This window comes from Streptomyces sp. NPDC002577 (assembly GCF_053594815.1).
This window is the reverse complement of record NZ_JBSFWK010000005.1, coordinates 284,544-331,859: the sequence shown is the minus strand read 5'-3', so window position 1 is coordinate 331,859 and position 47,316 is coordinate 284,544. Positions and strand designations below refer to the sequence as shown.

The following is a 47,316-nucleotide window of genomic DNA, read 5'->3' as shown; positions in this document are numbered from 1 at the left end:
AGCTATCTCGCCGGACTCCACCTGCGCGCCTCGATGATCTGGCTCAAAGACCTCACCCGGACCACCCATTGATCACGACTCGATACGCGCCCTAGGGCAGCTGCCTTTGTGGCTGTAGTTGGTCAGCGGTGCCGCGGACCCGCGGTCGTGGACGTGCACGTTGAACGGCTGGCCGGGCTTGATGCCCTGCTGGCAGCGGCAGCAGATCATGCGATCCCCGCTCATCACCGGGCCTCCTTCACCGTAGAGCGCAAGGCCGTGCCTTCCTGGCACTGAGATTGGTCATCGGCGCACTGCTCGCACCTCTGGCTGTGATCCAGCAGGGCTCGATAGGCGTGTGGCTCTGCGCAGGAGCTGCAGCTGCGTGGGAACCACCGCGCCTGGTCGTCGACGACCTTCATTGCTCGCGGCCCGAGGTCGACGGCCGTGCCGTTGTCGAGCGCGACTGCGCACCACACGCAGGCCTTGCCGCGCACCTGCTGTTCGGACAGCGTGCTCACCGGCGGTAGGGGGTAGACCTGCTCGCGTGTTGCGTCCGCTTCCTTGAGTCCGCTGCCTCTCGTCATGGCATCGAGGAAACCGGAAGTGTGCTGTCGGGCATCAGGACAGAACTTGGGGAGTTACCGGCAGCCGACCGGACAGTTTTACTGAACGGCTGATGACAGTAGGGCTACCGTCGAGAGACGCAGGCGCACGATGGGGGCAACCGTGGCCGAGCAGCGGAACATCAAGTTCGAGGCACTGCTGATCGAGTTCGGCTATACCCACGCCGAGTTAGCCGATGAGGTCAACCAGACCGCCGAGGACATGTTCGGCAAGCCCACGCAGTGCACCGACCGGCACGTCCGCCGCTGGATCACAGGCGACGTGCAATGGCCCTGGTCTCGCTACCTCCTGCCGCTACAGGAAATCTTCGGCCGCAGCCCGGAGGCCATGGGGTTCGTCCCGCGCAAGTCGTCACGCGTTCCTGCGCCGCCCCGGCGGCCGACACCCGTGAAGGAGGAGCATCCGGTGCGACGACGGGAGTTCATTGCGGTCGGCCTGGCTGCAGCCCTCGGCCTTGACGCCCTGCCCTCCGCGGGTCGACTCGGTACGGGGGACGTGGAGCGGATCCGTGCCATCGTCCCGGCCCTGTACAACCACGACCACGCTCTGGGCGGCGGAGCCCTGCACGAGGTCGCTGCGCAGGCCCTGCGACAGGTCCATCAGGCGCTGAACCAGTGCACCTACGGAGAACGCGTCGAACGTGACCTGTACGCGGCCGCGGGGGATCTCGCCGCGTCGGCGGGCTGGTTCGCATACGACGCTGGACGGCAGGCGGAGGCGACCAGCCTCTACAACGAAGCGCTGCAGGCCGGGATGCTAGCTGGGGACGGCATGTTGCAGGCGCGCGTCTGGTCGAACCTTGCGATGCAGGCCCGGCTGCTGAACCGCGACCAAGTGGCTCTACGGATCGGTCGCGCCGCCGTCGAGACGCGGCAGGCCAAGGGTGATCCGTGGTTGATGGCGCTGCTCCACTGCCGCCAAGCGGTCGGCCACGCCCACACCGGCGACCGCACACGTGCGGAGCGGTCCCTTTCCCGAGCTGAGACGGCCTACGGCCGCGCCCAGGGCAAGCCCGCTGCGTGGCTGTCGTTCCTTACCCCGGCGGAGCTCACGGGCCTCGCAGGGGCAGCGCACCAGGCGCTCGGGCGGCATGCACGCGCCCAGCAACTCACTGCCGCCGCACTCGGGATGCTTGAGCCGCGCTTCGAGCGGAACCGGGTCTACTACACGGTGCAGCGCGCGCAGGCGCTCCTCGATGGCGGGGACGTTGAGCATGCCGCCGCTGAAGCCGGCAAGGCAGTCGCGATAGCCAGCCGCGTACAGAGTGAACGAATCCGCGGGAAACTCGGCGACCTGCGGCAGCAAATGCGCCAGCACGCACACGTACCCGCGGCGGCGGACTTCCTTGAGCAGACACGACAGACGGGAGCGTGATCGTGGACGGGCTGAGACTGGAACGCAGGGACGCGGCAGGACTCGGTGACATCCGGCCCAAGCTCCTCGACGTATACGCGGAGATCTACGCGGACCGGCTCGGCGAGGAGTTCCACAGCGTTGCCCGGTTCGACGAGCGGCTCGGCTGGAACACCGAAGTGCCTGGCTTCGCCGCTGTCGTCGGCTACCTCGACGATGCCCCGGTCGGCTATGCCTACGGCTGCACCCTGCAGGCGGAGACCCGCTGGTGGAACGGCTTGCGCATGCCCGTTACCGAGGGGGCGACTGTCGAGACGGGGGCCCGCACGTTCGCCCTGTCTGAGCTCATGGTCATCGAGAAGTTCCGCGGCGCCGGGGTGGCGCGGCAGATCCACGACGAGCTGCTGCGCGGTCGGCCGGAGGAACGCGTAACACTCCTGGTCGAGCGAGATCATCCGAAGGTGCGGGCCCTGTACGAGGCGTGGGGCTATGAGTGGTTCGGCGAGCTAGAAGCGTTCCCTGACGCGCCCCTGTACGACGCGATGATGCTGCAGCTGCAGCTGCACCTGCCGCCACCACCCTCTTCTCGATCAGGACATCCGTCGCTTTCGTGAGAGTGGCGTGGGCGATACCGCCGGCGGCACGCGCGATGTTGGTGAATGTCCGCTCCCCGGTGCCGATGACCCGTAGGACTCCCCTGCTCTTCGCCTGCGGAAACTCCGCGGCCAGTCAGCGCTCCGCGGAGACCAGCAGTGTCGAGATCGGGTAGTCCAGCGAGTCACGGAGAAACTCCCAGACATCCGCTACGGCCCGCCACTCCGCGCGGATCAGCGGGAGACCGCCGTTGATCAGGGCGGCGTCGCGACCATTTCCCGGCCCGCTGATGGAACGGGCGGTCGTAGCTGGACTTGGTGACTCCGATGCGAACCCGGACGGCTACCGCGCACGCCATTCCGGTGGACAGGTGGTGTGCGCGGCCTTGCCCATGGCGTCTCGGATCAACTTCTCGAAGTAGTCGGCCCTCTTATCACGGAAGATGCCGGCTGCCCGCGAGGTGAGCTGCGGTGTCATGACGAGCACGTGCTGACCGGCCTTCAATGTGTCCTTGGGGTCCGCGTATGCGGGGTCAATGACCGTGAGGCGGACTGTGTTCTTCCCTGCCGATGGCTTGATCCACTCTTGTACGTCCAAAGTGAAGGTGATCATGTGGTCGGCGGTAGGTTCCGACACTGAAGCGATGTCGCCGCGTGCAATCACCGGGGCGCAGGCGATGGCCTCGGGCAAGGTTTGCCCCTGCCCGTCGGCGGCCCTCTGAGCGCCACCTTCCTTCCGCTCGCCTCCGTCGCCCGGGAACGCGATGCCGATACCCACGCCGACACAGACGACCGCTGCGGCGACGGCTGCCAACAACAGGCGGGGTCGGCGGTGGGGGCTCTGCCCGGTCGGCTGTGTCTGCGGCATGGCGGAGGGTTTCCCGGCCTCCTCTGCAATGAGGGCGAAGGCCCTGCGAATCCGTTCATCCTCGTACGGGCCAGGGCTATCTGTCGTGTTCACAGGTCCTCCTTCTCCCTTTCGTCGAGCCGATCACGCAGGGCGCCGGTGGCGCTGTGCAGCCGGCTCTTTACCGTGCCTTCAGGGACATCGAGCAGGCGAGCAATGTCACGTACCGGGAGGTCTGCGTAGTAGCGCAGGGTCAGCACCTGCCGCTGTACGCCGGTGAGTTCGTCCAGACCGCGGGCAACCGTCAAGGCCAGAACCCGATCGTCCTCGACGTGCGGACTGGAGGAGCGGTCCCACTGCGCGGCCAGGCGTGCGCGCAGCCCATCTGCCCGCACACGCTCGCGATGCCAGTCCACCGCCACCCGCGAGGCGACCACCGCACACCAAGTCGCCGGATCACGAACCAACTCCCGATCCGCCGCCTGCCGTTCCAAAAGTCTGAGCCGGACCTCCTGGACTCCGTCATCGAGGTCGCCCCACGGGACGCCTCCCAGCACGAGGACGGCACGGATCCTGGCGATGTCGGCATCCTGCCGGGCGGCGCGCTTTCTCGTCACTGTGTCCCCCTTCTCACAACCGGACGGAACAACTGCCCGAAACGTTCGGTCGCTCCGGTGATCAACATGGAGAACGGGGCGACCGCGGGCCCTGGAGGAACCGCGACCACCCCGTCTGTCTCTACCTAAGCGACTGCCTCAACTGCAGCTCTCGGCGACAGCGCTGCTCCGAGACACTGCGCTGGACTCCTCAGGCGTAGCTGACTGCAGTGCTGCGACCAGCGCCTGCGCACCCTGTCCTGCCAGCTCGGCCTCCAAGGACCCCGTGGTGTCCGCGGCGGCGGTCCGTGCCACCGACGCACTACGGGTCACGCCTGCCAGTTCGCCCTGCCCGATCACACCGTTATCGAAGGGGACCTCTGACCCCTCGCCGAGCCCTCGCCACTGGGCGGGTGCCGGCTCGTCACCGTCCGAGCACTCGGCCTCCTCCCAGACCATGGCCATGACGTACTGGTGGCCCGACTCGACACGGGGGCGCTCCGCTAACGCCATCTTCGTGCGGTTGCTGGTGTCACCGTCTTTGAACTCATAGCCGACGGCCGAGTAGTTCCATGTGGAGGGAGCCTGCGGGGCTCCGTCTCGGGACCACAAAACCTGCTCGATTTCGAGGGTCAATTCCCTGCCGATGACCCCCTCGCCTCTGGCGACCTCCAGCTCGGTTGGAGGTATCTCCTGCTCGCCCGCGACGGTGACCACGACAACGTGGTCGGCATAGGTGACCCAGTCCGAGGCCGTTTCGCTCGGGAGGTGATCCGAGCCCTGGCCCAGGATGATGTTCTGCCCTGACCTGGGGCCGTCCGGAGCTGCCGCCAGAACTACGGTTGATGCCACCATCGCTGCAGCGGCGCCCGCGAGAGCAAGACGTATCCGGTATCTCACGAAGTCCGCTCCTCAGTAGGTGGCGTTGATGTTCTCGACGTTGTTGGCACCCAGCCCCGTGAAGTAGCCGACGGGACTGGCAAGACAACCCAGCCGCGTGTCGTCCATGAGGAGCTGTGGATCAGAGTAATTGCCGTGCTGGAGTCCGACCGCGTGCCCGGTCTCGTGGCAGGACAGCCCCGGGCTGTAAGTGTCGTTCCCTCGGATGCGGATGTACTGCTGATCGCACTCCTCGTTGTCAGCGGCGGACGCGTCGTTGCACCAGGTGGATCCGTCGGCGCTCGATGGCAGACCGGTGGAGCCCTCCTGGTAGATGATGTCGGTCTCGCCCGCACCGGAGAACACCGGAGTCGAGTCGTAGTGCCGGGCGAGGTCCGTCGGCGCGTACTCGTTCGCGAGCATGTCGACGACGATCGTCCGGTCTCGGGGCTCAAGCTCGTACTCGCCCGCGCTGTCCATGTAGTAGTAGACGTCGGCATCGTCTGTCTGACAGGCCTGGCCGCTACCGCCGACCTCCTGGTTGAAGCAGTAGCTCAGGGTGTAGGCCGTCGGGAACATGTTGTCCGTCGTCGCTGCCCAGGCCACGCCGGACCCGACCATCACCCCTGCGAGGACCGCTGCCGCAATCCCTGCGGCCTTGCGCCTCGATGATCTCGCTGGTTCCTTGCTCACGGGTTCCCCCTCGTGCCGGAACGCGCACCTCTCCCGTTACCCACCGAGTGGGGAAAGAGTGCTGGATGTGAGCAGCATATGAACACTGAGCAGAACTGACACGACACTTACGGAAGTTAGCCCAAGGAAACGCAAAGCAGGGCCACAGAAGGCGTCAAGGATCGGCCCCCACCGTGCCGGAGGGCGCTCCCGTGACGGACCGAGCCAGGGTCCCGGCCAGGGCTGTGGACGCTCACGCAATTCGGCTCTGTCGGATGTCTTGTGACGGAGCCGGTCTGAACTGGGCATCAACTGGGCTTGCGATTCCAGGCATTTGGGGCGGTTGCTGCCGCATTTATTGGGTGTGGTGATGGAGTCGGTGGAGCGGGCCGCCGAGGCGGTCACCGATGACCCCGCTGCGGCAGACCTGAGACCGCAACAGGCGGACCCGAGCCCCGCCGCCATCCGGCAGGGCTCCGGTCCGCCCAGCGGGCGCCCGCTCCGCTCAGCGCAGCGAGAACGTCGACAGCCGCAGGCCGTCGCTGAGCACCAGGTACACGTCCTGGCGGCCCTTGGCGGCGGCCGAGAGGTCGGCGGTCACCGTGTCGTACGTGTACGTCGAGCCGGTGCCCGACGTCTTCGCCGTGCCGACCAGCGTGCCGGTCGGGGAGCCGAGGCGGACCTCGACCGTCCCGGAGCCCGTGCTCGCCACGCGCGCGGTGAACTCACCCGCGCCCGCTCCGAGCTGCGCGTCGGCGAACTTCAGCCACGCTCCGTTCTCCGTGGCGCCCACCGAGGTGCCGCTCGCCTTCGACTCGTCGACGAGACGGATGCCCTCGTAGTCGTCGAAGTTCTCCGCACGCGTCGTCTTCGTCAGGTCCCGGGCCGGGATCGTCTCGCCCTTGACCTTCACCGACGTACGGGTGCGGATGTCGTCGGCCGAGGCGCCGATCAGGACGTCGTACGTGCCGGTCTCAACGACCCACTTGGAGCGCGTCACGTCCCAGTGCGCGAGGTCCTTAGTCGCGAGCTTCAGCTTCACCGTCTTCGTCTCGCCCGGCTTCAGCGAAACCCGCTGATACGCCTTCAGCTGCTTCAGCGGCTGCTTGTCTCGTGAGACGCGCTGGTGGGTGTAGAGCTGCACGACCTCGTCGCCCGCCCGCTTGCCGGTGTTCGTGACGGCCACCTCGTAGCCGCCGTTGACCGGCTTGACCTGGCCGTACTCGAAGGTCGTGTACGACAGGCCGTATCCGAAGGCGTACAGCGGATCGCCCTTGAAGTACTGGTAGGTGCGGTCGTACTTGATGTTGTCGTACTCGAGGATCGACGGGAGGTCCGACTCCGACCTGTACCAGGTCTGTGTGAGGCGGCCGGACGGGTTCACGTCGCCGAAGAGGACGTCGGCGAGGGCGTTGCCCGTCTCCTGGCCCGCGTGCGTGGTCCACAGCAGGGCCGGGATCTCCTTCTGGAGGTCGCCGAGCGTGGTCGGGTAGCTGTTCTCGACGACCACGACCGTGTTCGGGTTGGCCGCCTTCACTGCCTTGACCAGGGTCTCCTGCGAGCCGGCTAGACCCATGTCGGTCCGGTCGTTGGTCTCACGGCCGTTGATCGCGGGCATCGAGCCGACGACCACGACGGCCGTGTCCTTGCCCTTCACCGCCGCCACGGCCTCGTCGACGCCGCTGCGGACCACGTCCTTCGTGTAGTGCGCGGCCTTGTCCTTGGTGACGAAGCCGAGCGTGCCGTCGTCGCCCGTCGGGCCGAGGTAGACCGGGTTCGACCACCAGGACTCCCGGGTCTCGTAGCCCGCGTACCGCAGCAGATACGTGCCGTCGTCCTGCTTCTCCAGCTTGAACTGCTGCTGCACGAACCAGCCGCCCGGCTGCGCCTGGTCGTTGACGAAGTTCGACCAGTTGTAGCCGACGTACTTGCCGTTGGCGGCCGAGCGCAGCGTCAGCACGCCCGCGCCCCAGTCGAACGCGTCGAACTGCGTGTCCGTGCCCGCGCTCGTCGCGCTCTCCTTCAGCGCCGCGCCGCCCTCGTCCGTGCCCGCGGTGATGTACTTGCCGGTCTCCGTGTCCTTCAGCGCGATACGGTCGACGGCCTCGCTGCTCGTGACGTCGCCGGAGGAGCCGAGCTTGTTCGCGATGCCCTCCTTGGGCGTCACGGCGTACGGCAGCGTGCCCGAGTACCAGTCGGTGTAGAGGGTGTCGGCGAGCGGGCCGACGACCGCGACCTTCTTGGTGTCCGCCGCCTTCAGCGGCAGGGCCTTGTCCTGGTTCTTCAGCTTCTGGTTCTTCAGCAGCACCATCGACTCGGCCGCGGCCTCGCGGGCGAGCTTCTGGTGGGCCGGGCTGTTGATCACGGACTTGTCGATCTTGCCGTAGGGGCCGCCGTCCGGGTCGAACTCGCCGAGCCGGACCCGGATGTTCAGGATGTGCCCGGCGGCCTCGTCGATGTCCGATTCCTTGAGCAGTCCGCTCGACAGGGCGTTCTTGACCGCGGTGGTGGTGGGCGCGGAGTTGGTGTCGTCCCCGGTGAAGCTGTCGATGCCCGCCTTCAGCGCGGCTGCGTCGGCCTCGGCCTGCGTGCCGTAGTACTTCTGGCTGCCGACCAGGTTGCCCGGCGCGTAGGCGTCCGTGACGTTCAGCAGCTCCTGGTCCGTCCAGCCGCGCACGTCGTCGTCCAGCATCGGGTTCACCGTCGCCGGGCGGCCGTTGACGAGGTTGTACGAGGACATCACGCCGGTCACCGCGTCGGCCTCGATCGCGGGCTTGAACGCCGCCTCCTCGTACTCCTTGAGGACCCGTGGGCGCAGGTCGGACGAGGTCTGGTCGCGGAGGATCTCGTTGTTGTTGGCGAGGAAGTGCTTGATCGTGGGGGCCGTCTTGAGGTGGTCGGGGTCGCCGCCGGTCAGACCCGTGCCGTAGGCCGTGGCCATCGAGCCGGTCAGATACGGGTCCTCGGAGTAGCCCTCCTCGTTGCGGCCCCAGCGCGGGTCGCGCAGCGGATTCGCGACCGGCGCCCAGACGTTGAGGCCCCAGCCCGCCGGACGCTCCTGCTGGAAGCCGCGGGTCTCGTCGCCGACCGCCGAGCCGATCTTCTTGATCAGTGACGGGTCCCAGGTGGAGGCGAGCCCGACGGCCTGCGGGAAGACGGTCGTCTTGCCGAGCCACGCCACGCCGTGCAGGGCCTCGGTGCCGGTGCGGAACGACTGGATGCCGAGGCGGGGGATGGCGGGCTCGTACTGGTGGAGGAGGGAGATCTTCTCGTCGAGGGTGAGACGGGAGAGCAGGTCGTCGACCCGCTGGTCGACGGAGAGCCGTGGATCGCGGAAGGGGTAGGCCGGGTCGTCGGCCGTCGCGGGGGAGGTGGCGCCGAGTCCGGCCGTCAGCGCCAGGGCCAGGACCGGTATGGCGCCGCGTCTTGCACGTGTTGTCGTTCTGCTTCGTGCTCTGCGTGGGCTCGTGCTTCTCACGTTACGGCTCCTTCGATCTGCGTCGTTGCAGCGGGCGAAGTGATGCGACTACGTGGGGGGAGTACGGCGGCCGTACCGCGATGTGCGACGGCCGCCGCAAGACAACGGGCCCGGTCAGTGGGCGGGCCGCGGCGCCGAGCTCGCCCGTGCCGTCAGCCGCGGCGCGAGCAGCGTGGCCTCCGGGACGGGAGCGCGGTCGAGCTTCTTCATCAGCAGCTCCACGGCCCGCGCACCGATCTCGGTGGACGGAATGGCGATCGAGGTGACGGGGATACGGATCTGCTCGGCGAGCTCGTCGGGGCAGATCGCGGTGACGGACAGATCGCGGGGCACGCGCAGCCCCAGCTGCTCGAACGCCTCGATGAGCGGCTCCACGACGGGCTCGTTGTGCACGACGACCCCGGTGAGCGCCGGCTGTTCGCGCAGTAAACGCTCCGCCACCTGCCGGGCGGCCGCCGGGGTCGCCTCGCACGGCAGGAACGACGACGTCAGACCGTGCCGCTCGGCGGTCGTGGTGAAGCCCTGGACGACGCGCTGGGCGAAGCCCGTCTCCCGTTCGTACACCTCCGGAGGCGACCCCACGAGCCCCACGCAGCGGTGCCCGAGCAGCGCCAGATGCTCCACGCAGGCCCGGCCCGCCGCCTCGAAGTCGAGGTCGATGCAGGTCAGCCCGGCAGGCTCGGCCGGGAAGCCGATGAGCACCGAGGGCCGGTCGAGCGTGCGCAGCAACGGCAGCCGCGGATCGTGCAGTTGGACGTCCATGACGACGAGCGCGTCGACGAGCGCCGAGTCCGCGACCCGGCGCAGCCCGTCCTCGCCCTCCTCCTGCGTGAGCAGCAGTACGTCGTGGTCGTGCTGCCGCGCGCTCGTCACCACCGAGACCGCGAACTGCATGACGACCGGCACATGGATGCCCGTACGCAGCGGCACCACCAGCGCCAGCACGTTGGACCGGCTGCTGGCCAGCGCCCGCGCACCGGCGTGCGGCCGGTAGCCCAGCTCGCGGATGGAGGCCTCGATACGCCGGCGGGTCTCCTCGGATATGGGGCGCTTGCCGCTCAGCGCATAGCTGACCGTGCTGGGGGACACCCCGGCGTGCCGCGCCACATCTGTGATCTTGACCAAGGCTTCTTCCCCTCGGCGGTCGTGAACCTGTCAGCCCTTGCCGGATGTGGCGGAGGAACCCTGGCCCAGCTCCAGCGTGAGGAATCCGGTACCGGCCTCGGCCCGCACCGTCCGCCCCTCGGCCGACAGCTGCCAGGGCGCCACCGGGTCGCTCGCCGAGGCGCGCAGCGTGTTCCCCTCGCGTACGACGGTGAAGGTCACGTCGCCGACGGGCACCGTCACCTGGGCGCCGCGCTCCAGGCCGTACGCCTGCAGCGTCATGCCGTCCGCGTGCGCGTAGTCGGGCCGGTCGTCCACCGCGCCCACCGGGATCACCGAGCCCGGCCGCACCAGCACGGGCGCGCTGAGGAAGCCGTGCCGCTCGCGGATCCAGCGCGGCCCGGTGACCGTCTCGCCGGTGAGGAGGTGCGTCCAGGTGCCCTCGGGCACGTAGTACGACACGTCTCCCTCGTCGGAGAAGACCGGCGCGACCAGGAGGTCCGGGCCGAGCATGTACTGCCGCTCCAGATGCGCGCACCCCGGATCGTCCGGGAACTCCAGCACCATCGCGCGCATCATCGGGATGCCCTCGGCGTGCGCGGTGCGCGCGGCCTCGTACAGATACGGCATGAGGCGCAGCTTGAGCTTGGTGAACAGCCGCAGGACGTCGACGGCCTCCTCGTCGAACAGCCACGGCACGCGGTACGAGGACGATCCGTGCAGCCTGCTGTGCGAGGAGAGCAGGCCGAAGGCGATCCACCGCTTGAACAGCGCAGCGGTCGGAGTTCCCTCGAAGCCGCCGATGTCGTGGCTCCAGTAGCCGAAGCCCGACAGGCCGAGCGAGAGCCCGCCGCGCAGCGACTCGGCCATCGACTCGTACGTCGCCTCGCAGTCGCCGCCCCAGTGCACCGGGAACTGCTGGCTGCCCGCGGTCGCCGAGCGCGCGAAGACGACGGCCTCGCCCTCGCCCTTGTGTTTGCGGAGCACATCGAAGACGGTGCGGTTGTAGAGGTACGTGTAGTAGTTGTGCATTCGCTCGGGGTCCGAGCCGTCCGCGTAGGCGACGTCGAGGGGGATGCGCTCCCCGAAGTCCGTCTTGAAGCAGTCGACACCCTGCGCGAGCAGCGCCTCCAGCTTCGACGCGTACCAGTCGCGGGCGGCGGGGCTCGTGAAGTCGACCAGCGCCATGCCCGGCTGCCACAGGTCCCACTGCCAGACGCTGCCGTCGGGCTTCTTCACCAGATGGCCGAGAGCCTTGCCCTCCGCGAACAGCGGCGACCGCTGCGCGATGTAGGGGTTGATCCAGACGCAGATGTGCAGGCCCCGCTCCTTCAGCCGGGACAGCATGCCCTCCGGGTCGGGGAAGACCCGCGGATCCCACTGGAAGTCGCACCAGTTGAACTCGCGCATCCAGAAGCAGTCGAAGTGGAACACCGACAGCGGCAGGTCGCGCTCGCGCATGCCGTCGATGAACGACGACACCGTCTGCTCGTCGTAGGAGGTGGTGAAGGAGGTGGACAGCCACAGCCCGAACGACCAGGCGGGCGGCAGCGCGGGCCGGCCGGTGAGCGCCGTGTACTTGCGCAGGATCTCCTTGGGCGTCGGCCCGTAGATCACGTAGTACGTCAGCGACTGCGTCTCGGCGCTGAACTGGACGCGTGAGACGACCTCCGAGCCGACCTCGAAGGAGACCTTCCCGGGGTGGTCGACGAAGACGCCGTAGCCCGCGTCCGTGAGGTAGAACGGCACGTTCTTGTACGCCTGTTCGGTGGCGGTGCCGCCGTCCGCGTTCCACATGTCCACGACCTGGCCGTTCTTGACCAGCGGCCCGAAGCGCTCACCGAGCCCGAACACGGAGGTTCCGACGCCGAGGCCCAGCTGCTCGCGCAGGTAGTGCCCGCCCTCGGCGTCCCGCATGATGCCCATGGCCTTGGTGCCGCTGGACGTCAGCGTCCGGCCGCCGGCCAGGAAGTCGACGTGCCAGGGGCCGGTACGGGCCACGCGCACGGACAGCGAGCCCGCCGTCAGCACGGCGTGCTCCTCGTCGTACGAGACCTGCGAGCCGAAATCCTCGGTGCTCACCGAGAAGCGGGGGCCGCGCTCCTCCTCGCCCTCGAAGTGGGTGAGGGTGACACCGATGACGTCGGGCATCGGGGCGTGCGCGCTGATGGTCACGACCGGTCCCTTCAGCAGGTCACCGCGGTGGCGGATGGGCTGGGTGGGGGCGTGGATCTGCAGGGTGCCGGGCTCTTCGGAGGTGACGTCGAGCACCTGGACCGGGTAGGCGGCGGTGATCCCTTCGCGCAGCAGCCAGTAGCCGTCGGTGAACTTCATGCGCTCCGTACACCCCTTACTTGACCGCGCCCACGGCGATGCCGCGGGTGAGGGTCCGCTGGAAGACGAGGAAGAAGACGATGGCGGGCAGCACGCCGAGCAGAGCGGCCGCGTTCGTCATCGTGGCGTCCATCAGGCGCTGGCCCTGGAGGACGCCGAGCGCCACCGACACCGTCTGGTTGTCGTTGGAGATCAGCATGACCAGCGGCAGCAGGAACTCGTTCCACGTCCAGATGAAGAACAGGACCATCAGCACACCCATGGTGGGGCGGCTGACCGGGACGACGATCCGCCACAGGACCTGCCACTTGTTCGCCCCGTCGATCTGCGCCGCCTCGATGATCTCGCGCGGGAACTGGCCGAGGATGGACGACAGCAGATACGTCCCGAACGCGGACTGGATGACGACGAACACGATGATGACGCTGAGCCGGGTGTCGTAGAGGCCGGCTTCCTTGGACAGGTAGTACACCGGGTAGACCAGGGCCTCCTGCGGCAGCATGTTCGCCAGTACGAAGAAGGCGAGTACCCAGGGGCGGCCCTTGATCCGGCCGATGCCGATCGCGTACGCGTTGAGGACCGACAGGACGACCGCGCCGATCGCCACAGAGCCGCTGATCAGTACGGAGTTCAGGAGTTTCTGGCCGAAGTCGACCCGCTCCCAGAAGCTCTTCAGGCCGTCGAGATAGAGGCCGTCGGGCAGGCTGAGCGGCCCGTTCGCGGAGTACTCCGCGGGCGACTTGACCGCGTTGACCGCGACGATCAGGAACGGCAGGACCATGAAGAGGGCCGCGATCACGAGGGCGGCCAGCACCGGATATCTGCGGACGGCGGTCACCGGGCCACCCCCTCCTCCGCGTCCTCAGCGCGGGTCTGCAGACGCAGGCCCACCAGGGCCAGCGCCAGAATGATCACGGTCAGCACGGTGGAGACCGCCGAGCCGTAGCCGACCTGCGTCTTCTCGAAGAAGTTCTGGAACGAGAAGTACGAAGGGACGTTGGTCGCCCCGCCGGGGCCGCCCTTGGTGAGCACGTACACCGCGCCGAACACCTTGAGCGCGGCGATCGTGCACCACAGCAGCACGACGTAGATCTCGGGCCGGATCTGCGGCAGCGTGACGTGCCAGAACCGCTGCCACCAGCCGGCCCCGTCCAGTTCGGCCGCCTCGTACAGCCCGGGGTCGACGCGCCCGAGGCCGGACATGAACACCACCAGCGGGAAGCCGATCTGCACCCAGACCATCACGCCCATGACGCTGTAGAGCGCGATGTCGGGGTCGCCCAGCCAGTCCTGCTGGAGCGAGCCGAGGCCGATGGCCTTCAGCAGCGCGTTCAGCGAGCCGTTCTCGGGTGCCAGGATCCAGCTCCACACGATGCCGGCGACCGCGATCGGCAGCACCTGCGGCAGATAGAAGCAGGCCCGCAGGACCGCCGCCAATTTGGAGCCGAAGTGCTTGGCGACGAAGTCGAAGAGGGCCGCGGCGAGGACCAGGCCGACGGCGGTCGGGACGACCGCCATCGCCACGACCATCGCGAGGCTGTGCCGGAACGACTCCCAGAACGCGTCGTCCTCGAGGAGCCTGCGGTAGTTGTCGATCCCGGTCCACTTCGGCGACCCCACGCCCTGCCAGTCCGTGAAGCTCACATACGTGTTCATCAGGAACGGCAGGACGACGATCGCGAGGAACGCGAGGGCTCCGGGGAGCAGGAAGAGCGCGTACGAGTCGTGGCGGGGGCGGGGCGAGGGCCGGGCGATCCGGGACTTACCGGTCGCCCGGCCCTCGCCGCTCCGTTCGGCGAGGACGGACATTACTGGGGCACACCGTCGTCGTAGGCCTTCTGCAGCGCGTCGAGATACGCGTCCGGCGTGGACTTGCCCGTGATGAGCTTCTGCGTCTCGGAGACGAGGACGTCGTAGAAGCCGGGGACGGGCCAGTCGGGATAGAAGGCGAGACCGTCATCGGAGGACAGCGTGTTGAAGTTCTCGATGAGGTTCTTGGACTGCTCGTCGGTGATGGCGGAGGCATCGGCCGCGATCGGGACGCCGCCCTTGTTGCCGAGGATGTTCTGGTACTTCTTCTTCAACGTGATGTCGATGAAGTCGTAGGCGAGATCCTTGTTCTTGGCGCCCTTCGGGACCACCCAGAGATTTCCGCCGGAACCGAGCGTCATCTTTGATCCGGGCCACAGGAAAGTGCCCCAGTCGTACTTGATCTCCGACTTGAACCGGCCGAACCACCAACTGCCGGAGAACAGAATGGGATTCTTGCCGGAAATGAATGCGACGCCCGCGTCCTCGGCCTTCGTGCCGCTCGAACTCTTCGCTATGTAGCCCTTCTTCACCCAGTCCGCGAAGGTCGTGGCGGCATAAGTCCAGGCAGCGTCGTGGAAGTCCGTCTTGCCCTTGTAGAGCTCATAGGAATCGACCCAGGAGCGGTCCGCCTGGGAGAGCGCCAGCTGGTAGAGGTACTGCTGCGCCGGGTACTCCGCGCCCGCGTTGGCGAGCGGCGTGATTCCCTTCTTGACGAAGGTGTCCATGGCGCCCGTGAGATCGTCGACGCTCTTCGGCTCGGCGATGTCGTACTTCTTGAAGAGGTCCTTGTTGTAGTAAACCATCGTGTACTCGGCGTAGTTCGGCACGCCGTACCAGTTGCCGGACCCCATCACGCCCTTGGCGTCGTACTGGCTGGTCGTGCGGACGCTCGGCGCGATCAGCTTGTCCCACCCGCGCTTCTCGACCTCGGGGGTCAGGTCGGTGAGCAGCCCCTGCTTGGAGAGCAGACCGGCCGTCGCGTTGCCCTTGTTGTACTCCATGAGATCGGGCGCGTCGTCCGAGTTGAGCACCATCGACGCGGTCTTCTGGATCTGCTCGAAGCCTTTCTCCTCGAACTTCACCTTCACACCGGGATGGGTCTTCTCGAATTCCTTGATCGCCGCGTTCCAGGCCTGGGCCATCGCGCTGTCCGGGCCTTCGTAATGCCAGAGTTTGAGGGTCTTCGCATCGGACGAACCGCTGTCCGAATCGCTGCAGGAGGCCAGGAGCAGGGTTCCCGAAAGAACCGCAGCCGCCACCGCCGCCGCACGCCTTCGTGCCGTCAACATCCAGTGCCTCCGAAGGGAGTGGGAAGATCACTTGCGGGTGGTACGCATGAGGCCGAGCTGTCGAATGCCGTCGAATCCCGTCGAAACGTTTCGATGATCGTCGTCGAAGCGCTTCGATGCGGGAACTTATGTGCGTGCTGTGGGGGCGTCAATGGGCTGGACAAGAATTTCTGACAGAGGCCTGGAGGATCGCGCGGCGCTTTGGGCGGGTGTGTCTGATGGGGCGCAGGTGGCGAGTCCACGGATGTTCTGTGGGTGGATGCCTGTGTTGCGCAAAGGGCCGGGATGGCGCCGCTGGGCGGCAGTGGCATCCCCGGCTCAGCGTCCTGCCCGGCGGCCCCCAGCGAATCCGGTCAGGGGCGCCGACAGCAGGGAGACCAGGAGCGCGGTCGCCGCCGCGGCGACCGGAACCCCGTATCCCGCCGTGGCCGACGCGTGCTCCACCACCCAGCCGCCCGCGGCCGAGCCGCAGGCGATGCCGCCGAGCAGGGCGGTCACCGCCAGGGTCATGCCCTCGTTCAACCGGTCGTCCGGGGTGCGGCGCTGCACCAGCGTCATTCCGGTGATCATCGTCGGGGCCGTCGCCATCCCGGCGACCAGCAGCGAACCGGCGAGCGTGACGAGGGATCCGGTGAGCGCGGCCACCGCCATCGGCGCGCACATGAGGGCCGTCATCACGGCCACACACAGCGGAAAGCGGCGCTCCGCCGGGCCGGCCGGTTTCACGGCTCCGTACACCAGTCCGGCCGCGCACGAACCGGCAGCCTGCAGCGCGAGCACCACGCCCGCGGCCGACTTGTGCCCCTGTGCATCTGCGAACGCGATCGTCACGACCTCCATCGAGCCGAAGACCGCACCGGTCGCGAGGAACGCGGCCAGCAAAGGCGGCATCCCGCGCGCGCGGAGGGGCGATGCGGTCCTGACGGCGGTACGCGGACGGGGCGGCGGCTCGGTCGAGCGCTGGGCGGCGAAGACGAGAACACCGGTCATCAGCAGCACGGCGCCGACCAGGGTGCCCGCCTCCGGGAAGAACGTCCCGCACAGGAACGCGGCCAGCACCGGACCGAGCATGAAGCACAGTTCGTCCGCGGCCTGTTCGAAGGAGTTCGCGGTGTGCAGCGCCTTGTCGTCGCCCTTGAGCAGATGGGACCAGCGGGCGCGCGACATGCCGCCGGTGTTGGGTGTCGTGGCCGTCGCGGCGTACGCGACGAACAGCGTCCAGTCGGGGGCTCCGTAGCGCGCGCACAGCAGCAGCGCGATGGAGCCGAGCACCGCGAAGGCCGTGGCGGGCACCGCGATCCGCGCCTGCCCCCAGCGGTCCACGAGCCGTGCCGTCCAGGGGGCGACCACGGCCGTCGCCGCCAGGCCCGCCGCCGTCACGGCGCCCGCGAGGGCATACGAGCCGCGCGAGCCGGCGATCATGATCACGGCGCTCACGCTGAACATGCCCATGGGCAGCCGGGCGATGAGATTCCCGATCGTGAACGCTCGGGCGCCGGGGATGGCAAAGAGACGGGCGTACGGGTTCACCGGCCTCCCGCGCCCCCGCCGAGGGAGACGCCCGTCGCGGGAACGGGGTCGCTGAGGCCGATCGTCCACCAGGTCGCGTGGGGGCGGCACGGCCGCAGCTATCAGGGAATCCCCGGTGACGGCGAAGAACATCGAAGAGGGTTGTTGCGGCATGCAGGAAACGGTGCCCGCCCTCGTTTCGCCAGGTCCAACACCTTCTCGGCGCCGATTGACGCACCTGCGTTGTAAGTTCGCCGCGTGCCCGCCGCCCTCGACCCCCGCCTCCTCCGCGCCTTCCTCGCCGTCGCGGACGAGCTGCACTTCACCCGCGCCGCCGCCCGGCTGTACGTCGCGCAGCAGGCCCTGAGCCGCGACATCCGGCGCCTGGAGCGGGAATTGGGCGCCGAACTCTTCGTACGGACGACGCGCCAGGTCGCCCTGACCGCCCACGGCGAGCGGCTCGTCCCGTACGCGCGGCGTGTGCTGGAGGCGCAGGACGCGCTGCTGGCCGCCTTCGGCCGTGGGGCCGCGACCCCCGAGCGCCCGCTGCTCGTGGACGTCAACAGCCCGGGCCTGGTCTTCGGCCGCATCCTGGACCACGCCCGTGAACTCGCCCCCGACTGCGAGCTGATGGCCCGCTTCGAGAGCGGCCTCACCGGCGCCGCGGCCGAGATGCTCGCCGGCCGCCTCGACGCGTCCTTCGGGCGGTACGCCGGGCTCGACCCCGCGCTGCGCGGCCGCCTCGCGCAGCAGCCCGTCCGATACGAAGCGATGGCGGTCATCCTGCCGCAGGACCACCGGCTGGCGGACCGCGAGGCGGTACCGCTCGACGAGCTCGCCGGCGAGAGCGTGTACGCGGGCGCCGGCAACCCCCGCACACCGGAGTGGACCGACCTGGCCCACCGGCTCTTCGAGGGCCGCGGGATCGAGGTCGCGTCACCCGCCCCGCTGGCGGTGGGTGCCGAGGAGTTCCAGCGGATCATGGCGAAGTACCGGAATCCGGTGCTGGCCGTGGTGGATTTTCCGGCCATGCCCGGCACCGTCCTCCGGCCCCTCGTCGACCCTGTCCCGCTGTCACCGGTGTCACTGGTGTGGCCGAAGGGGCTCGTGCATCCGGCGCTCGACGCGCTGCGTGAGGCCGCGGCGACTCTGGCGAGCCGGCACGGATGGCTGCGGCGTCCCACGAACGGATGGATTCCGGCCGCGGACGCCCACGTCATGCTGAGCCGGGAATGACTCAGCGGTACGACTGTCACTCCGGTGCGCTACATTCGTGGTCCGGGCCCAGTGTGGTAGGGGGGCGCTCGGATCGGGTGGGGGCCCGGTCCGACGACAGGTGTCCGGAGTCGTACGCGCGCCCGGTTCGGTCCCTGGGGGGGAAGTGCGGATGCGCGTGGAGAAGTGGCGGGAAGACGCCCGAATGCCGGAGGACGCCGGACAGGCGGAAGACCCGGAACGGCCGGATGACAAGGACTGGGCGGACACGACCGCACTGTGGCCCGACCGCGACCGGTTCGACGAAGCCGATCTGGCCGAGGCCCACGACCCGAACGAGGTCACGGTCCAGCTCGACGCCATCGGGTACGAAAAGGGCCGGCTGACCGCCCAGGAGAAGAAGCAGGGCGGCGGCCACGAAGTCCCGGTGTTCGTCGACGACTCGGGCCGCCGCAGCCGCACCCTGCGCCGTATCGGCATCGCTGTCGGCACGGTCTGCGCGGTCTACGCGGTGGTCATCGTCGCCACCCTGCTCTCGGGCAACTCGAGCGCACCCTGGCTGCCGATCACCGGCCAGAACGACGACGACAAACCGGCGAGCCAGGTGGAGACGTCGCCGCGGTCCGCCGACCCCGCGACGCCGTCCAGCTCGGAGGGCACCGCACCTGGCGCGAGCCCGTCGGGCATCGGCGGCGTCACGGCCTCCCCCGGGGCCGGCGCCTCGTCCGAGCCCAGCGCCAGCGCGACCAAGCCGGGCAAGTCCGCCGATCCCGACCCCACGACGAGCAGCAAGCCGGACCCCGAGGACAGCACCTCCGCGGACCCCGGTCCCGGACCCGAACCGACCGGTGGAGGTCCCTCGACCGATCCCGTCGACCCCGAGCCGACGAACACCGGCGAGGCGTCCACCGACCCGACGCCGACCAGCGGCGAGGGCGGCGGCACGGACACCGTGGCGGAGAGCCCGATCGCCGACGTCCCCGTGGTGCTGGACCCGGGCACCCCGTCCGAACCGTCCGCGTCGTCCTCGTCCTCGGAAAGCACCCTGTAGATGACCTCCCGCTCCCGCAGTCCGCAGCGCCGCAGGCTGCCCATGCGCTACCTGCTGCCCTCGCTGATCCTGGTCGCGCTGCTCGCGATGCTGATGCTCCGCGGGTACGTGCACAGCGAGATCCTCGCCGACCACCGCGTCCGCCCGCCGGTGGCCACCGACAAGGTGCCGGACGAGATCCTGGGCGGCGGCCCGGTCATCGACACCCGCAGCGGCCAGGCCACCACGCTGACCGTGCCGGACCACCGTCTCGTGCTCACCTTCGACGACGGACCCGACCCGACGTGGACCCCCAAGGTCCTCGACGTGCTGGCCGAACACCACGCGCACGCGGTCTTCTTCGTCACCGGCACGATGGCCTCCCGCTATCCCGACCTCGTGCAGCGCATGGTGGCGGAGGGCCACGAGGTCGGTCTGCACACGTTCAACCACCCCGACCTCTCGTACCAGTCCAAGAACCGCATCGACTGGGAGCTGTCGCAGAACCAGCTCGCGCTCGCCGGCGCCGCCGGTATCCGCACCTCGCTCTTCCGCCCGCCGTACTCGTCGTTCTCCGACGCCATGGACAACGCGTCCTGGCCCGTCACCGAGTACATCGGCAGCCGCGGCTACATCACCGTCGTCAACAACACCGACAGTGAGGACTGGCGGCGGCCGGGCGTCGACGAGATCATCCGCCGGGCCACGCCCAAGGGCGGCAAGGGCGCCATCGTGCTGATGCACGACTCCGGCGGCGACCGCTCGCAGACCGTGGCCGCGCTCGACAGCTTCCTGCCGGAACTGAAGGCGAAGGGGTATGAGTTCGACAACCTCACCGAAGCCCTGGACGCACCGAGCGCCCACATGCCCGTCACCGGCCTCGAGCTGTGGAAGGGCAAGGCGTGGGTGTATCTGGTCAAGGCCTCCGACAACGTGACCGGCGTCCTCGTCGTCGGCCTCGCGGTGATCGGCGTCCTGGTCTTCACGCGCTTCGGCCTCATGCTCGTCCTGTCCGCAGTGCACGCCAGGCGCGTCCGGCGGCGCGGCTTCCGCTGGGGACCGCCGGTCACCGAACCGGTGTCGGTGCTGGTCCCCGCGTACAACGAGGCCAAGTGCATCACCCACACGGTGAACTCGCTGGCGCAGAGCGACCACCCCGTCGAAGTGATCGTCATCGACGACGGCTCCACCGACGGCACGGCACGCATCGTCGAGGACATGCGCATGCCGAACGTCCGCGTGGTGCGCCAGCTCAACGCGGGCAAACCCGCGGCGCTCAACCGCGGCCTCGCCAACGCCCGCTACGACATCGTCGTGATGATGGACGGCGACACGGTCTTCGAGCCGTCCACCGTCCGTGAACTCGTGCAGCCCTTCGGCGACCCGCGCGTCGGCGCCGTCGCGGGCAACGCCAAGGTGGGCAACAAGGACTCGCTCATCGGCGCCTGGCAGCACATCGAGTACGTGATGGGCTTCAACCTCGACCGCCGGATGTACGACATGCTGCGCTGCATGCCGACCATCCCCGGCGCGGTCGGTGCCTTCCGCCGCACGGCGCTGGAGCGCGTCGGGGGCATGAGCGACGACACCCTCGCCGAGGACACCGACATCACCATGGCGATGCACCGCGACGGCTGGCGCGTCGTCTACGCGGAGAACGCCCGCGCCTGGACCGAGGCCCCCGAGACCGTCCAGCAGCTGTGGTCCCAGCGCTACCGCTGGTCGTACGGCACGATGCAGGCGATCTGGAAGCACCGCAGGGCGGTCATCGAGCGCGGCCCGTCCGGCCGCTTCGGACGGATCGGCCTGCCGCTGGTGTCCCTGTTCATGGTGGTCGCCCCGCTGCTCGCCCCACTGATCGACGTCTTCCTGCTGTACGGGCTGGTCTTCGGCCCCACGCAGAAGACCGTCGGCGCCTGGCTCGGCGTCCTCGCGATCCAGGCGGTCTGCGCGGCCTACGCCTTCCGGCTCGACCGCGAGCGCATGACCCATCTGATATCTCTGCCGCTCCAGCAGATCCTGTACCGGCAGCTCATGTACGTGGTCCTGCTCCAGTCCTGGATCACCGCTCTCACCGGAGGCCGGCTGCGCTGGCAGAAGCTCCGGCGCACCGGAGTGGTGGAGGCGGCGCCCGGCGCCGTGCCTCGGCAGCGAGTCGGCAGCAGCGATGACCGGAGGCCGGTGGCATGACGTATCCGTACGGGACCGAGGCGCCTCCCACGCAGGCGCCCCCGGTGCAGGCGGTACCCAAGAAGCCGGGCCGCGACCGCTACCTGGACCTGCTGCGCTCCATCGCGCTGGTCCGCGTCGTCGTCTACCACCTCTTCGGCTGGGCCTGGCTGACGGTCCTCTTCCCCTCCATGGGCGTGATGTTCGCGCTGGCGGGCTCGCTCATGGCGCGGTCGCTGAACCGCCCGGCGCTGGGTGTGATCAAGAGCCGTGTCCGCCGGCTCCTGCCCCCGATGTGGGCCTTCAGCGCGGTGGTGCTCGTGCTGCTGTTCGCAGGCGGCTGGAACCCGGGGACCGATCCCGACCACGGCGGCACCTGGGGCTGGGTAAGCCTGTTCGACTACATCGTCCCGATCGGCGCCCCGCCGTTCCCGTGGCACCTCGGTGACAAGGCGGGCCTCCTCGAGGACACCTGGCCCGCCCAGGCGGCGGGCCCCCTGTGGTACCTGCGCGCGTACCTGTGGTTCGTGATCGCGTCCCCGCTGCTGCTGTGGGCGTTCCGCCGCGTGCCGTGGGTGACGCTGCTGGCCCCGCTGGCGCTGACGGCGGTCGTCGGGACGGGCATCGTGACGATCCCCGGCGAGACCGGCAACGCGGTCACGGACTTCGCCGTCTTCGGCAGCTGCTGGGTCCTGGGCTTCGCCCACCACGAGGGCGTGCTGCAGCGGATCCCCCGCTATGCGGCGATCTCCTGCTCGGCCCTGATCATGGCCTTCGGCCTGTGGTGGGCCTCCGGCCACCTCGGCCCGGACGGCTGGGACCTGAACGACATCCCGCTCGCCCAGGCCACCTGGTCCTTCGGTTTCGTGGTGATCCTGCTCGTCTACTCGCCGTCGTGGCAGCAGCTGCCGGGCCGGCTGGCGAAATGGGACAAGCTCGTCACGCTCTCCAACAACCGGGCGGTGACGATCTACCTCTGGCACAACATGCTGATCATGGCTACTGTCCCGATCATCGATCAGGCGTACGACCTCCCGTTCATGAACGACCGTCTCTCCTCCGCTCTCGACACGACCTACTCCCTGTGGATGTTCGCGCTCGTCTGGCCGCTGATAGGCCTGGCGATCCTGGCCGTGGGCTGGGTCGAGGACCTGGCGGCGAAGCGGAGCCCGCGGCTGTGGCCGAACGGGGCGAAGAAGACGCGGGCACGGGCGCGGTAGCGCCCTCGGTTCGGACGTGTGGGGCGGCTGGCCGCTCGAAGGCGGCCTGACCGGGCGGGGTGGCGGGAAGCTGTTGTGGTTCGAGGTCGGAGGTGGCGGAGGCGCCTGCCGTGGGATGCGGGCTGTGGCCACGTGATCACGGATGCAGACTGTGGCTATCTGATCACGCTCTTGCGGTTAGCCTTAACAGAATTAGGCTAGTGGGGGTTCGGCTAACGGAGGCGTTCTCATGTCCATCCCCAAACCGGCAGCCGTCTTCGATCGGACCCACGAATGGGACGAACTCGCCCGGTTCTGTACCGACCAGGCGCCCGGTCTTCGTATCGGTGTCGTGCGGGGGCGGCGAAGGCACGGCAAGTCCTTCCTGCTGGAGCACCTGTGCCGGGCCGTGGACGGTATCTACACCCTGGCCCTGCAGCAGAGCCGCACCATGGCCCTGGACCGCTTCTCCGACAGCCTTGCCCAGGCGCTCGGCTTCCGTGTCGGCCGCTTCACCTCGTGGGTGGAAGCGCTGGACAGCGCGGCCGATGTGCTGACCAGCCGCAGCAGCCGGACAGGGCCGCCGCTGCTTGTCCTCGACGAGTTTCCGTACCTCGTCACGCACTCACCTGAGCTGCCGTCCGTCCTCCAGGCCCTCTACGACCAGCGTGGCCCGTCGTCCGGGAGGCCGCCTCTGCGGATCATCCTCTGCGGCTCCGCGATCTCGACGATGTCGACCCTGCTCGCGGGAGACCAGGCGCTGCGTGGGCGGGCCGTGATCGACATGCGGATCGGGCCGTTCGGTTTCCGCGATGCGGCGGAGTACTGGCGGGTCGACGATCCGGAGACGGCGCTGCTGGTGAATGCAGTCCTCGGCGGGGCGGCCGGCTACCGGGATGTCGTGGGGGACGCGCCCGAGCCCGGTGACGAGGGCTTCTACGCGTGGCTCGCGCGCAGCGTGTTCAACCCGTCCCACATTCTCTTCACCGAGCCCGAATACCTCCTGGCTGAGGATCCACGTATCAGCGATCGCGCCACCTATCACGCCATCTGGGAGGCGGTGTCGTCGGGCGCGGCCACGCCCACGCAGATCGGCGGCCTGGTCGGGATGGACGCCAAGTCGCTGACGTACCACCTCAACATCATGAAGGCGGCGGCGTTCATCCGGTACGAACAAGATCTGCTGCTCCAGCGCAAGCCCGTGATCACCGTGGCCGACCCCATCGTGCGTTTCCACGACCTGATCGTCCGCCCGAACCTCGTGGACTTCGAGATGCGCGAGGGGCGGGCGGCCTGGGAGCGATCGCGCGAGACCTTCTCCTCCAAGGTGCTAGGGCCCCACTTCGAGGAGCTCGCCCGCCAGTGGACTCTCCGGTACGGCCGGGAGCGAGGCCTCGACGACATCGGGCAGGTGGGCACGACAACCGTCGCCTGCCGTGAGCACCGGGGTCACGAGGTCGACGTCGTCGCACTCGGTCGCTCCTCGCGTCCGCGCGACAAAGGCGCCCGTATCACGCTCCTCGGCGAGGCCAAGGCGACGAACAAGCTGCGGACTGCTGCCGATCTCCATCGGCTTGAGCACATCCGTGATCTGCTCTGTGCGCAGGGCTGGGATGCGGAAGGGTGCACCCTCGCGGTCTATTCGCGGACGGGTTTCGCACCCGGCCTCAGGGAGGCGGCGAGCGCTGCGGGCCCGTTGCTGATGGGGCTTGATGATCTGTACGGGGGCACGTGGGGCGCGTAGCCGGAGGCGGGGCGGCCGCGTCCTGAGGACGGGATCGAGTCGGTGACGGGATCGAGGCCGTGTCGACCGGATCACGGGCCTGTTCTGCCGCAGTGCGCGGGCGTGAAACCGCCGAACGCTCACTGTCGTGAACATGAGATATGTACGGTCCTGAAGGTGCACAGTGGTGAAGTGCCGATGGGGAGGGGATGAATGTGGGCGACCGCCAGGTGCGGCAGATGTTCAAGCTCATGGCGACCGGGGAGGCCGTCGAGCTCACGAGTGCCATGGCGTCCGTGAAGAAGCTCGCCCGGCTCGCCTTTATCGCCGAGCAGTTCGGATATCAGTACGCGGACGTCCGGCAGGGAGGCGGGCGGAACAGCTCGCTGAAGATGGTCATCGTGCCCGACCCCGGCCCGGGGGCGCGGCAGCGCGCCGCGCAGAACTGGGCGCAGTACCCGCAGGCGGGCAGTGGCGGGCCGCTGCCGCCCTTCGTACCGGAGGCGCTGGAGCTGCTCAAGGCGCGTCTCAACTTCGATCTGACCGGCAAGAGTGCCGAGAAGCGCATGGCCATGGGCGCTGTCGGTCTCACCATCGGTGTCGTGATCGGCGCTGTTCGCGCCGGTGACGGTGGTGTCCCGTTCGTCATCGGCACCTGGGTGGTGCTGATGGCCGTCCTGGGCGTCGGCCTTCTCGTCACGCGTAAGCGCCACGCGAAGTTCGCGGCGCGCCTGCAGTCCGCCGGCTTCATTCCGGTGACCGACGAGACGGGACGCGTGCGGTACGTGCCGCCGGGCGGCGCGCTGCCGGGGCACGGCAATCCCTTCGGGGCGGGGCCGTACGGTGCGCAGGGCGGCCCCGGCCCCTATGGTCCGCAGGGCGCTCCGGGGCCTTACGGTGGGCAGGCCCCCCAGGCGCCCGGCCCGTACGGTGCCCCGACACCCGCTCCCGGCCCGTACGGGGCAGCTGCTCCCGGTCCGTACGGTGCACCGGCTCCTGGTCCGTACGGTGCCCCGGCACCAGGCCCATACGGGGCAGCTGCTCCGGGGCAGTACGGTGCACCCGGCCCTTACGGCGCACCTGCTCCCGGCCCGTACGCTCCCCAGGCCCCCCATGCCCCCGGCCCGTACGGCGCCCCCGCCCCGTATCCCCAACAGCCCCCGCAGCACTGAGGCGGACGCCGTGTACCGGGTACGACCCACGGGCAACCCGTCATGATCCACGGCAAAACCCTCACTGCCGCACTCTGTCCGGGGTGAGAGCAAAGTTCCCCGACGGTCACTCATAGCCACAGCACGGAAATGCGCCATCCCTACCTTCGGGCACATCAGCCGGGACATGAGGCCCGAGACCCGTGGAGGCGTGAGATGACAGCCCCAAGCACCACCACCACCGCATCCCGCAAGGGGGGCCGCTGGATCGAGCAGTGGGACCCCGAGGACGAGGGGTTCTGGAAGGAGAGCGGTGAGCGCGTCGCGCGGCGCAACCTCTTCTTCTCTGTCCTGTCCGAGCACATCGGGTTCTCCATCTGGACCCTGTGGTCCGTGCTGGTGCTCTTCATGGGCCCGGAGTACGGGCTCACCCCGGCCGACAAGTTCATGCTGACCTCGATGGTCACGCTGGTCGGCGCCGTCGTCCGAGTGCCGTACACCTTCGCTGTCGCGATCTTCGGTGGGCGGAACTGGACGATCATCTCCGCCAGCCTCCTCCTCGTCCCCTCCGTCGCCGCGTTCATGGTGATGAAGCCGGGGACCTCCTTCTCCACCTTCCTGCTCGTCGGCCTGCTGGCCGGCGTCGGCGGCGGCAACTTCGCCTCCTCCATGACCAACATCAACGCCTTCTTCCCCCTGCGTAAGAAGGGGTGGGCGCTCGGCCTCAACGCGGGCGGCGGCAACATCGGTGTGCCCGTCATCCAACTGGTCGCGCTCGCCATCATCGGCGCCAGCGGCGGTCCGCGCGTGCTGCTCGGCATCTACATCCCGCTGATCGTGGTCGCCGCTGTCCTCGCCGCGCTGTACATGGACAACCTCTCGTCCGTGAAGAACGACACCGGCGCCGCCAAGGACGCCGCGAAGGACGCCCACACCTGGATCATGTCCGTCCTCTACGTCGGCACCTTCGGCTCGTTCATCGGCTACAGCTTCGCCTTCGGGCAGGTGCTGCAGAACCAGTTCGGCCGTACGCCGCTGCAGGCCGCGTACGTCACCTTCCTCGGCCCGCTGCTGGGCTCCCTGATCCGTCCGCTGGGCGGCTGGCTCGCCGACCGGTACGGCGGCGCGAAGATCAGCCTCTGGAACTACGTCGGCATGGGCGTCGCCACCGCGGTCCTCGTCGGCGCCTCCATGCAGAAGTCGCTGGCGCTGTTCACCGTCGCGTTCGTGGTGCTGTTCGTGCTCAGCGGCCTCGGCAACGGGTCGACGTTCAAGATGATCCCCGGCATCTTCCAGGCCAAGGCCCTCGCCAAGGGGCTGGAGGGTGAGGAGGCGGCTGCCTACGGTCGGCGCCTGTCCGGGGCTTCCATGGGACTCATCGGGGCCGTCGGCGCCCTCGGCGGTGTCGGCATCAACCTCGCCTTCCGGCAGTCCTTCCTCTCCTACGGCTCCGGCACCGGCGCCTTCGTCGCCTTCCTCGCCTTCTACGCCGCCTGCTTCGTGGTGACCTGGGCCGTATACATTCGCCGCCCCGCAGCGAGCGCCTCGACCGCCGCGGCGACGACCGAGGCGAAGGCGCAGCTCAGCTACGCGGAGGTGTGACGCAGCCCGCATTCTCCCGGCACGTAGTCATCGGCGGTTGACGCCGCGGACACCTGGCCCGGCCGCATCAGCGGCCGGGCCCGGGTCTCGCTGCCGGTCTGTGTCGGGATGCGAGGTGACGTAACACGGAGGACATCAATGCGATCCGAGCCTGTCACGGGCTGTTGGCAGGCTCGTTGAGACCCGGAGGCCTACCTCACGGCCGCCGGAGAACCCTCTAGAGCTCGGGACGAGAGCCAATGTTCCTTCACAACGAAGGACCCCTCGCGGGGTTCACCGTCGCGGTGACGGCCGCACGCCGCGCCGACGAGCTCGGCGCCCTGCTGCAGCGGCGCGGAGCCGCCGTCGTGCACGCGCCCGCGCTGCGCATCGTGCCGCTCGCCGACGACAGCGAGCTGCTCGCCGCGACCAAGGACGTGATCGACCAGCGGCCCGACGTGGTGGTGGCCACCACTGCCATCGGGTTCCGCGGGTGGGTCGAGGCCGCCGACGGATGGGGCCTCGGCGAGGCCCTGCTCGACCGGCTGCGAGGCGTGGAGCTGCTCGCTCGCGGACCCAAGGTCAAGGGCGCCATCCGGGCCGCCGGGCTCACCGAGGAGTGGTCGCCGTCGTCGGAGTCGATGGCCGAGGTGCTGGACCGGCTGCTGGACGAGGGCGTCGACGGGCGCCGGGTCGCGGTGCAGCTCCACGGCGAGCCGCTGCCCGGCTTCGTCGAGGCGCTTCGCGAGGGCGGCGCGGAGGTCGTCGGCGTACCGGTCTACCGGTGGATGCCGCCGGAGGACCTCGCGCCCGTCGACCGGCTCCTCGACCTCGCCGTCTCGCGGGGACTGGACGCGCTCACCTTCACCAGCGCCCCCGCCGCCGCTTCCCTTCTTTCCCGTGCCGAGAGCCGCGGCCTGCTGCCCGAACTACTCTCGGCCCTGAACCACGACGTGCTCCCCGCCTGCGTCGGCCCCGTCACGGCGCTGCCGCTGCAGGCCCGCGGCATCGACACCGTCCAGCCGGACCGCTTCCGGCTCGGCCCTCTCGTCCAGCTGCTCTGCCAGGAACTGCCCGCCCGCGCCAGGGCGCTGCCCATCGCGGGGCACCGGGTGGAGATCCGCGGCCACGCGGTGATGGTGGACGACTGCCTGCGCCCCGTGCCGCCCGCCGGGATGTCGCTGCTGCGTGCGCTGTCACGGCGCCCGGGATGGGTCGTGCCCCGCGCCGACCTGCTCCGCGCGCTGCCCGGCGCGGGCCGCGACGAGCACGCGGTCGAGACCGCGATGGCCCGCCTGCGCACGGCACTCGGCACGCCCAAGCTGATCCAGACGGTGGTGAAGCGGGGGTACCGGCTGGCGCTGGATCCTGCGGCTGATTCGAAGTACGCGGACGCGTAGGGGCGGGGCGGTTCGTCACCGGGGCGGTTCGTCACCGGTCGCCCGAACCGCCCTCAACGGCACACCCGCCGTCGTACCGTACGAGGATGATCTCCGACGGAATACGGATACGCCGCGCCACCCCCGAAGACGCCCAGGCGCTCGCCGACGCACAGTTGCGCAACCGGGAGCACCTGCGGCCCACGGACCCGTACCGCAGCGAGGAGTTCTACACCGCCGAAGGGCAGACCGCGCGGCTCGCCGAGGCGGGGAGCGCGCGGTGGGTCGTCACCGACGGGCCGCTCGTCGTCGGGCGCGCCGATCTGACCGGCATCGTGCTCGGGCCGTTCCGCAGCGCCAACCTCGGGTACTGGATCGACGCGCGGTACGTAGGCCGGGGTCTGGCCTCCCGCGCGGTCGAGGAGGTGTGCCGGGCCGCCCGCGACGAACTGGGGCTGCACCGCGTCCAGGCCGGCACCCTGACCGACAACACCGCCTCGCAGCGCGTCCTTGCGAAGTGCGGGTTCGAGCGCATCGGCACTGCTCCCGACTACCTCCACATCAACGGCGCGTGGCGCGACCACCACCTGTTCCAGCGGATCCTGCACGACGAGAACCCTCCCGGGATCCCGGAAAGCCCGCACGGGCACCGGTAGCAGGGGTTCCGGCGGCGCGCCAGGGCGGGCACTGTAGGGACACGGCACTCACCGGTATCCCCCAAGGCGGTGACAGGCTCATGGCATCAGGCGCCACCAGCGCGGCCTCAGCCACCCGTACGTCCCCGGCGATCCCCCGTTCGTCCCCGGCGGTCACCCGTACGACCTCGGTGCAGGTCGCGGCTCCGGCAGCGCACGAGCCGCGGTTCGACGCCGGGCGGATCTGTCTGGACCTGCTGGCGACGGCGCATCCCGAGGAACGGATCGGCTCGGTGGACCGGCTGCGCTCCTGGTGCGTGGCCGCGGGGCTCGTCCCCGCAGGCACGCACCTGGGCGCCGCAGAGCCCTCCTGGCCGGCGGCCTTCCAGGAACTGCGCTTCCAGCTGGGCCAGTTGGTGCGCGGCGAACTCGACGGAGACGGACGGGCCGCGGGCGGCGCCCTGGAACGCGTCAACGCGCTCGCCCTCGGGGCCCCGCCCGCACCCAGGGCCGTCCGCACCGACGGCGGCACTCTCGTCCGGGTCCTGCACACCGACCCGGGCTGCACCGCGCTCCTCGCCGCCGTCGCACGCGACGCCGTCGAGCTGCTGACGGACCCGGTCGCCCGAGCGCGGCTGCGCCAGTGCGAGGGCGACAACTGCCCCCTCATCTACCTCGACACGTCCCGTGGCCGGCGCAGGCGATGGTGCTCGAGCGAGACGTGCGGCAACCGGGAACGCGTGGCCCGGCACCGCCGCCGGGCGGCGCTCGCGCGGGCCTGAACATCTGGCAGTCCAGGCCGAGTTCCCCGCCTTGAAGGCCCGCAAACACGGCAATTCCCTTGCTGTGGGATTGCTTTGACGGCGCCCTGAACACAACGCCGTCCGGCTACGTACCCCGATGGTGAACGACCGGCTGGGAGGCCCCGGCTGGGCAGCCCCAGTCGATTCGGGGACACCGGAGGTAGGCGTGCGCAAGGATTCCGCCGTGGCCGATGAACGTCCGCCCAGGGCACGACATCGCATGTCCCGGCCCGCGGAACCCGACGAGGAGCTCATGCGCGCCCTCTACCGGGAGCACGCCGGTCCGCTGCTCGCATTCGTGCTCAGACTGGTCGCGGGGGACCGGCAGCGAGCCGAGGACGTCGTGCAGGAGACGCTCATCCGCGCCTGGAAGAACGCTGGTCAGCTGGGCCGTGCGACCGGCTCGGTACGCCCCTGGCTGGTGACGGTCGCCCGGCGCATCGTCATCGACAATCACCGCAGCCGGCAGGCCCGGCCGCAGGAGGTCGACCCGTCGCCGCTGGAGGTCATCCCCGCGGAGGACGAGATCGACAAGGCGCTGTGGCTGATGACACTCTCGGACGCGCTCGAGGATCTGACCCCGGCTCACCGAGAGGTACTGGTCGAGACGTACTTCAAAGGGCGTACGGTCAATGAGGCGGCCGCGACGCTCGGCATACCCAGCGGCACGGTGCGCTCGCGGGTGTTCTACGCGCTGCGCTCGATGAAGCTGGCGCTGGAGGAGCGGGGGGTGACGGCATGAGCGCCTACGACGCGTACGGGTCCGGGTTCGGATCGCCTGGGTCTCCTGGGCCGTTCGGCCCTCCCGGGTCTCCCGCGTCCGGGCGGTCCCCGGGGCCCGAAGGGCCCGATGACGTGCACGAGACGGTCGGCGCCTACGCCCTCGGCATCCTGGACGATGCCGAGGCGACCGCGTTCGAGGCGCATCTGGCCGGCTGCGACTGGTGCGCGCAGCAGCTGGAGGAGCTCGCCGGGATGGAGCCGATGCTCGCGGCGCTCGCCGATCTTCCCGGCGCCCAGGGGGACCCCGTCAGGCAGCAGCTGGGCGCACAGCTGGCGGCCAAGCCCACCCCGAAGCTCGCCGAACGCCTCATCGACGAGGTCGCGGCCCGGCGCGCCGTGAAGCGCAGGCGCGCCCTGTACCTGGTGGCAGCCGCGGCCGCGCTGATCATCGGCGGACCGCTGACGGTCATGGCGGTGGACGGCGACGGCGCGAACACGCTGGCCGATCCGCATCCCACCAGCCCGGCCGAGGACGCCTTCTTCCACCACATGGACGAGAAGGTGCAGGCCACGGACGCGTCGACCAAGGTCACCGCCACCATCGGCATGGAGCCGAAGGCCTGGGGCACGCACACCGTGCTCGAGCTGAAGAACGTCAAGGGCCCGGAGAAGTGCTCCCTCATAGCCGTCGGCAAGAACGGCGAGCGCGAGACGGTGACCACGTGGTCGGTCCCGAAGTGGGGATACGGCATTCCGGGCAGCACCCACGAGTCCGCCGAACACCCGCTGTACGTGCACGGGGGCGCCGCGTTCGCCCGCAACGACATCGACCACTTCGAGGTCGAGACGTTCGACGGCAAGCGGCTGGTGGAGGTGGACGTGTAGGGCGTCGGGCGGCCGGCGGAGGCGTCCGTGCGGGACGTCAGGCGGTCTGTGTAGCACGTTTGTGCAGGAATGTGCGCACGCAGCTGCACATCAGGGCCGCCTTTCGCGTACGGTGGACGGCTGCCCAGCACGTCAGAAGGGGGCCATCGGTGGCCGCGCAGGAAGCCGTCGATTCGGCGCTTAAGACCGCTGTCGATTCCGTACGCGACCGCGAGATCAACGTCGAACAGGAACATCTGGACCTCGTGTACCGGCGCCTCGAGGAGAAGATCCACGAGGCCGAGTTCCTGATGAACGACGCCGCCAAGCGCGGTCACGTCGGCACGCCCGGCGCGCTCGCAGAGCGGGACGCGCAGGTCTACCGTGCCGGAATCCACCTCAACCGGCTCAACAACGAGTTCGAGGACTTCCTCTTCGGCCGTATCGACCTGCTGCAGGGCAAGGACGGCAAGAAGGGGCCCGACGGCGCGTACACGGCGGTGGAACCGGCCGAGGGCGCCGTGCGGCCCGACAACACGGCCGACATCGCCGAGACCCTGCACATCGGCCGCATCGGCGTGCTCGACGCCGACTACGCGCCGCTGGTCATCGACTGGCGCGCCCCGGCCGCCGCGCCCTTCTACCGCTCCACGCCCGTCGATCCCGGCCGGGTGGTGCGCCGCCGCGTCATCCGCTCCAAGGGCCGCAAGGTCCTCGGCGTCGAGGACGACCTGATGCGGCCCCAGCTCACGGCCCGCCTGGACGGCCGCGAGCTGCCGGTGGTCGGCGACGGCGCGCTGATGGCCGCGCTCGGCCAGGCCCGCACCCACACGATGCGGGACATCGTGGCCTCCATCCAGGCCGAGCAGGACCTGGTGATCCGGGCGCCCGCCGCCTCCGTGACGTATGTCGAGGGCGGCCCGGGCACCGGCAAGACGGCGGTCGCCCTGCACCGCGCCGCGTATCTGCTCTACCAGGACCGGCGCCGGTACGCGGGCGGCATCCTGATCGTCTCGCCGACGCCGCTGCTCGTGGCGTACACGGAGGGCGTCCTGCCGTCCCTCGGCGAGGAGGGCCAGGTGGCGATCCGCGCGGTGGGCTCCCTGGTCGACGGTGCCGAGGCCACGGTCTACGACTCCCCGGCGGTGGCCCGTGTGAAGGGCTCGTCGCGGATGCTGCGGGTGCTGCGGAAGGCGGCGCGCGGGGCGCTGGAGCACGGGCCGGCGGGCGGTTCCGCGGCCCCCGCAGGGCCGCCCACCCGGCTGCGGGTCGTCGCCTTCGGGCGCCGGCTCGAACTGGAGGGCGAGCAGCTCGGCCGTATCCGCCGTACGGCCCTCGGCGGCACCGCCCCCGTCAACCTGCTCCGTCCCCGTGCGCGCAAGCTGCTGCTCGACGCCCTGTGGGAGCAGTCGGGCGCCGGATCCCGCCACTCCGACCCGGAGCTCGCCGCCGAGCTGCGCTCCTCCTTCGACGAGGACATCACCTCCGAGGACGAGTTCATCGCGTTCCTCGACGCCTGGTGGCCCGAGCTCACCCCGCGCCGTGTCCTCACGGCGATGCGCGACGAGAGGCTGCTGGGCCGGTGGGCGCGCCGTGAACTGAACCCGGGGGAGGTGCGCAGGGTCGCCCGCTCGCTGCGGCGCGACGGGCTCTCCGTCCACGACGTCGCCATGCTCGACGAGCTCCAGGCGATCCTCGGCGTCCCCGCGAGGCCCCGCAAGAAGCGCGAGCTCGACCCGCTCGACCAGCTCACGGGCCTGGAGGAGCTCATGCCGGTCCGCGAGGAGTCGGCGCGTGAGCGCGCGGAGCGGCTGGCGGAGGAACGCACCGAGTACGCGCACGTCATCGTCGACGAGGCGCAGGACCTGACCCCCATGCAGTGGCGCATGATCGGCCGCCGCGGCCGGCACGCCACCTGGACGATCGTCGGCGACCCCGCCCAGTCCTCCTGGTCCGACCCGGACGAGGCCGCCGAGGCCCGTGACGAGGCCCTCGGCACCCGGCCCCGGCGCCGCTTCACCCTCACCGTGAACTACCGCAACCCGTCCGAGATCGCCGATGTGGCGTCCCGCGTCCTGGCCCTCGCCATGCCGGGCTCCACGGCGCCGTCCGCGGTCCGCTCGACGGGCGTACAGCCCCGCTTCGCCGCCCTGCGCGGCGACGGGATGGCGGAGACCGTCCAGGCCGAGGCCCGCCGCCTGCTGGAGCAGGTCGACGGCACCGTGGGCGTCGTCGTCGCGATGCACCGCCGCGAGGAGGCCGCCCGCTGGCTCGCCGGGCTCGGCGAGCGCGTGGTGGCGCTCGGCAGCCTGGAGGCGAAGGGCCTGGAGTACGACGCGACGGTGGTCGTCTCACCTGCGGAGATCGCCGACGAGTCGCCCGCCGGACTGCGCGTCCTGTACGTCGCGCTGACCCGTGCGACGCAGCAGCTGACGGTCGTCTCGGCGGAGCGGGACGAGCCGGACGCATCCGGAGTCCCGGACCTGCTCCGGGACTGATCCGGACCTGCTCCGGGACTGATCAGGACCGGCTTGCCGCACTGATCAGGACCGGCTTCCGGCACTGATCAGGACCTGTTGGGTGCCCGATGGGCGGGACGGGAATTGCCTCTGGGCGATCGTTTGTTACCTTGGACGTGACACCGGCTCGATCCAAGCCCCCGGGCCCAACCTTCGTCGCTTAGAGCGACCACTTGCCGCGAGGCGAGCATGGCGGGTCGGTGTCACTGAACGTTCGAGAGGTCCGCGCCACCTGTGGCGCGGACCTCTCGTCCTTGCGCCCGTGGAGTGTTCGTGCCGACGGAATCCCTGCGTCCATGGACTGGTCTTCGCGTTCCCGGGCACCCCGCTGCGGTGCGGCGCCCGCCCGCTCTCGTATGGTCGAAGCGGCCTTCCGTGAGAACAAAACGTTCGCAATCCGAGGCGGCTACCGCGTACTCGGCGGTAGGTGACACCATCGGATGATGCTGTTCGTGGACTCGCGGGCGGCTCACGCGACACACGCGAAACAAAGGGAAAGCAGAGGAAGTCGGCCATGGCAACGGCGCCCAGCGTCTCCTACTCGATGACGGTCCGGCTGGAGGTGCCCGCGAGCGGAACCGCGGTGTCCCAGCTCACCACGGCCGTGGAGTCCTCCGGAGGCTCGGTGACCGGCCTCGACGTCACCGCTTCGGGGCACGAGAAGCTCCGTATCGACGTCACCATCGCCGCCACCTCGACCGCGCACGCCGACGAGATCGTCGGCAAGCTGCGCGCCATCGAGGGCGTCACCATGGGCAAGGTCTCCGACCGTACGTTCCTGATGCACCTCGGCGGCAAGATCGAGATGGCGTCCAAACACCCCATCCGCAACCGCGACGACCTCTCCATGGTCTACACGCCCGGCGTGGCCCGCGTGTGCATGGCGATCGCGGAGAACCCCGAGGACGCCCGCCGCCTCACGATCAAGCGCAACTCCGTTGCGGTGGTGACGGACGGCTCCGCCGTGCTGGGCCTCGGCAACATCGGCCCCAAGGCCGCACTGCCCGTCATGGAGGGCAAGGCGGCCCTCTTCAAGCGCTTCGCCGGCATCGACGCCTGGCCGATCTGCCTCGACACCCAGGACTCCGACGCCATCGTCGAGATCGTCAAGGCCATCGCCCCCGGCTTCGCCGGCATCAACCTCGAGGACATCTCCGCTCCCCGCTGCTTCGAGATCGAGGCACGGCTGCGCGAGGCCCTCGACATCCCCGTCTTCCACGACGACCAGCACGGCACCGCGATCGTCGTGCTCGCCGCGCTGACCAACGCACTTCGCGTGGTGGGCAAGGCGATCGAGGACGTGCGCGTGGTCATGTCCGGCGCCGGAGCGGCCGGTACGGCCATCCTCAAGCTGCTCATCGCCGCGGGCGTCAAGCACGCCGTCGTCGCCGACATCCACGGCGTCGTGCACGCCGGCCGTGCGGACCTCGTCGACGCGGCCCCGGACTCGCCGCTGCGCTGGATCGCGGACAACACCAACCCCGAGGGCGTCACCGGCACGCTGAAGGAAGCGGTGCGCGACGCCGACGTGTTCATCGGTGTCTCGGCGCCGAACGTGCTCGACGGCGACGACGTGGCCGCCATGGCCGACAACGCCATCGTGTTCGCGCTCGCGAACCCGGACCCGGAGGTCGAGCCCGCAATCGCCCGCCAGACGGCGGCTGTTGTGGCCACCGGCCGCTCGGACTTCCCGAACCAGATCAACAACGTGCTGGTGTTCCCCGGCGTCTTCCGCGGCCTGCTCGACGCCCAGTCGCGCACGGTCAACACGGAGATGATGCTGGCGGCCGCCACCGCCCTCGCGAACGTCGTGACCGAGGACGAGCTCAACCCGAACTACATCATCCCGAGCGTCTTCAACGACAAGGTCGCGGGCGCGGTCGCCGGAGCGGTGCGGGACGCCGCGAAGGCCGCCGGGGTTGCTGTGACGGGTAACACCACCTCCTGAACGACAGGGGGCCGGGCGTTGTCAGCCCGGGGTATTAGAGTCGGCGCGTCGTGGAACGCGGGGCGTGAAGCCTCCCTCTAGGGTGGCGGGCAGCCAGCCTGAGCCCTGCATTCCGCTGTCGGGAGTGGACGGAGCGTCATCAATTCGAGGCAGTGGCGCTTTTCGTGTGACTCCCAGGGGTGCCGGATTGGCTTTCCCGCCGCAGGTGGGGGCAGGATGCGTCTCTGGGCGCGAGGGTCTGGCTACGGACCCGGGTCCGGGGACCGACCGAGGACCCTGGCAGCATCGGCTTCGCCGCATCCGATATGCGGCTCCGCCGCGTGGCACGCCTCAACGGCAAGAAGAACACGGGAGTACAAAAATGAACCGCAGTGAGCTGGTGGCCGCGCTGGCCGACCGCGCCGAGGTGACCCGCAAGGACGCCGACGCGGTGCTGGCCGCGTTCGCCGAGACGGTCGGCGAGATCGTTGCCAAGGGCGACGAGAAGGTCACCATCCCCGGCTTCCTCACCTTCGAGCGCACCCACCGTGCCGCTCGCACCGCCCGCAACCCGCAGACCGGCGAGCCGATCAACATCCCGGCCGGCTACAGCGTGAAGGTCTCTGCGGGCTCCAAGCTCAAGGAAGCCGCCAAGGGCCAGTAAGCCCAGGCGAAAGGGCGGCCACCCCCTCAGGGGTGGCCGCCCTTTCGCATGTGCGACTTCGTGGTGGGTGGTGCGGGCCTTCTTGGGGGGCTGCCGCCGTCGCGGGGTGCCGCTGTGCCCACCCGTGCCGCCCCAGCGGCACGATTGCCCACAGCGGCGGCGGCGAGGGGCACGCTTGCCCACAGCGGCGCGGCGCGGGGTGCCCCGGGCTTACGTCAGAGCGTGGTGCCCGGGAGCTCCACCTTTGCGCCCAGCTCGACGAGCTTCTCCATGAAGTTCTCGTAGCCGCGGTTGATCAGGCCGATGCCGTGGACCCGGGACGTGCCCTGGGCCGCCAGGGCGGCGATCAGGTACGAGAAGCCGCCGCGCAGGTCGGGGATGACCAGGTCGGCGCCCTGCAGCTTCGTGGGGCCCGAAACGACCGCGGAGTGCAGGAAGTTGCGCTGGCCGAAGCGGCAGTCGGAGCCGCCCAGGCACTCCCGGTAGAGCTGGATGTGCGCGCCCATCTGGTTCAGCGCGGACGTGAAGCCCAGCCGGGACTCGTAGACCGTCTCGTGGATGATCGACAGGCCGGTGGCCTGCGTGAGCGCGACGACCAGCGGCTGCTGCCAGTCGGTCTGGAAGCCGGGGTGCACGTCCGTCTCCAGCGCGATGGCGTTGAGCGTGCCGCCCGGGTGCCAGAAGCGGATGCCCTCGTCGTCGATCTCGAAGGCGCCGCCCACCTTCCGGTAGGTGTTCAGGAACGTCATCATCGAGCGCTGCTGGGCGCCGCGGACGTAGATGTTGCCCTCGGTCGCGAGCGCGGCGGACGCCCAGGAGGCGGCCTCCAGGCGGTCCGGCAGGGCGCGGTGCGTGTAGCCCCCGAGCTTGTCGACGCCGGTGATGCGAATCGTCCGGTCGGTGTCCATCGCGATGATCGCGCCCATTTTCTGCAGAACGCAGATCAGGTCCTCGATCTCCGGCTCGACGGCCGCGTTGGACAGCTCGGTGACGCCCTCGGCGAGGACGGCGGTGAGCAGCACCTGCTCGGTCGCGCCGACGGACGGGTACGGCAGCCGGATCTTCGTGCCGCGCAGCCGCTGCGGCGCCTCCAGATACTGGCCGTCCGCACGCTTCTCGATCCGCGCGCCGAACTGCCGCAGCACCTCGAAGTGGAAGTCGATCGGCCGGCCGCCGATGTCGCAGCCGCCCAGGCCGGGGATGAACGCGTGTCCGAGGCGGTGCAGCAGCGGACCGCAGAACAGGATCGGGATGCGCGAGGAGCCCGCGTGCGCGTCGATGTCCGCGACGTTCGCGCTCTCGACGTGCGACGGGTCCATCACCAGTTCGCCCGGCTCCTCGCCGGGCCGGACGGTCACGCCGTGCAGCTGCAGCAGACCCCGTACGACACGGACGTCGCGGATGTCGGGGACATTGCGCAGCCGGCTCGGAGCGCTGCCGAGCAGCGCGGCGACCATGGCCTTCGGCACGAGGTTCTTCGCGCCGCGGACACGGATCTCGCCCTCCAGCGGGGTTCCGCCGTGAACAAGCAGTACGTCGTCTGTGCCAGTGACCGTCATGAATCTCGCGTTCCGAGTAAAGGGGCAGGGCCGAGCAGCAAGCGTAATGGCCGCCTACCCCCCTTCCGTAAGCCCAAGGGGGCACAGTCACGTCATGAGTTCGCCACAACACGAAACGTGCCCGGCCGGGGACTCCGGGTCACCGGTCCGCCCGGGTCCGCCCGCCCTCCCTGCGGTCCGCCGGGCCGTCCGCCGTCACCCCCGCACAGGGGCCCCAACCAGGCCACACGTCTCCCTCATGACCATATTCACTCGGGTAAGGGCATTGGGTGTCCCCACCAGGGGAAGATGCGGGATCATGTCTGGCATGACCGAGGTGTCCTCGCTCACAGGGCGGCTGCTCGTGGCCACCCCCGCCCTGGCGGACCCGAACTTCGACCGCGCGGTGGTGCTCCTTCTCGACCACGACGAGGAGGGCTCGCTCGGCGTCGTCCTCAACCGGCCGACCCCGGTGGACGTCGGCGACATCCTCGAGGGCTGGGGCGACCTCGCCGGGGAGCCGGGCGTCGTGTTCCAGGGCGGCCCGGTCTCGCTCGACTCGGCGCTCGGTATCGCGGTGATCCCCGGCGGCGCGACGGGTGAGCGTGCACCGCTGGGCTGGCGGAGGGTGCACGGCGCGATCGGACTGGTCGATCTGGAGGCACCGCCGGAGCTGCTCGCGTCCGTCCTCGGCTCGCTCCGTATCTTCGCGGGATACGCCGGCTGGGGGCCTGGTCAGCTGGAGGCCGAACTGACCGACGGCGCCTGGTACGTCGTCGAGTCCGAACCCGGTGACGTGTCGTCCCCGACGCCGGAGCGGCTCTGGCGCGAGGTGCTGCGACGCCAGCGCAACGAGCTCGCCATGGTCGCCACCTATCCGGACGACCCGTCGCTCAACTGATCCCGGCGCGCTTCAGTACCCTTGGCGGTTATGAGCACTCTTGAGCCCGAGCGCGGAACAGGTACGGGGACCCTCGTAGAGCCGACGCCACAGACGTCGCACGGTGACGGCGACCACGAGCGCTTCGCGCATTACGTCCAGAAGGACAAGATCATGGCGAGCGCCCTCGACGGCACGCCCGTCGTCGCGCTCTGCGGCAAGGTGTGGGTGCCGGGACGCGACCCGAAGAAGTACCCCGTATGCCCCATGTGCAAGGAGATCTACGAGTCCATGGGTGCCGGCGGCGGTGACAAGGGCAAGGGCGGCGACAAGTAGGGGCTCCCGCCTGCGGCCGCTGCGGCGGCTCACCGTGGCCCGCGGTGGCCCGCGGCTGACGGCGGCCCGCGTGACAAGGCCGTGCCCGGTCTCATGACGAGGCCCCGGAAGTGCGCTCTCTGCGCGCCTTCGGGGCCTTTGTGCTGCCAGGGCGTTGCATGGAGTGCTTCCGCGGGTCACAGAGTGGTTGAGACCACTTGTGGTCGTGTTCATTCAACTTCTAGCCTCCATGTGTTGTGCAGAGCGAAACCGCTATTGCATATGCTGCAACGCCTTCGGAGGGTGTCCGATGAAGCTCCCTGCCTCTGCCCGAATGACCGCCTCCGTGGCGGCACTTGTCCTCGCCGGGTTCACCGCCACCGCCTGCGCCCCGGGGACCTCCGACAGCAGCTCGACCAAGGACGAGAAGAGCGGCACGCTGCGCGTCTGGCTCTTCCAGGAAGTCAACAACGCGCCGAAGCAGAAGGTCGTCGACGCCGCCGTCGCAGCCTTCGAGAAGACGCATCAGGGCACGAAGGTCACCGTCGAGTACATCCCCGTCGACACCCGCGCGGAGAAGATGAAGGCGGCCTTCAACGACCCGAAGAGCGCCCCCGATGTCGTCGAGTACGGCAACACGGACACCGCCGGTTATGTGCACGACGGCGGACTCGCCGATGTCACCGACGACTTCGGCGCCTGGGCCGAGGCGAAGGACACCGACCCGACCGCCAAGGAGTCCGTGACGGTCGACGGCAAGGTCTACGGAGCGCCGTTCTTCGTCGGCGTCCGGGCCCTGTACTACCGGACCGACATCTTCAAGGAGCTGAAGCTCGAACCACCGAAGACGCAGGCAGAGTTGGCCGCGACCGCCAAGAAGATCCACAAGGCGAAGCCGGACCTGTACGGGATGGCGGTGGGCGGCACGTCCACGTATGCCGCGATGCCGTTCGTCTGGGCGGGCGGCGGCGAGCTGGCCGTGGAGAAGGGCGGCACGTACCGGTCCGCCATCGACAGCGCCGCGTCCCAGAAGGGCATCAAGGCCTACACCTCGCTCTTCGGCGACGACAACTGTCCCGCCGCCAAGTGCGCGGCCATGACCGGAAACGACGTCGTGACCGCCTTCGCGTCCGGCAAGGCGGCCATGGCCATCGGCGGCGACTTCAACCACGAGGCCGTCGAGGCCGGCAAGGTCAAGGGCAAGTACGCCGTCGTGCCGCTGCCCGGCGTCAGGGCGGGCGAGATCGCGCCGGCCTTCGCCGGCGGCAACAATCTCGGCGTACTGAAGAGCACGTCGCACCGCACGCTCGCGGTCGAGCTGATGGAGCAGCTGGCGAGCAAGGACACCCAGGAGAAGCTCTTCGACGCGATGGGCTTCCTGCCGACGTACACCGATGTGCGGGAGACCGTCGCGCAGAAGGAACCGTTCGTCGCACCCTTCATCAAGACGCTCGGCGCGGGCACCAAGTTCGTCCCCGCCTCGCCCGCCTGGGCACAGATCGACGCGTCCCTGGTGCTGCCGAACATGTTCCAGGAAGTCATCAGCGGCCGTAAGGACGTGGCGGCGGCCTCGCGCGACGCGGCGAAGAAGATGGACGACGCGTTCTCGTCCGTGCGCTGAGCCGAGAGTCGAACCGATGACGCAGAACGCCACTGCCGAGCCGGCCGCCGCGGTCCCCGTGACCCCGGCGGCCGCCCCGGCCGCACCCTCACGGTCCGCGCGCCGCGGCGGCCGCTGGACCCCCTGGCTCTATCTCGCCCCCGCCCTCGTGGTCCTCGCGGGCCTGTTGGTCTACCCCGTCTACCAACTCGGCCTGATCTCCTTCCTGGAGTACACGCAGGCGCAGGTCAGCGGCGGTGAGCCGACGACCTTCCAGGGCTTCGGCAACTACGCGACGCTGTTCGCGGACGACCAGTTCTGGCAGGTGCTGCTCGCCACGGTGCTGTTCGCCGCCGCCTGCGTCGTCTCGACGCTGGCCGTCGGCTGCGCCCTCGCCGTGCTGCTCACACGCGTACGGGCCGTGCCGCGGCTCGCCCTGATGCTGGCCGCGCTCGGCGCCTGGGCAACCCCCGCGATCACCGGTTCGACGGTGTGGATGTTCCTCTTCGACCCCGACTTCGGGCCCGTGAACAAGGTGTTCGGGCTCGGCGACCACTCATGGACGTACGGCCGTTACAGCGCCTTCGCGCTCGTCCTGCTCGAAGTGGTGTGGTGCTCCTTCCCGTTCGTGATGATGACCGTCTATGCCGGCATCAAGGCCGTACCCGGCGAGGTCCTCGAGGCCGCCGCGCTCGACGGCGCCTCGCAGTGGCGTATCTGGCGCTCGGTGCTCGCGCCGATGCTGCGGCCGATCCTCACGGTCGTCACCATCCAGTCGGTCATCTGGGACTTCAAGGTGTTCACGCAGATCTACGTGATGACGGGTGGCGGCGGAATCGCCGGCCAGAACCTGGTCCTCAACGTGTACGCGTACCAGAAGGCGTTCGCGTCCTCGGAGTACAGCCTGGGTTCGGCGATCGGCGTCGTGATGCTGCTGATCCTGCTCGCGATCACGCTGGTCTATCTGCGGCTGCTGCGCAGGCAGGGGGAGGAGCTGTGAGCATGACGGGTTTCGTACGGGGTGCGGTCCTTGTACGGGGAGCGGTGCGGCGGCCCTGGCGGCTGGCCGCCGAGGCGTCGGCGCTGCTCATCGCGGTGGTCGTGGCGTTTCCGCTGTACTGGATGGTGCTCAGCGCCTTCAAACCGGCCGGTGAGATCGAGTCGGCCCACCCCAGGCCGTGGACGCTGTCCCCCTCGCTCGATTCCTTCCGGCGCGTCTTCGAACAGCAGGAATTCGGCCGCTACTTCCTCAACAGCGTGGTCGTCGCGGTGACCGTGGTCGTCGTTTCCGCGCTGATCGCCTTTCTCGCGGCGACGGCGGTCACGCGATTCCGCTTCCGTTTCCGCACGACGCTGCTGATCATGTTTCTGGTCGCGCAGATGGTGCCCGTCGAGGCCCTGACGATCCCGCTGTTCTTCCTGATGCGGGACTTCGGGCAGCTCAACACGCTGGGCTCGCTGATCCTGCCGCACATAGCCTTCTCGCTGCCGTTCGCGATCTGGATGCTGCGCGGTTTTGTGAAGGCCGTTCCGGAAGCGCTCGAGGAAGCCGCGTTCATCGACGGAGCGAGCCGCACCCGATTCCTCTGGCAGATCCTTTTCCCGCTGGTGTTCCCCGGGCTCGTCGCGACCAGTGTCTTCTCGTTCATCTCGACCTGGAACGACTTCCTGTTCGCCAAGTCCTTCATCATCAGCGACACATCGCAGTCGACTCTGCCGATGGCCCTGCTCGTGTTCTTCAAGCCCGACGAGAACGACTGGGGCGGGATCATGGCGGCGTCCACGGTGATGACCATTCCGGTACTGGTCTTCTTCGTACTCGTACAACGGCGCCTGGTGTCCGGACTGGGTGGAGCGGTGAAGGACTGATGACTTCCACAGGAGCATCCGCAATGGATTCAGGAGCATCCGCAATGGAACTGATTCCCGCGCCCCGGCACGTGTCCGGCCACGGCGACGGCTTCTTCGCACTCGGCCCCGAAACCCGGTTGGCCGCGGGCGAGGGGACGCAAGGCACCGAGCGGTGGCTGCGCTCCACGCTCGGGGCGGCCACCGGGCTCCCGCTCGCGCCGGGCTCGGGCGACGACGCCGTCAGGCTGTCTCTCGACCCTGCGGTCACCGGCGAACTCGGCGACGAGGGCTACCGCCTGACGGTCACGCCCGAGGCCGTGGAGCTGGTGGGCGGCGGACCCGCCGGGCTCTTCTGGGGCGCCCAGACGCTCAGGCAGCTGCTCGGACCCGACGCGTACCGCCGCGCCCCGCTCCCCGGGCGGGAGTGGCGGCTGCCGGTGACCCGTATCGAGGACGCCCCGCGCTTCGCCTGGCGCGGTCTCATGCTCGACGTCTCACGGCATTTCATGCCCAAGGACGGCGTCCTGCGCTATCTCGACCTGCTCGCCGCGCACAAGCTGAACGTCTTCCACTTCCACCTCACCGACGACCAGGGCTGGCGCATCGAGATCAAGCGCCACCCGAAGCTGACGGAGACCGGATCGTGGCGCGCACGGACGAAGGTCGGCCACCGCGCCTCACCGCTGTGGGAGGACAAGCCGCACGGCGGCTACTACACGCAGGACGACATCCGCGAGATCGTCGCCTACGCCGCCGAGCGGCATATCACCGTCGTCCCCGAAATCGATATTCCGGGACACTCGCAGGCCGCCATCGCCGCATACCCCGAACTCGGCAACACCGACGTCATCGACACCGCCTCTCTCTCCGTCTGGGACACCTGGGGCATCTCCGCCAACGTACTCGCCCCCACTGACAGCACCCTCCGGTTCTACGAGGGGGTCTTCGAGGAGGTCCTGGAGCTCTTCCCGTCCACGTTCGTCCACGTCGGCGGCGACGAGTGCCTCAAGGACCAGTGGAAGCGGTCGCCGGCCGCGCAGGCCCGCATCAAGGAGCTGGGGCTCGCCGACGAGGACGAGCTGCAGTCCTGGTTCATCCGGCACTTCGACACCTGGCTCGCCGCCCGCGGGAGGCGCCTCATCGGGTGGGACGAGATCCTCGAGGGCGGCCTGGCGCCGGGCGCAGCCGTGTCGTCGTGGCGCGGCTACCAGGGCGGCATCACGGCCGCCCGCGCGGGCCACGACGTCGTCATGTGCCCCGAGCAGCAGGTCTACCTCGACCACCGCCAGGACGGCGGCGACGACGAACCGATGCCCATCGGGTACGTACGCACCCTGGAGGACGTCTACCGCTTCGACCCCGTACCGTCGCAGCTCGGACCCGAGGAGGCGCGGCGCGTCCTCGGCGCCCAGGCCAACGTCTGGACCGAGGTGATGGAGGACCACGCGCGCGTGGACTATCAGACCTTCCCGCGCCTGGCCGCCTTCGCCGAGACCGTCTGGTCCCGGCTGCCAGCCCCGGCCGCCCGCGACTTCACGGACTTCGAGCGGCGGATGGCGGCCCACTACCCGCGGCTTGACGCCCTGGGCGTCGGCTACCGCCCGCCCACCGGTCCTCTCCCGTGGCAGCGGCGCCCGGCCCCCGCCGGGATGGCGGGTCATTTCGGACGCCCGATCGAGGGGCCGCCCCCGAACGTGTGAGGAGACCCCCGCGGCGCGACCGGCGGCGGCAGCAGCTGGGAGCGTGGGTCCATGACGGAAAATCCGCACAAGAGGCGCCAAAGAGTGGTAATTCGAACCGACGGGCAAAGTCGTGTGATATCCGGACCATCCTCTTGGCAGAGGAGGAATGACTCCTAGCGGACCCCCGCGTCGGGCCTGCGGAAAGATGTGCCAGAGTTGCCACGTCCGGCCTGTGAGCACGTACCGTACGGCAACACGGGTGGACCAGGTGGACAGCGGGAAGGGGCAGCCGGTTTGACCACGCATGCACCGCAGGCGGCGCAGTCCGTGACGCTGCCGGGCTCGCTGGACGAGGCCGTGGCGGCCCTGACCGCCATGCCCGCCGCGGTGCCCGTGGCGGGCGGCACCGACCTCATGGCCGCCGTCAACTCCGGTCTGCTGCGCCCCGCGGCGCTCGTCGGACTCGGCCGTATCAGCGAGATCCGCGGCTGGCAGTACCAGGACGGACACGCGCTGCTCGGCGCGGGCCTCACCCACGCGCGCATGGGCCGCCCCGACTTCGCGGCCCTCATCCCCGCACTCGCCGCCGCCGCGCGCGCCGCGGGCCCGCCCCAGATCCGCAACGCCGGCACGCTCGGCGGCAACATCGTCACCGCCGCCCCCACCGGCGACGCGCTGCCCGTCCTGGCCGCACTGGAGGCCACGCTGATCATCGCGGGCCCGGACGGCGCCCGCCGCGAGATGCCCGTCTCGCACCTGCTCGCCGGCATGGAGATGCTGCGCGCGGGCGAACTCATCGGGTACGTGCGCGTGCCGCTGCTGCACGCCCCGCAGGTCTTCCTGAAGGCGACCGGACGCACCGGACCGGGGCGGGCGACCGCGTCCGTGGCTCTGGTGCTCGACCCGGCCAGGCGCGGCGTGCGGTGCGCCGTGGGCGCCGTCGCGCCGATGCCGCTGCGGCCCCTCGAGGCCGAGCAGTGGGTCGCCTCGCTGATCGACTGGGACGGTGAGCGGTCGCTGGTTCCCGAGGCGTTGACCGCGTTCGGCGAGTACGTCGCCGCGGCCTGCATCCCGGACCTGGCCCCGGCCGAGGACGGCACCCCGCAGCAGCTGCCGCCCGCCGTACTGCACCTGCGGCGCACCGTCGCCGTGCTGGCCCGACGAGCACTGGGGAGGGCGCTGTCGTGACCGACCACCACGACGACCACGCAAACGGCGGCCCGACAGGCGTGCCGGGTGCCTGGGAGCCGCTTCCCCAGGGCGAGTACGACTCGGACGCCACAGCGTTCGTGAAGCTCCCCGAAGGGGGCTTCGACGGCTACACCGGCGACCCGCTCGCGGCGCCCGGACACGGCTTCGTGCCGCCGCCCATAACGGTCGCTCCGGCGGGGGGCGGGGCGACCGATCCGGCGGCCACGGGCGCGTGGGTGATTCCGGGCGTGCACGGTGGCACCGGGCACGTGCAGACGGACGCCGCCGGGCACGCGCATGTACAGACGGTGCAGTGGCCGGACCCGGAAGGGACGCCGAGCGCGGGGACGGGTGCCGCCGCGCCTGCGGACCACGTGCCGGGGGCCCCGCAGGACCCGTACGGCAGCCAGGAGTTGTACGGCGGGCAGGACGTGTACGGCGGTCAGGGGGCGTACGGCGGACAGGACCCGCACGCCCCCCACGAGCCGTTCTCGTACGACCCAGGCATGACCGGGCAGTGGTCCTTCGCAGAGGCGGAAGAGCCCCACACGGGGTCGTCCGACGTGACTGGACAGTGGTCGATCCCCGTCGCCGAGGGCGATCTTCCTGACGAGTCGGGCGAGTTCAGCGCCTCGGCGCTCGCATCCCAGTGGGGCGGCACGCCTCCGGCGACGCTGCCGGGCGGTGCGCCCGCGCCATGGGCGACGGAGACCGACGCGGGGCAGTCGTGGAGCGGCTCCTCGGAGGCCGGGCACCACACGCAGGCGGGCCTGCACCCGGGCCACGCCGCAGAGGTCGAACAGGGCTTCAGCGGCGCGGATTTCGGTGGTAGCGGTGCCGGTCACCATCCGGAGCCTGGGACGCCTGCCGCGGAGGCAGAGCCCGCCGGCGACGAGTCGCCCGTGGTCTTCCCGGCAGCGGCTCCCCAGACATCGGCTCCCCTGACATCGGCCGACTTCTCCTCTCCGGAACCCTCCGGCTCCGAGGCGGCCCTCCCGGACCACGCTCATGCTGCCGAGCAGACGGTGTCGGCCGCGCAGGCGGTGCGGGCCGATGACGCGGCTTCGGCCGATGACGCGGCTGCTGCGGGAGCGCAGGTGCCCGGCGACTCGGTGGACTCCGGGGGCCCGGTGGAATCCGGCGACTCGCCGGAGCCCGCGGAAGCATCACCCGACCACCAGCCCGAGCCCGCCGCCGACGCCACGGACACGGGGACGGACACGGGGACGGACACGGACTCCGCCGAAGACGCCCCGCAGTCCGGTCCCGCCGACGGCGACGGGGCCGCCCCGGCCCTTCACGACGAGCACCCCCTCGCCTCCTACGTCCTGCGCGTGAACGGGATGGACCGCCCCGTCACCGACGCCTGGATCGGCGAGTCGCTGCTGTACGTGCTGCGCGAGCGGCTCGGTCTGGCGGGCGCCAAGGACGGCTGCGCACAGGGTGAGTGCGGTGCCTGCAACATCCAGGTGGACGGCCGGCTCGTCGCCTCCTGCCTGGTCCCGGCGGTCACCGCCGCCGGAAGCGAGGTGCGCACCGTCGAGGGCCTGGCCGCCGACGGGCAGTCCTCCGACGTCCAGCGGGCACTGGCCCGCTGCGGCGCGG

General features: G+C 69.7%; 39 protein-coding genes and 1 pseudogene (1 of these 40 cut by a window edge). 25 read left to right on the top strand and 15 right to left on the bottom strand.

Annotated features, from left to right (window positions below; all coding sequences use genetic code 11):
• Window positions 1–72: 72 nt before the first annotated feature.
• Together ACWD4J_RS10725 and ACWD4J_RS10720 are read right to left on the bottom strand one after the other, a co-directional pair.
• Window positions 73–225: a hypothetical protein gene (locus tag ACWD4J_RS10725; protein ID WP_451394966.1), complete on the bottom strand. Its 153-nt coding sequence runs from the start codon at window positions 223–225 to the stop codon at window positions 73–75.
• Window positions 225–500, bottom strand: coding sequence for a hypothetical protein (locus ACWD4J_RS10720; protein ID WP_451394965.1), 276 nt, complete (start codon window positions 498–500; stop codon window positions 225–227). The genes ACWD4J_RS10725 and ACWD4J_RS10720 overlap by 1 nt, the downstream gene beginning before the upstream one ends.
• Window positions 501–708: 208 nt before the next feature.
• On the opposite strand from ACWD4J_RS10720, the gene ACWD4J_RS10715 reads away from it, so the two are divergent.
• Window positions 709–1,980: a hypothetical protein gene (locus tag ACWD4J_RS10715; RefSeq protein ID WP_451394964.1), complete on the top strand. Its 1,272-nt coding sequence runs from the start codon at window positions 709–711 to the stop codon at window positions 1,978–1,980.
• Window positions 1,977–2,573 carry a GNAT family N-acetyltransferase gene (locus ACWD4J_RS10710; protein ID WP_451394963.1) on the top strand — a complete coding sequence of 199 codons (597 nt, stop codon included), beginning with the start codon at window positions 1,977–1,979 and terminating at the stop codon, window positions 2,571–2,573. Before ACWD4J_RS10715 ends, ACWD4J_RS10710 begins: the two co-directional genes overlap by 4 nt.
• On the opposite strand, the pseudogene ACWD4J_RS10705 reads toward ACWD4J_RS10710, so the two are convergent.
• From ACWD4J_RS10705 to ACWD4J_RS10650, 12 genes and pseudogenes are all read right to left on the bottom strand, one after another.
• Window positions 2,527–2,838 (bottom strand): annotated as a pseudogene (locus tag ACWD4J_RS10705) (ATP-binding protein); the annotation flags it as partial. The gene ACWD4J_RS10710 and the pseudogene ACWD4J_RS10705 overlap by 47 nt on opposite strands.
• Window positions 2,839–2,895: 57 nt before the next feature.
• Window positions 2,896–3,513 carry a hypothetical protein gene (locus tag ACWD4J_RS10700; protein ID WP_451394962.1) on the bottom strand — a complete coding sequence of 206 codons (618 nt, stop codon included), beginning with the start codon at window positions 3,511–3,513 and terminating at the stop codon, window positions 2,896–2,898.
• A complete protein-coding gene (locus tag ACWD4J_RS10695) occupies window positions 3,510–4,016 on the bottom strand; it encodes an RNA polymerase sigma factor (protein ID WP_451394961.1) in 507 nt (168 codons plus the stop codon). The genes ACWD4J_RS10700 and ACWD4J_RS10695 overlap by 4 nt, the downstream gene beginning before the upstream one ends.
• Window positions 4,017–4,154: 138 nt before the next feature.
• Complete coding sequence (locus ACWD4J_RS10690) at window positions 4,155–4,895, bottom strand: hypothetical protein (RefSeq protein ID WP_451394960.1); 741 nt, start codon at window positions 4,893–4,895, stop codon at window positions 4,155–4,157.
• A gap of 12 nt (window positions 4,896–4,907) precedes the next feature.
• Window positions 4,908–5,567: a hypothetical protein gene (locus tag ACWD4J_RS10685; RefSeq protein ID WP_451394959.1), complete on the bottom strand. Its 660-nt coding sequence runs from the start codon at window positions 5,565–5,567 to the stop codon at window positions 4,908–4,910.
• A 484-nt stretch (window positions 5,568–6,051) separates the two neighbouring features.
• On the bottom strand, window positions 6,052–9,024 hold the full coding sequence (locus ACWD4J_RS10680; RefSeq protein WP_451394958.1) for a glycoside hydrolase family 3 C-terminal domain-containing protein: 2,973 nt from the start codon (window positions 9,022–9,024) through the stop codon (window positions 6,052–6,054).
• Window positions 9,025–9,138: 114 nt separating this feature from the next.
• Window positions 9,139–10,149 carry a LacI family DNA-binding transcriptional regulator gene (locus tag ACWD4J_RS10675; protein WP_451394957.1) on the bottom strand — a complete coding sequence of 337 codons (1,011 nt, stop codon included), beginning with the start codon at window positions 10,147–10,149 and terminating at the stop codon, window positions 9,139–9,141.
• A 30-nt stretch (window positions 10,150–10,179) separates the two neighbouring features.
• Window positions 10,180–12,462 carry an alpha-xylosidase gene (gene yicI, locus ACWD4J_RS10670; protein ID WP_451394956.1) on the bottom strand — a complete coding sequence of 761 codons (2,283 nt, stop codon included), beginning with the start codon at window positions 12,460–12,462 and terminating at the stop codon, window positions 10,180–10,182.
• A 16-nt stretch (window positions 12,463–12,478) separates the two neighbouring features.
• The gene (locus ACWD4J_RS10665; RefSeq protein WP_451394987.1) at window positions 12,479–13,243 is read right to left on the bottom strand and encodes a carbohydrate ABC transporter permease; all 765 of its coding nucleotides are present in this window, start codon (window positions 13,241–13,243) and stop codon (window positions 12,479–12,481) included.
• A 53-nt stretch (window positions 13,244–13,296) separates the two neighbouring features.
• The gene (locus tag ACWD4J_RS10660; protein WP_451394955.1) at window positions 13,297–14,271 is read right to left on the bottom strand and encodes a carbohydrate ABC transporter permease; all 975 of its coding nucleotides are present in this window, start codon (window positions 14,269–14,271) and stop codon (window positions 13,297–13,299) included.
• Window positions 14,271–15,563 carry an ABC transporter substrate-binding protein gene (locus ACWD4J_RS10655; protein WP_451394954.1) on the bottom strand — a complete coding sequence of 431 codons (1,293 nt, stop codon included), beginning with the start codon at window positions 15,561–15,563 and terminating at the stop codon, window positions 14,271–14,273. Before ACWD4J_RS10655 ends, ACWD4J_RS10660 begins: the two co-directional genes overlap by 1 nt.
• A gap of 318 nt (window positions 15,564–15,881) precedes the next feature.
• Window positions 15,882–17,246 (bottom strand): MFS transporter, encoded by a 1,365-nt coding sequence (locus ACWD4J_RS10650; RefSeq protein ID WP_451394953.1) that lies wholly within the window; start codon window positions 17,244–17,246, stop codon window positions 15,882–15,884.
• Window positions 17,247–17,330: 84 nt separating this feature from the next.
• On the opposite strand from ACWD4J_RS10650, the gene ACWD4J_RS10645 reads away from it, so the two are divergent.
• The 15 genes from ACWD4J_RS10645 to ACWD4J_RS10575 all read left to right on the top strand — a co-directional run bounded on the left by ACWD4J_RS10645 (window position 17,331) and on the right by ACWD4J_RS10575 (window position 36,654).
• The gene (locus ACWD4J_RS10645) at window positions 17,331–18,308 is read left to right on the top strand and encodes a LysR family transcriptional regulator (protein WP_451394952.1); all 978 of its coding nucleotides are present in this window, start codon (window positions 17,331–17,333) and stop codon (window positions 18,306–18,308) included.
• Window positions 18,309–18,459: 151 nt separating this feature from the next.
• The gene (locus tag ACWD4J_RS10640; RefSeq protein WP_451394951.1) at window positions 18,460–19,338 is read left to right on the top strand and encodes a hypothetical protein; all 879 of its coding nucleotides are present in this window, start codon (window positions 18,460–18,462) and stop codon (window positions 19,336–19,338) included.
• Window positions 19,339–21,507 carry a glycosyltransferase gene (locus ACWD4J_RS10635; RefSeq protein WP_451394950.1) on the top strand — a complete coding sequence of 723 codons (2,169 nt, stop codon included), beginning with the start codon at window positions 19,339–19,341 and terminating at the stop codon, window positions 21,505–21,507. It begins immediately after the preceding gene.
• Complete coding sequence (locus ACWD4J_RS10630) at window positions 21,504–22,706, top strand: acyltransferase family protein (protein WP_451394949.1); 1,203 nt, start codon at window positions 21,504–21,506, stop codon at window positions 22,704–22,706. The genes ACWD4J_RS10635 and ACWD4J_RS10630 overlap by 4 nt, the downstream gene beginning before the upstream one ends.
• A 229-nt stretch (window positions 22,707–22,935) precedes the next feature.
• The gene (locus tag ACWD4J_RS10625; protein WP_451394948.1) at window positions 22,936–24,429 is read left to right on the top strand and encodes an ATP-binding protein; all 1,494 of its coding nucleotides are present in this window, start codon (window positions 22,936–22,938) and stop codon (window positions 24,427–24,429) included.
• A 188-nt stretch (window positions 24,430–24,617) separates the two neighbouring features.
• On the top strand, window positions 24,618–25,580 hold the full coding sequence (locus tag ACWD4J_RS10620) for a hypothetical protein (RefSeq protein ID WP_451394947.1): 963 nt from the start codon (window positions 24,618–24,620) through the stop codon (window positions 25,578–25,580).
• Window positions 25,581–25,775: 195 nt separating this feature from the next.
• The gene (locus ACWD4J_RS10615) at window positions 25,776–27,161 is read left to right on the top strand and encodes a nitrate/nitrite transporter (RefSeq protein WP_451394946.1); all 1,386 of its coding nucleotides are present in this window, start codon (window positions 25,776–25,778) and stop codon (window positions 27,159–27,161) included.
• A gap of 239 nt (window positions 27,162–27,400) precedes the next feature.
• Window positions 27,401–28,540, top strand: coding sequence for a uroporphyrinogen-III synthase (locus tag ACWD4J_RS10610; protein WP_451394945.1), 1,140 nt, complete (start codon window positions 27,401–27,403; stop codon window positions 28,538–28,540).
• A gap of 86 nt (window positions 28,541–28,626) precedes the next feature.
• On the top strand, window positions 28,627–29,175 hold the full coding sequence (locus ACWD4J_RS10605) for a GNAT family N-acetyltransferase (RefSeq protein ID WP_451394944.1): 549 nt from the start codon (window positions 28,627–28,629) through the stop codon (window positions 29,173–29,175).
• A gap of 80 nt (window positions 29,176–29,255) precedes the next feature.
• Window positions 29,256–29,936 (top strand): CGNR zinc finger domain-containing protein, encoded by a 681-nt coding sequence (locus ACWD4J_RS10600; RefSeq protein WP_451394943.1) that lies wholly within the window; start codon window positions 29,256–29,258, stop codon window positions 29,934–29,936.
• A gap of 241 nt (window positions 29,937–30,177) precedes the next feature.
• Complete coding sequence (locus ACWD4J_RS10595; protein WP_451394986.1) at window positions 30,178–30,699, top strand: sigma-70 family RNA polymerase sigma factor; 522 nt, start codon at window positions 30,178–30,180, stop codon at window positions 30,697–30,699.
• Window positions 30,696–31,565 (top strand): anti-sigma factor family protein, encoded by an 870-nt coding sequence (locus tag ACWD4J_RS10590; protein ID WP_451394942.1) that lies wholly within the window; start codon window positions 30,696–30,698, stop codon window positions 31,563–31,565. The genes ACWD4J_RS10595 and ACWD4J_RS10590 overlap by 4 nt, the downstream gene beginning before the upstream one ends.
• Window positions 31,566–31,714: 149 nt before the next feature.
• Window positions 31,715–34,042, top strand: a complete 2,328-nt coding sequence (locus ACWD4J_RS10585) for a HelD family protein (protein WP_451394941.1) — start codon at window positions 31,715–31,717, stop codon at window positions 34,040–34,042.
• Window positions 34,043–34,577: 535 nt separating this feature from the next.
• Entirely contained in the window at window positions 34,578–36,011 is a 1,434-nt protein-coding gene (locus ACWD4J_RS10580) for a malic enzyme-like NAD(P)-binding protein (protein ID WP_451394940.1), read from the top strand.
• A gap of 361 nt (window positions 36,012–36,372) precedes the next feature.
• Window positions 36,373–36,654 carry an HU family DNA-binding protein gene (locus ACWD4J_RS10575; RefSeq protein WP_361452885.1) on the top strand — a complete coding sequence of 94 codons (282 nt, stop codon included), beginning with the start codon at window positions 36,373–36,375 and terminating at the stop codon, window positions 36,652–36,654.
• A 215-nt stretch (window positions 36,655–36,869) separates the two neighbouring features.
• On the opposite strand, the gene murA is transcribed toward ACWD4J_RS10575, so the two are convergent.
• On the bottom strand, window positions 36,870–38,213 hold the full coding sequence (murA, locus tag ACWD4J_RS10570; protein ID WP_451394939.1) for a UDP-N-acetylglucosamine 1-carboxyvinyltransferase: 1,344 nt from the start codon (window positions 38,211–38,213) through the stop codon (window positions 36,870–36,872).
• A gap of 307 nt (window positions 38,214–38,520) precedes the next feature.
• Between murA and ACWD4J_RS10565 the strand changes: the two genes are divergently transcribed.
• The 8 genes from ACWD4J_RS10565 to ACWD4J_RS10530 all read left to right on the top strand — a co-directional run.
• Complete coding sequence (locus tag ACWD4J_RS10565; RefSeq protein ID WP_451394938.1) at window positions 38,521–39,093, top strand: YqgE/AlgH family protein; 573 nt, start codon at window positions 38,521–38,523, stop codon at window positions 39,091–39,093.
• Window positions 39,094–39,123: 30 nt separating this feature from the next.
• Window positions 39,124–39,408, top strand: a complete 285-nt coding sequence (locus ACWD4J_RS10560; RefSeq protein ID WP_451394937.1) for a DUF3039 domain-containing protein — start codon at window positions 39,124–39,126, stop codon at window positions 39,406–39,408.
• Between the two features lie 289 nt (window positions 39,409–39,697).
• Window positions 39,698–41,008: an extracellular solute-binding protein gene (locus ACWD4J_RS10555; protein ID WP_451394936.1), complete on the top strand. Its 1,311-nt coding sequence runs from the start codon at window positions 39,698–39,700 to the stop codon at window positions 41,006–41,008.
• Window positions 41,009–41,024: 16 nt separating this feature from the next.
• Window positions 41,025–41,987, top strand: a complete 963-nt coding sequence (locus tag ACWD4J_RS10550; protein WP_451394935.1) for a carbohydrate ABC transporter permease — start codon at window positions 41,025–41,027, stop codon at window positions 41,985–41,987.
• Window positions 41,988–41,989: 2 nt separating this feature from the next.
• Window positions 41,990–42,856 (top strand): carbohydrate ABC transporter permease, encoded by an 867-nt coding sequence (locus ACWD4J_RS10545; RefSeq protein WP_451394934.1) that lies wholly within the window; start codon window positions 41,990–41,992, stop codon window positions 42,854–42,856.
• Window positions 42,857–42,900: 44 nt separating this feature from the next.
• Window positions 42,901–44,538, top strand: coding sequence for a beta-N-acetylhexosaminidase (locus ACWD4J_RS10540; protein WP_451394933.1), 1,638 nt, complete (start codon window positions 42,901–42,903; stop codon window positions 44,536–44,538).
• A 276-nt stretch (window positions 44,539–44,814) separates the two neighbouring features.
• A complete protein-coding gene (locus ACWD4J_RS10535; protein ID WP_451394932.1) occupies window positions 44,815–45,708 on the top strand; it encodes an FAD binding domain-containing protein in 894 nt (297 codons plus the stop codon).
• Window positions 45,705–47,316, top strand: partial view of a 2Fe-2S iron-sulfur cluster-binding protein gene (locus ACWD4J_RS10530; protein ID WP_451394931.1) — the 5' portion only. The gene runs 425 nt beyond the window's last position; 1,612 of the gene's 2,037 nt are visible here — the first part of the coding sequence; it begins with the start codon at window positions 45,705–45,707; its stop codon lies off the right edge, out of view. Before ACWD4J_RS10535 ends, ACWD4J_RS10530 begins: the two co-directional genes overlap by 4 nt.

What these genes read in the sequence shown, in the direction of transcription:
- ACWD4J_RS10665 (WP_451394987.1), bottom strand. Translation starts at nt 13,243, where the DNA reads ATGGTCCTGCCGTTCCTGATCGTCGCGGTCAACGCGGTCAAGTCGCCC.
- ACWD4J_RS10575 (WP_361452885.1), top strand. Translation starts at nt 36,373, where the DNA reads ATGAACCGCAGTGAGCTGGTGGCCGCGCTGGCCGACCGCGCCGAGGTG.
- ACWD4J_RS10635 (WP_451394950.1), top strand. Translation starts at nt 19,339, where the DNA reads ATGACCTCCCGCTCCCGCAGTCCGCAGCGCCGCAGGCTGCCCATGCGC.
- yicI (WP_451394956.1), bottom strand. Translation starts at nt 12,462, where the DNA reads ATGAAGTTCACCGACGGCTACTGGCTGCTGCGCGAAGGGATCACCGCC.
- ACWD4J_RS10625 (WP_451394948.1), top strand. Translation starts at nt 22,936, where the DNA reads ATGTCCATCCCCAAACCGGCAGCCGTCTTCGATCGGACCCACGAATGG.
- ACWD4J_RS10640 (WP_451394951.1), top strand. Translation starts at nt 18,460, where the DNA reads ATGCGCGTGGAGAAGTGGCGGGAAGACGCCCGAATGCCGGAGGACGCC.
- ACWD4J_RS10630 (WP_451394949.1), top strand. Translation starts at nt 21,504, where the DNA reads ATGACGTATCCGTACGGGACCGAGGCGCCTCCCACGCAGGCGCCCCCG.
- ACWD4J_RS10650 (WP_451394953.1), bottom strand. Translation starts at nt 17,246, where the DNA reads ATGCCGCAACAACCCTCTTCGATGTTCTTCGCCGTCACCGGGGATTCC.
- ACWD4J_RS10660 (WP_451394955.1), bottom strand. Translation starts at nt 14,271, where the DNA reads ATGTCCGTCCTCGCCGAACGGAGCGGCGAGGGCCGGGCGACCGGTAAG.
- ACWD4J_RS10620 (WP_451394947.1), top strand. Translation starts at nt 24,618, where the DNA reads ATGAATGTGGGCGACCGCCAGGTGCGGCAGATGTTCAAGCTCATGGCG.
- ACWD4J_RS10590 (WP_451394942.1), top strand. Translation starts at nt 30,696, where the DNA reads ATGAGCGCCTACGACGCGTACGGGTCCGGGTTCGGATCGCCTGGGTCT.
- ACWD4J_RS10610 (WP_451394945.1), top strand. Translation starts at nt 27,401, where the DNA reads ATGTTCCTTCACAACGAAGGACCCCTCGCGGGGTTCACCGTCGCGGTG.
- ACWD4J_RS10555 (WP_451394936.1), top strand. Translation starts at nt 39,698, where the DNA reads ATGAAGCTCCCTGCCTCTGCCCGAATGACCGCCTCCGTGGCGGCACTT.
- murA (WP_451394939.1), bottom strand. Translation starts at nt 38,213, where the DNA reads ATGACGGTCACTGGCACAGACGACGTACTGCTTGTTCACGGCGGAACC.
- ACWD4J_RS10540 (WP_451394933.1), top strand. Translation starts at nt 42,901, where the DNA reads ATGGAACTGATTCCCGCGCCCCGGCACGTGTCCGGCCACGGCGACGGC.
- ACWD4J_RS10655 (WP_451394954.1), bottom strand. Translation starts at nt 15,563, where the DNA reads ATGTTGACGGCACGAAGGCGTGCGGCGGCGGTGGCGGCTGCGGTTCTT.
- ACWD4J_RS10605 (WP_451394944.1), top strand. Translation starts at nt 28,627, where the DNA reads ATGATCTCCGACGGAATACGGATACGCCGCGCCACCCCCGAAGACGCC.
- ACWD4J_RS10565 (WP_451394938.1), top strand. Translation starts at nt 38,521, where the DNA reads ATGACCGAGGTGTCCTCGCTCACAGGGCGGCTGCTCGTGGCCACCCCC.
- ACWD4J_RS10560 (WP_451394937.1), top strand. Translation starts at nt 39,124, where the DNA reads ATGAGCACTCTTGAGCCCGAGCGCGGAACAGGTACGGGGACCCTCGTA.
- ACWD4J_RS10615 (WP_451394946.1), top strand. Translation starts at nt 25,776, where the DNA reads ATGACAGCCCCAAGCACCACCACCACCGCATCCCGCAAGGGGGGCCGC.
- ACWD4J_RS10595 (WP_451394986.1), top strand. Translation starts at nt 30,178, where the DNA reads ATGTCCCGGCCCGCGGAACCCGACGAGGAGCTCATGCGCGCCCTCTAC.
- ACWD4J_RS10600 (WP_451394943.1), top strand. Translation starts at nt 29,256, where the DNA reads ATGGCATCAGGCGCCACCAGCGCGGCCTCAGCCACCCGTACGTCCCCG.
- ACWD4J_RS10580 (WP_451394940.1), top strand. Translation starts at nt 34,578, where the DNA reads ATGGCAACGGCGCCCAGCGTCTCCTACTCGATGACGGTCCGGCTGGAG.
- ACWD4J_RS10545 (WP_451394934.1), top strand. Translation starts at nt 41,990, where the DNA reads ATGACGGGTTTCGTACGGGGTGCGGTCCTTGTACGGGGAGCGGTGCGG.
- ACWD4J_RS10550 (WP_451394935.1), top strand. Translation starts at nt 41,025, where the DNA reads ATGACGCAGAACGCCACTGCCGAGCCGGCCGCCGCGGTCCCCGTGACC.
- ACWD4J_RS10725 (WP_451394966.1), bottom strand. Translation starts at nt 225, where the DNA reads ATGAGCGGGGATCGCATGATCTGCTGCCGCTGCCAGCAGGGCATCAAG.